Genomic DNA, 57671 nt, shown 5'->3' with positions numbered 1-57671 from the left:
ATGCCTGCTTTCTCAGCTGCCTCAATTGTTTTTCCTGCACCATCCAGATCAATCAGCAATGTTTGATCATATCCAGTAGAACCTCCTGAACCTGCTGTAAATACAATGGCTTCACAGCCCATTGCCGCTTCTGCAATTTCATCTACATTGCCCTCAAGAGAAGCAAGTACGGTTTCTGCACCGATTCCTTCAAAATATTCGATTTGCTCCTGTTTCCTAACCATCGCTCTAGGGCTATGCTGATCACTTTCCAGCAGCTGTTTAATTACATGTTTACCTATTTGGCCATTTGCTCCGACTACGAGAACTTTCATAAATAATGATTCTCCTTCCAAATGGTATTCGTTTCTTTCTAATTATTTCAAATGTCCATGCACATATCAAATAAACTGTTTATAGGAAGCTAAAACTTATGAATACCGGAAATTTCGTCCATACTGACTAACAGCCTTTTGGTAATTTGACCGATTTTGAGGTGGAAAGCATGCCCCATTTTATTTATTCTTATTTTACAAGATTGCCCCTTGTTTTAAGGATTCTTTTCATGGCCTTATTTGCCGTTGTATTTTTCGGCTATTTTGTACATTTGATCGAACCAAATAGTTTTCCAACATGGTTCGATGGGATTTGGTGGGCAATTATTACTGCTTCAACTGTTGGATATGGAGATTATGTTCCAGAAACTTTCCTCGGCAGGTTTACTGGTATCCTTCTTGTTATGACAGGAGCAGGTTTTTTAGCTTCTTATTTTGTCGCTCTGGCTACAGCAGCTGTTTCAAAACAGAATGATTATATTCAAGGGAAGTTTCGCTATAAAGGGAGTGATCATATCGTTGTTATCGGATGGAACGAGCGCTCACGTGAAATATTACGAACGATTTGCAGCTATGAAAACAGTGTGCCGGTTACATTAATTGATGAAACGCTGGAGGAAAACCCCCTGCCTGATAAGCAGCTGCATTTTGTTAAAGGGCGTGCAAACCGGGATGAGGTTTTGCTAAAGGCTAATATAGAAAAATCAAGAAAAGTCATTATTACAGCTGATCAAAATAAGGATGAGTTAAATGCAGATATGAATTCTATCCTTACATTGCTTGCTATTAAAGGCTTGAATCCTGATGTACCTTGTATCGTGGAAATATTAACGTCAGAACAAACTGCTAATGCCAAAAGAGCTGGCGCAGATGAAGTGGTACAAACAAATATGCTAACGAGCTTCGTGATGATTAACAGCTTGACGTCTCAGGAGATGGTTACTTCCTTTTTAGGTTTATTAAGCCAATTAGATGAAAGAAAGCTGAGCTTCCACCCAGCTTCTATTGAGTTGATTGGCAAATCATTTGTAGAGATAAATGAGAGGCTCATGCAAGATGGCGTCTTATTATTGGGTGTAAAACGAGGAGAAGAAACCGTCGTTAATCCTCCCCATCCTTTTATTATTACAGAGAATGATTTTTTAATTGTACTAATGAATTAAGGCTCTAATAGAATTTCCTCTAGTTCTTCAACAAGAGATTTACCGGTATCAATATATTGCTCAGGTACTTTCGCATCTTTATCCACTGGCTCAGAGAATTGGTTTAAAGATGCGGTGAAATTAGATACATTCGCATGATCATCTTGGCCGTCTTGATAAATATGCGAAAGCAGAAATGGTCTGCCAAGCTCAACAGTACAATTACTCGTATCTAATTGGCCATCAATCGCCTTAAATGGGACCCGTAAAAAATGATAGCCATCCTGTGCATCAATTTTATAATCAAATGCCCCTTGATCATAATCCCAGTTACCGCCAATACTGTAGCCATTCGGCTTTAACTTTTGTTCAAGCTTGAATAAATGATATTGCTTCCCCTCTATCCTTGAAGGAATTTCATACATATAACCTACCCCTTTCCATATCTTTTTTTAGTTTTTCCATAAATAGATGTTTCATGAATTAAAGAATAGTAAATGTTAAATTTAAAAATCTTCCTGTTTTTAGTGAATTTGTACAAACACCTTATTACTAGGTATATACAATAACAATGAATCTGAGAATTTTTCAAATAAAAAAGGAAGTGAAAGCATGCCAGAATGTAATCGAAATGCTCCAGGAAACTGTTCAGAGGTGGAAGGCAGCAATACCACTGCGAGTGGAGCAGCTTCTCATGCGGAAGGCATAAATACTGTTGCCAGTGGAATATCCTCTCATGCGGAAGAGAGCACCACTTCAGCTGTTGGTGAAGCCTCTCATGCGGAAGGGTATAACAACCAATCAATGGCGGCTCTTCCCATGCAGAAGGACTTTCAACCACTGCAGACCATGAAGGTTCCCATATCATGGGGGTGTATGGATCGACCTTGTACCCCAACTCATGGCATGTAGCCAATGGTTTATCAGAAATAGCGCCCGGATTAGCAGTCGTACTTCAAGCAAGTACGGGAAATCTATATATTGATGGAAATGTTTTTCCTGGAGGTACAGATTTTGCAGAGATGTTTGAAACTGTCGATGGGAAGCCAATTCATCCTGGATATTTTGGCACTTTATCCGGAGAAAAAGTACGAATTGCCAATGCAAATGATAAATGCATTCTAGGAATTGTCAGTGCAACACCAGCAATCACAGGAGATTCAGCTGAATTGCACTGGGAAAATAAATTTGTAAAAGATAAATGGGGAATCATTCAATACGAGCAAATAACAATCGAAGAGAAAAAGATGCCACAGGCAAGGTAATCATACCTCCCATAACAAAATGAACCCCTGCCATTAACCCTGAGTGGGACGGGTCGTTAAAATATATCTCCCGTGTAAATAGACCTGAGTGAGTGGGTGTCTGTTGGTTTAGTTGGTAAACTCTTTGTCAGTGATGATGGTACATGTGAAGTTGATGGCTATTGCATGCCAAATGACGAGGGAATGGCTACAAAAACCACTGAAGGATACCGAGTAATGAAGCGTACTGCATCTGATCAAATTTTAGTACTTCTTAAATAAATAGTTGAAGTCTATTATCACCTAATCACTTTCATGATTTGATGAATGAGGACAGCAAATCATGAGTTTTCTTTTGCCAAATAAAGAACCGGGCGATTTTTTCCCGGTTTCCTTGTTGTGTATTCCCTTTTCTCTAGATATCTTCCTGATACTGTTACCCTTTTAAAAATGGCTGATTGTCCCTGACAATCAGCCATTTTTTTATTTTAATCGCTTCTCAAGCTCTGCTTTCTTCTCCTCATATCCTGGTTTTCCAAGAAGTGCGAACATATTAACCTTATAAGCTTCAACACCCGGCTGATCAAATGGATTGACCCCCAGTAAATATCCGCTCATTGCGCAAGCTTTTTCGAAAAAGTAAACGAGATAGCCGAATGTATAGGCGTCCATTTTTGGAATCGCTACGATTAAGTTCGGCACACCGCCGTCAGTATGCGCAAGCATCGCTCCTTCAAATGCCTTATTATTTACAAAGTCTACTGATTTTCCTGCTAGGTAGTTTAAACCGTCAAGGTCAGAATCAGCTGCTTCAATCGTAAGCTCATGTCGAGACTCTTCAACCTTAATAATCGTTTCAAACAAATCACGACGACCTTCTTGCACGTATTGCCCCATTGAATGAAGGTCAGTTGAAAAATTAGCAGAGGAAGGGTAAATCCCTTTTAAATCTTTGCCTTCGCTTTCTCCTAATAACTGCTTCCACCATTCTGCGAAATATTGCAATCCAGGCTCGTAGTTAATGAGCATCTCGATTGTTTTCCCCTTATTGTATAAGGCATTACGCACAGCAGCATATTGATAAGCAGCATTATCATTCAGCTCAGGCTTAGTAAAGTCCTCCCGAGCAACAGCAGCTCCTTTCATCATGTCTTCAATATTGATATCAGCAACAGCGATTGGCAGCAACCCAACAGCAGTGAGAACAGAATAGCGTCCACCAACATCATCTGGAATGATGAATGATTCATAGCCCTCTTCATTCGCTAATGTTTTCAGTGCACCTCTTGCTTGGTCAGTTGTGGCATAAATACGTTTGCGGGCCTCTTCTGCTCCATACTTTTCTTCCAGCATCTTGCGGAACAAGCGGAATGCGATGGCAGGCTCTGTCGTTGTTCCTGATTTAGAGATAACATTCACGGAAAAGTCTTTTCCATCAAGCATGTCAATTAAATCTTTTATATATGTAGAGCTGATATTATTACCTACGAAGAAAATCTGTGGCACACCTCGTTTTTCTTTCGGTAATGAATTATAAAAACTATGTTGTAGCATTTCTATCGCCGCTCGTGCACCAAGGTAAGAACCGCCAATCCCGATAACAAGTAATACATCGGAATCATTTTTGATTTTCTCAGCTGCACGTTGAATACGTGTAAATTCTTCCTTATCATAATTGGCAGGAAGATCAATCCAACCAAGATAATCATTGCCCGCTCCCGTTTTTTCATGCAGGGCATGATGCGCAGCTTTCACTGCATCTTGAAGATAGGTAATTTCATGTTCCCCAAAAAAGCTAAGTGCTTTGGAGTAATCAAACTGAATATGAGTCATATGTAGAATCCTCCGAATATGTAATATAATAAAAAAGAAAATGAAATTTTATGCCCTTTACCACTTTAACCAAAGGATCACAATTTATCAAGAATCAGTCATTGTAACCCTAACCATATCTTGGTGTTCAATTTGGTGAAATGAATCTCATTATATTTTTAAAAGTTTCATGCTATTTATCCAAAAATGTAGAGAAAAAACAGGCAGAAGCAGTGTGGGAACCAGTGTTCAAGCATAGAGGTGTAGTATAATAATAACCCCCGCTTTACAGCAGGGGGGGTTTTTGATTTATAGTGATGCTCGATATATAGAAAGTACATCTTCTTTTTCCAATTTCATAAATCGACCGAAAGCGCCATTATAAGCTGCTTTATCAGCCATTTCTTCTAGCTTGCTGTCATCAATGTCATAGTCTGCAAGTTTAGACGGGGCCTCGATGCTATCCCAGAAAGAGCGTAAACACTCGATTCCTTCAAGCCCCACTTCTTCATCAGTTTTCCCATTAGGATCCACATTGAATACTCGAACAGCGAGCTGTTTGAATCTCTCCGGCTTCACATGTAACGTATGCTTCATCCAGTTTGGGAACAGAATCGCTAGTCCTCCACCGTGAGGAATATCATAAACAGCTGATACGGCATGCTCAATATTATGAGTTGCCCAATCACCTCGATAGCCCATATTTATGATACCGTTTAAAGCCATTGTTCCGCTATAAAGGATTGTTGCACGCTCGTTATAGCTCTCTAAATCTTCAAGAAGCTTAGGCGCTGTTTCCATAATCGTTACTATCAATGATTCACACATGCGGTCTTGGAATATAGTGTTATCCTCCAAGTGGAAATAATGCTCTAACACATGAGACATCATATCAACAATGCCATAAATCGTTTGGTTTCTAGGCACGGAATATGTATTTTCCGGATCTAAAATCGAGAATTTTGGAAATACATGCGGGCTCCCCCAAGAAAGCTTTTCATGCGTTTCCCAATTTGTAATAACCGCACCGGAGTTCATTTCCGATCCTGTTGCTGCCAATGTAAGAATTGTACCAAATGGAACGGCCTCTGAAACTTGAGCTTTATTTGCCACCATGTCCCAAGCGTCTCCATCATATTTAGCACCGCCTGCAATGGCTTTAGTGCAGTCAATAACACTGCCTCCGCCAACGGCTAAAATGAAGTCGATGCCTTCCGCTTTACAGATACCTACACCTTTGCGAACTGTTGATACTCGTGGATTTGGTTCCACACCCGAAACCTCAAATACTTCTGCATCCATCTCTTTTAATTCGTTCATCACTTTATCATATAAGCCATTTTTCTTAATGCTGCCTCCACCATAAACGACTAATACTTTTTTGCCATATTGAGATATTTCACTTTTAAGCTTGCCTATCTGACCTTTTCCAAAAATCAATTTGGTTGGATTCCAGAAAGTAAAGTTATCCATTTCATCAGCTCCTTTATCTTCATATTATCTTCATTATTTCCATGTAATGCAAAAATAAAGAATTAACGCAGATGATTTTCATTTGTGCTCATTTTATCAGAGAAAAATGATTTTAAAGATGGATATAAAAATGACCTAAACGTCGACTTTCATGAACGTTTAGGTCCGTTAATTAATTTTTATCTTGGATGGCATACAAGTAATAGACATAATCCGTGGAAGGTCCGGGATGCCCAAGCTGTCTCATCATCGCTGTAATATTGCCCCGATGATATGTGCCATGATTAACAACATGCTGAAGCAATTCAGCTAATGTCGTTTCTACTGATCCAAATGCCGGATGATTGCGGATAATTTTTTCATCTAAATCTTTTCTGCCTGAAAAAAAACTGTAATAACGGTCAGATAATGCGATATATTCTGTTTCTAATTCATTAAGACTGCTATTTTTCAAGCGTTCAGAAGCCTCTTGATTTACTGACTGAATATCCTGGAATGATTCATCTGCCAGCGCTCCTAACCATACCAAATCAGTCAAATACAGATGCAAAACCACCTCTGCCAAAGAGGAAAATACGCTTTGAGTTTCTTGCTGATAAGTTCCCTCTGGCAACTCTTTTAATCGCTCAAATACCCTTTTATTTGCCCACATATGATAATCATAAAATTGCAAAGAATGATGCGCCATTGTTTTCAGCCCTCCCAATCCTGTTCTTCTTTTCTATAAGCATCATACCTCTCTTTCACTGACAGTTTCGGTCAGTGAAGTTATTTTTTGATAATGATGTAATAAATCTGATGTAATCTGAATCATTTTCTCCTTAAGAATAGGTGGTTCTATAATATTTAATCCCTTGCCGAAATGAAGCAGAATATGAGGCAAATAAGTCAGCATCGATTTTTCAGAAAGCATTAGAGACGCATTCTGCTCAGATTTTTCTAATAGGGCATAGTTAATGAACCAGTGTTCACAAAGCTCATCAATCAACCGTTTCTCCCCTTCAATATGTATGGATACTAATTCTTCCTTAACGGACAAATCAGGATAGATATTATCCAAGAAAAAATCACGTGGAGAAAAATGTGCAGGTTTTTCAAACAAAGCATCAGTCACTTCCAGTTTATGAACGCGATCCACACGAAAACTGCGAACTTCATTTCGCAAATGACAAAATGCAGTTATATACCATTTACTTTTCCAATGTATTAATCCGTAGGGATCTACCTTCCGAAGCGTCGTCTCCTCTTGACCATTCTTTTGATACTCGATTAAGAGACTGGTTCTGCCTGCAGCGGCCATTTCTATTTGTTGCAAAAAACATTCTAGACCGTGATTGGTTGTTGGTGTAATGACTTCGAATGCAGAAGCATGTTGATTGATTTCCTGCAGCTGATCGACCGTTGTATAATTTTTCAATTTGGCAATAGCACTATTTAAAGAGGCGCCAAATGGATAACCTGCTTCCCTAGCAAAGGCAGCAGCATGAATCAAAGCCTTTTGCTCATCAAGATGGAATACTAACGGGGATTCCTTAAACTGCTCCAGCATACTGTATCCCCCATTATGCCCTGCCTCAGATACAATCGGTACGCCACTTGCACATAGAGAGTCAATATAGCGATAAACTGACCGAATATTAATTTCTAATCTTTCCGCAAGCTCCTTGGCAGTTAGCTTTTTCCTTGTTTTTAATAGCCAGATGATCGACAACATATGATCTGCTTTAGACATTGGTGCACACCTCCTAATATTGCATCAAGAATATATTCCACATAAACGGATCAGTTCCTATTGAATTTTAAATTATTTGACAACTATACGAATATGGACGAATTACAGGAGCTTATGGTCAATGAGAATCAGACGATTTTCTTTTCCACCCATATCACGACTGATCTTGACCAAATTGCAGATGAGATCGTATTCATTTATAACGGACAAATCTATTTGCATGAAAGCATTGAAGACATAAGAGAACAATTCTACCTCGTAAAAGGAGCCAAAAGCCAGCTAGACGCAGATTTAAAAAACCTTTTCCTCGGCTACAAAGTAACACCCCAAGGCTTCACAGGCCTCATGCAAGGTCAACATGAACTGTTCTATAATATGAATGTCGCAGCGGGATTGGGTGATTTGGGTGATTTGGGTGATGTCGGTGCCTGTCACCGCCAAAATTCGACAATTGCTGAGGAGTTTGTGATTGAGCCTGCTAGTTTAGAGGATATTATGTATTTTATGACGAGGGGGGGTAATTAGGTTGGTATCTTTGATTAAGAAGGACTTTTATTTGAATTTTATTTATATTGCGATTGTGATTATTTGCGTACCGATACTTTATATTTTGAACCTTAATAGCTTTTTCATTTATTTTGGGATTATTATGGGCTTCTTATTTAATGGCTTTTATTATGATAAATTATCTGGGACGAATAAGACACTTGCCAGTCTACCTATAAAAAGAACAACGATTGTTCTTTCCAGATATATATTTGCTTTTGGGCTTGCTTCGTTCAGCTTTGCGTATTTATGGATCATTGATATGATTGCTCATGCACATCTGCCCTACCTTGACATGCCGCCAATGACCCAGTTTTCGCTCATCTCGCAATTATTGATCGGATTTATTTTACTCGCCGTCTCTTTTCCAATTTATTATAAGTTTGGGTATATCAAAGCCATTGTCATCCAGATTCTTTTGTTAATGGTAGGAACCCCAGCAATTGGCTTTATTTTTGCCTACTCACTGACCAAAATTGATAGTGCTAAAACGGCAGAAATCGTGTTTTCGATTCTTGACACGGTTTACAAAAATCCACATATCTTTGCCGGAACAATAACGATTCTGTTAATCTTAGCTTCCTTCGCCCTTTCGAAACGGATTTTCCAAAAAAAGGACTTGCATCTTTCGTAATTAATCCAAACAAAAGCCCGGACGATTGCTCGCCCGGGCCTTTCATTTATTTATTTTTTGATTAAGTCGTCACGTTCTGATTGATCGATCCACTCTTGAAGTTTGTCTTTAAGAGTATTGAATCCTTGTGCAGACTCATCTTCCATTTTGATTGGTGCAGATTGACGCTTAGCGCGTGGTTTTTTAGGCTTTTCAGTTTGTGCTGGAGCTTCTTGAGTTGCACGAATAGATAAGCCGATTTTCCCAGCTGCTTCATCAATTGATAAAACTTTAACATTTACTTCGTCGCCCACTTTAAGATGCTCATTAATATCTTTTACAAAACCGTGAGTTACTTCGGAAATGTGAACAAGTCCTTGAGTATTTTCATCTAACGCAACAAAGGCACCATAAGGTTGAATACCTGTAACTTTTCCTGTAATAACACTGCCTACTTCGATTTTCTCTGACATGGGAACACTCCTATATTTAATATATTTTATCGTCTTTATACGCAATTTAAAATTATATCATACAAATTAGGATTAATCAAAAATACTTTTAAAATGATGATCCAGAACAACATAATTTAACTAAATGTTCACAATATTCGTGAGTTTATTTATTTTTCGGTGGTAAAATAAAGTAAAGGGGTGATTGATTATGAGTTCAATAGGCCAAAACATTAAACTTAGCCGTGAAAGAAGCTTTCTTACCCAAAGCGAGCTTGCAAGCAAAATTCGTGTTGGCACTGCTTCCATCGAAAGATACGAAACTTGCGAGTCCATTCCAAATACCTTAACCATCCTCAAAATCTGCACTGTGTTAGACATCACAGTAACAACTATTATGGATCAAACGAATCATTTAAATTATGATTCTGCTGAAGAGCAAATAAATTTTTATGATTCATTCGAACCAGATCAATATCACGTAAATAATTTTTTAAATCAGCATGTATAACTTATGGAGAAATGGGCAATTCTTTAATAAGACTTTCTAGAATTCCCCCATTTTTGAAGAGGACAATCCGTTTCGGGTTGTCCATTTTTTATTTTGTGCAAGAGAATGATAAAATGAGGAACAATATGAGAAACTTATATTCACTAGTCTGTCATATCCCCGGGAGGAATCGATATTGGACCATACATACAAAAAAGAACATACAGCCATCAACGGCAATGAGATTTATTATGAATTTTTTAAAAATGATCAAGCAAGCCAGACGTTTGTCCTGTTGCACGGCTTTCTTTCATCCAGCTTCAGCTTCAGAAGAATGATTCCCCTCATGACAAAAAAGTATAATGTTTTAATTGTGGACCTGCCTCCATTTGGAAAAAGCGGGAAATCCATTCGTTATAAATACTCTTACGAAAATATGGCGAATACCCTCATCCTTCTTTTGGAAAAATTAAATGTAAACAAAGTAATATTAGCTGGCCATTCCATGGGCGGACAAATCTCATTAAATATTGCCTATTTGAAGCCTGAATTGGTTGAATTGACCGTGTTGTTATGCAGCTCTTCTTATTTGCCAAGGATGAAAAAACCGCTGATCTATTCAAGCTATCTGCCCTTTTTCCCAGTCTACGTAAAGCGATATCTCGGCAAGTCCGGTCTTGAAGCCAATTTACAAAATGTCGTCTATAATCGAGAAATGATTGATGAAGAAATGAGACAAGGATATTTAGAGCCTTTCTTACATAATGAAATATTCCGTGCATTAACTAGGATGGTCAGAGATAGAGAGGGGGATTTAGACCAGCAAAAATTACGCTCCATTCAAACGCCCTGTTTACTCATATGGGGGGAGCATGACCGAGTAGTGCCTTTGTCGATCGGCAAACGCTTAAAAGAAGACCTTCCTCATGCCGAGCTCGTTGTTATTCCAGAAGCAGGACATCTGATTCCTGAGGAAAAACCTCAAGAAGTGATGTCAGTCATTGAAAAATATTTAAATAAAGTCCACGCCTAAGAAGGGGCGGTCCCAAAAGGGTAACATCAACATTCTCGATTTAAAAAAATGGCGTCAATAAGTCGAATTTGGACTTATTAGACACCCTTTTAGAGTCTCGACAAAAGCAAAATAAGTAAACTTCAGTGGATTTGGAGAAGCATCCGCTCGACTCCTGAGGGAGAAGCGAGATAGGCAAACCCTGCCGGTGCGTAGCAAGCGGCTCGACGCTCGCCCCGCGGAAAGCTTCGGAAAATTCTCTCCCATCTTTTTCTAACCATTTAAATCAGTTTGTCTACAAGCAAAAACGACCTCATTAAAAAGGTCGTTTAGAGCGAACAGGAGCTATTATTTTTAATTAATAACAGCCTATTAGCAATTAATTTGCACTGCTGCAAAGGAATCATTTCTTCAAAAGAGAATTCATAGATGGATTGAATTTTTCTTGAAAGCTTATCCGCATCATCTAGATCATGAAGAAACTGAATTGTATCGGCAATCTCCGTATCATAATTGCCTCCACCAATATCAAACGGATCCCATTCATTTAATGTATCAACAAGCATTAAATTCGTTTGCTGTGTGTCCATCGCTATCACCTTTTATTTTATCTTTTTGTTTTCATATCTTATCATATAGAGCAGGAACAATAAACTATGAAACGGTGGGGAGATAATGGGAAAACATAATTTTCATGAAAAAATTGAACGCGCGAATAGCTCTTCAGTAAAATGGGGGCTTACGCAAACAATGTTTGGCGAAGCAGATATACTGCCGATGTGGGTAGCTGACATGGACTTTAAACCGACTGTTGAAGTTGCCGAAGCAATCCAGCAAAGAATGGAACATGGTATTTATGGTTACACGTTTGCCCCGCTCTCTTTGTCTGAAGCAATTAGAGACTGGGTTAAGACGCGTCATGATTGGGAAATCACCTTAAGTTCGATTATATACAATAGCGGTGTTGTTCCTTCCATTGCTGCTGCTATTCAAACGTATACTTCTGAAGGTGATGCCATAATGATTCAAACACCTGTATATACGCCGTTTTTTGAAATGATTAAAAAGAATAATCGCACGGTCGTCAGTTCACCTCTTAAATTAGAGGATGGACGTTATCAAATGGACTTTGATGACTTTGAGAATAAGTTAAAAGAAGGTGTAAAGCTATTTCTTTTATGCAACCCGCATAATCCCAGCGGAAGAGTCTGGAACGAAAATGAGTTAAAGAAAATTGGGTACTTATGCCATAAGTATAATTGTTTGATTCTTGCAGATGAGATTCACTCTGATTTAATTTTCAAACCAAATCGTCATGTATCCATTGCTAGTTTAGATGAAAAATTCGCAGACATCACAATTACATGTATTGCTCCTACAAAAACATTTAATCTTGCAGGATTGCAGGCTTCTGCTCTGATTATTCCAAATGAGGAGCTTCGCACGCAGTTTCAGGACTTCCAAGGAAGGCAGGGATTCTTTAATTTATCCATTTTCGGATTGATTGGGATGGAGACTGCTTATCGTTATGGTGCCGAATGGCTGGATGAACTGCTTGTTTATTTGAAGAATAATATCGACACCCTTAACGAGTTTGTTGAGCGCGATATTCCGAATATTTCTGTGATGGAGCCAGATGGTACCTATCTAGTTTGGATTGACTGTCGTGAATTAAGGCTCAGCGACGAAGAAATACAAGAGCGCTTAATTAAACGCGGAAAGCTCGGTCTCGAGCCGGGACCTAAGTATGGGCCTGGGGGAGAGGGTTTTGTCAGAATGAATATCGCCTGTCCTCATGAAGTTTTATTGGACGGGTTGGCACGGTTGAAGAAAGCCTTTGTTTAAGCTTTTACATCGGGTTAACTAGCGATTTCTAGATGCAGAATGGTTCAAAAATTAATTGTTGTTCATAAAAAATGGCTATCCCTTTCATTCACAGGGATAGCCATTTTTTATGTTTCCTGTTCACCCTTATCATCTTGTGCGTCTTTTTGTTCTGCATTTTCTTTGTCCTTTGTTATGACTCCACAAGCGATTCTTTCTCCTGAATTTCCAGATGGCTGTGTCATTCCGTCGTCTATATCTTCGTCAATAACTAGTGATGTTCCATTCTTGGTTAACAATGAGGGTTTACCATCTTTCAAAGTCACTTCAGCTGCCATGAGGTCAACCTTTACTTTTCCATCATCCTCAACAGTAATATTAGGTAAATCTCCGGCATGGGCACCTTTTTGGAAAAGTAGACCATGTTCATTGTCCTCTGGATTAAAATGATTACCCGCAGACTTGAAATCAGGTGCCTCACAAGATCCATTTTCATGAATATGGATCGCATGATCCCCTGGTGGTAATCCCTTTAAATCCAATTTCAGCATAACTCCACTAGGCTGTTCCTCGAATTCCACCTTTCCCAATGAATCACCCACTGCATTATACATCTCGACATCCATCCTTGAAATCTCCTTTTGTCCGCATCCTGCCAACATCACAACGGCCAAGCAGGTCCCAACAAAAAATCTTATCATCATTTAAAACAAGCCTCCACAACCAATCCAAATTTATATAACTATCCTTCCCGTACTTGGATAGAAATATTAGAAATGCTTCGGGGGGTTCTGGGTGGTGCCTGTCACCTACAAATTTCGACAAAAACAGCAAGGTACCTGTCACCTATAGGATTATTCAATATGCAAGTAAAGTAAATCTTTCACGATAAAAAAATACAACCGTCAAGGTGGTTGTATTTTCGCATTAATTTTTATTTAACTAGGCTTTACTTTTGATTCTTCATTTGTTGATTAATTCTTTCTTCCAGTTCTTTCGTCTTTTCACCTTCGCGCTTAGATACTCTTACAAACCATCTCATCGCTAAAAACGCGAATACCATGAAAACAGCTAGCCAAATGACTGCTGGAATATATTCCGTCTTGTCTTCAGGAAAGTATAAGAATAACGATAATACATACCATTGCAACATGTTAATCGTTCCTTTCTGATGTAACTGTGAACAATCCTATTGGTGTCTATTATATCAGTTAAGAGGAAGCAGTCCAATACAAACCAGCAAGCTGTCTTCTCCTACTCTTGAACGATTATTTTTTCAATGACTACGTCTTTAACAGGCTTATCTTTTTCATCTTTTTCTGTTGCCGCAATTTGATCAACAACGTCCATTCCTTCGATGACTTGACCAAACACTGTATGTTTCCCATCCAACCAAGGAGTGCCGCCTTCTTTGTACTTTTCTATTACCTGTTCAGGGTATTTATTTTTCTTTAAATCTTGATCTAACCCTTCACCTAATACGGTGTTTTGCACAATAAAGAATTGACTGCCATTTGTATTGGCTCCTCTGTTGGCCATTGATAATGCACCGCGTATATTGAATAACTGATTGGAGAATTCATCCTCAAAGTAATCTCCGTAAATGCTTTCACCGCCTACTCCCGTTCCTTCCGGATCACCGGACTGCAACATGAACTCTTCGATCACCCGGTGAAAAATAACACCGTCATAATAACCATCTTTACTATGAGTGATAAAATTTTCTACTGCCTTAGGAGCAATCTCAGGAAATAATTTGATTTTTATTGTCCCCATAGATGTTTGCATTTCTACAAGTGTTTCATCTTCTTTTACTTCTTCAGATAACTGTGGGTACTCTTTTACTTCTTCTGTTTTTGGCTCATCGGAATCCTCTTTAGCAGGCGCTCCCTGTGCACCATCATTCGAGCTTGTCCCGCACCCTGCTAAGATTAGCAGCAAAGCGAAAATTGAAGCTAATAATCGTAATTTCATTTTGGCACCTCCGTTATGTATCATAACTTTAATTATTTTAAAAATTAACCTTAATGTAAAGAGCCTATATATGTATTTTTTTTCTAAATAAATAGGGAGATTAGGATGATAGGGCACTTTCGAATAGATTGTATTTCCTCAGTATGTCGGTCATAATATAAGCAAGTTCTATGAAATAGGGGGTTTTTTCATGTCAGAATTAAACATTGGAGAAATCGTAACAGGTATTTATAAAACAGGTAAATACATAGGGGAAATAACAGATATTCGTCCCCAAGCTTATCTAGTCAGAGTATTGGCAGTCCTTAAGCATCCCACCCAAGGGGATCTTCATCATCCGAAGGAAACAGAGGGCGTCTTCTTCCAGGAACGCCGCGCATTAGCCTTCAGAGAACAGACCAATGTGCCAAAAGCAATGGTGAAACCTTATGCTGAGTCTATACCCGATTACACAGAGTCCTTACAAGCTTCGTTAATTAAAATAAAAGCAGACCTTAAGGAAAAAGACAATGCTTGGGCTGAAAAAAGCTTAGAGAATCTCGAGATTTTGGAAAAAGATTACTTCAACCAAAAATAAAAATCTTTGATTCTCAGCTTATTACCCATACTTCTTGATTTTGCACTTCGAATATAAGCAAGTGAAAAGCCAAATCATTCTCCGATGATTTGGCTTTTATGCGTAATGATTAAATAGCTTTGAAAAATCAACACGGTCCCCAATCGTTGTTGGCTTTGCCTTTTGCAAATATTTCTTATCCTTCTCTACCAGCTTAAAGATTTTATATGTGGTCAATGCATCATCCAATGCGCGATGATGCTTGCCGGTACCTTCTCTTCCATATTCCTGAACAGCTTTCCATAGTCCAGTTTGGTTTTGATCACCGAAAAAGCGCTTGTATTCCATTGACAAATCGAGTTCGTTCCCTTTAAAAGGAAATGGCACCCCTGCCAGTGTGCAGTTATTTCGCAATACCTTCATATCCATATTTCCCCATGTAACGATTGTACAAGGTTTGCCCTCATTGATTTCACTCATCTTTTCAACTAATTCATAAAAAGATATCCCTTTATCTACTTGGTTCTGTTTAATATGAAGAAAGGATTTACATCTGTTAGATAGTTGCGGAAAACGCTCTGGTATGACAAAAGATGAGAATTCATGGAGGACACGATGATTCTCAACTGATACGATGCCGGCCTCAATAATTTCTGGATAAAATCCTTTAATACGCGTTCCCCTCTCCGGCATAGTAAATTCAAAATCTATAAATAAAAACTGATGCGTATCCATCCCTCTTCACCTTCTTTATTTATTCTGACAAGATATTAACTAATTATATCACGAAATATTTGTATTTTTCTGCACTTACTCTTATTTAAAAAAGACGAAAAAAAGCGAAGAAGATCATCTTCTCCGCTTGGCCTTCTTATTCAATTAAGAAATCCGTTTGATTTTTACATATTCTCTCGGACCAAATTCACTGCCTTTTTGTTTGCCATCCGCCTCAAACTCTTCATTGATAGGTCTGATAGAATCTTCCTGGATGACATCTGACTGATTATCTGCCCCAGGTATATAGAAATCACTCACTTCTGCCATGCTGATGACCCACGCTCCAGCAAACAGAAATGAAAAAATGGAAAGGGAAGCAATCACTTTACTTTTCATCATTCAACACCACCTACTGATAGTGTGTATAATTATTCACATTAATATTCAAATGTTTTTTTTATTTTTTTTTTGCCATTTATCACGTGTTTCTACCTATTTAATAAATTGAGTAGAAAACCGGATATATTCAGTCAGTGTGCCATGCAGGACGGTTTAATTTACGTTATAATTACTCTCGTAGTGATGATTAGACAGGAAATGAGTATTTTTTAAAATTTTCGACATGTTTCCACATAGAGGAACGAATATTCAAGCAGTTGGATATAAATCGGGAGAACGGAAAAACTTTAAAACAAATGTTTTTTCATCAGTACACCATTAATCCTAAGATTTTAAAATTGATTTTTACATAAAGGGGGTATATTGATGTCTCTTCTTCATTTGGCAATTATTGCTCCATTCCTACTTGCAGTGTTTGTCCCAATCTTGTACAAGCACATGAAAAAAGTTCATACTGGATGGTTTGTTTTACCTTTGCCTATTCTATTATTTGCTTATTTTGTTTCGTTTATTTCAACCACATCAAATAAACAGACTGTTACTGAATCATTCTCATGGATATCCGCACTTGGGATTGACTTCACAGCCAAGGTAGACGGACTTGGTCTTTTATTTACATTACTGATTACCGGAATAGGTGCTTTAGTTGTCCTTTATTCTATTTATTACTTATCGAAGGATACAGAGAAGCTCAACACTTTTTATGTTTACCTATTGCTATTCATGGGGGCAATGTTAGGTGTAGTCCTATCTGATAACCTTATCGTCCTGTACCTCTTTTGGGAATTAACCAGCTTTTCTTCCTTCCTGCTCATTGGATATTGGTACGATCGGGAAAAGTCTCGCTATGGTGCCCAGAAGTCGATGATTATTACGGTGTTTGGCGGGTTAGCGATGCTTGGAGGAATCATCCTTCTTTATATCATGACAGGCACCTTTAGTATTACTGAGATTATCGCTCAATCTGATGTCATTTTAAGTCATCCATTATTTGTACCAGCACTATTATGTTTTTTACTGGGTGCATTTACGAAATCGGCGCAATTCCCTTTCCATATTTGGCTTCCCGATGCAATGGAAGCACCGACTCCTGTCAGTGCCTATCTGCATTCGGCTACAATGGTCAAGGCAGGAATTTATTTAGTCGCAAGAATGAGCCCTGTGTTTGCTGAACATTCACTCTGGCTTTGGCTCATTGCTGGATTTGGACTCGTCACATTATTTTGGGGTTCATTCTCAGCAGTTAAACAGACAGATTTAAAATCTATTCTGGCATTTTCAACCGTCAGTCAGTTGGGGTTGATCATGTCCCTTTTAGGAATTGGCGCAGCTGCATTGCATTTCGATAATATTGACCCGGCCTTATTTACGGTCGCAACAACTGCTGCAGTATTTCATTTAATCAATCATGCCACATTTAAAGGCAGCCTGTTTATGGTTGTCGGCATTGTCGATCATGAAACAGGGACGCGTGATATTCGGAAGCTTGGCGGATTAATGAACTTGATGCCAATTACGTTTACAATCGCTATCATCGGTGCCTTTTCCATGGCTGGCTTGCCGCCATTCAACGGCTTCTTAAGTAAAGAAATGTTCTTTACTGGCATGCTTAGCATTCTAAATATGGATTTCAATTGGGGCATATTATTCCCAGTAGGCGCATGGATTGCCAGTGTGTTTACATTTATCTACAGCATGATCATTGTATTTAAAACGTTTACAGGGAAATATCAACCGGAAAAACTGGAGAAAAAGCCACATGAAGCGCCAATTGGGATGTTGATTTCACCAATCATCCTAGCTTCATTAGTGATTATTTTCGGGTTCTTCCCAAATATCCTTTCTAACTCAGTGCTTGAACCAGCATTACAAACCATTATGCCAGGTTTCGCTTTCGATGTTCATATAGGATTCTGGCACGGCTTCAACGCTGAGCTGCTTATGACAATCGGTGTAGTCGTAGTTGGGATTCTACTTTATCTCACCTTATCAAAGTGGAGAAGTGTTTATGGCATCTTCCCAGAGAAACTTGCATTGAATCGCTTCTATGATAACGGTTTAGATTGGATGCAAAAAGGATCACACAGTTTAACGAATTCATATATGAGCGGTTCGATCCGCAATTATCTCGCTTATATGTTCTCGTTCATCATCATTCTTTTAACTGCTACTCTTTTCGGAAAAGACGCATTTGCTGTCAATACTGAAAACGTTGCTGATATTGGGCCGCACGAAGTTATACTTGCTTCGATGATTGCAATAGCTTCGGTAGCTATCATGTTTACAAAGACAAGAATTACATCGATCATTCTGACAGGAACAATCGGTTATTTAGTTTCTCTATTCTTTGTCATTTTTAGAGCACCGGACTTAGCTTTAACTCAATTGGTTATCGAAACGATTTCAGTATCATTATTCTTACTTTGTTTCTATCATTTACCGAAGAAGCTAACAGATGATCCAGTGTCATTTAAAGTGAGAAATGCCATTATTGCTGTAGGAGTAGGAGCCGTTGTTACGTTAATTGCATTATCTGCTCATAGCAACAAGCTATTTGATTCCATTTCACAATACTATATAGAAAATACATATAGTGAAGCGGCTGGAGGAAATATGGTTAATGTTATACTCGTTGACTTCCGTGGATTTGATACGATGTTTGAAATCACAGTGCTCGGTATCGCAGCACTCGGTATTTATGGATTGATTAAACTTCGAAAGACTGGAGGGAAGAAATTATGAAAACAAATGATTTGATTTTACAAACCGCAACTAAGCTCATTTTGTTTCTCATTGTTCTTTTCTCCATCTACATCTTCTTTGCCGGGCATTATACACCTGGCGGAGGCTTTGTAGGTGGTCTATTAACATCCGGTGCCATTCTTTTATTATTACTGGCATTTGATTTAAAAATGGTTCAAAACATATTGCCTTTCAATTATCTCTATATGGTCGCATTAGGTTTGTTATTTGCAATCGGGACAGGAGCTGGAGCACTATTATTCAATACACCCTTCCTTACGCACGCATTTGGAGACATCCACTTGCCTGTTCTCGGTGAACTGCATCTTCATACCGCAACACTATTTGACTTAGGTGTTTACTTAGTTGTAGTTGGTGTAACTATGACCATTATTCAAACGATTGGGGGAGATGAATAATGGAAATATTAATGGCTTTTATCATTGGCATATTATTTATGTCAGCAACCTATTTAATGCTTTCTAGAAGTATCGTCCGTATCATTATTGGTACAACTGTTTTAAGCCACGGTGCTCATCTCCTGATCTTAACAATGGGCGGATTAAAAGGCGGATCTGCTCCACTTGTTGGAGAAAATGCGAGTGCTTACACTGACCCGCTTCCACAGGCTTTGATTTTAACTGCAATCGTCATTGCCTTTGGTGTCACTGCTTTATTCTTAGTATTAGGCTATCGATCCTACAAAGAATTAGGTACGGATAATATGGAAAAATTGAGAGGAACTGAAGGAAATGATTAACTTTTTAATATTACCTATACTGATCCCGTTAATCACGGGTGTCCTTCTTATCTTCGCGAATAAATCTATTAAGCTGCAAAGGTGGATTGCAGGCCTTTCAGCATTTTTAACAGTGATTGTTGCAGCACTGCTTGTCCAAAAGGTAAGGAACGATGGTGTACAAACACTGAATTTATCCAATTGGGATGCACCATTTGGCATCACTCTTGTTTCGGATATGTTTTCCGCCCTTCTCGTTCTCACAACAAGCATCGTGGCATTGGCTTGTGTGATCTATTCATTTAAAGGGATCGGTGAGGACAGGGAAAAATTCCATTACTATTCGGCTGTAAACTTTTTAATTGTCGGAGTAAACGGAGCATTTACAACAGGAGATATATTTAACCTTTTCGTGTTTTTCGAAGTCATGCTCATGTCTTCTTATGTCCTAATTATATTAGGGGGTACGAAAATACAGCTTCGTGAATCAATTAAATATATTTTAGTTAATGTGATCTCATCTGCTTTGTTTGTTATTTCAATCGCGTATCTCTACTCTGTAGTTGGTACTTTGAATATCGCGCATATCTCTGTACGGCTTAGTGAAATCAGCGGAGTATCACAGCCAGGCATCATCACTGTCCTCGGCGTTTTATTTCTAATTGTATTTGGTCTAAAAGGAGCCATATTTCCATTGTATTTCTGGCTCCCAGGTTCGTATTACGCGCCCCCTGCACCAGTGATGGCCCTTTTTGGAGCATTATTAACTAAAGTTGGGGTGTATTCAATTACAAGAACGTATTCAATGTTCTTCTATCAGGAGTCAGGCTTTATTCAACAATTGCTCATCATCCTTGCTATTTTGACAGTTATCGCCGGGATCATTGGAGCGCTTGCTTATTGGGATGTTAAGAAAATTGTTATTTACAATATTATCGTTGCAGTCGGTGTCATTTTATTCGGTGTCGCCACGATGAATATAGATGCCTTAACAGGATCAGTGTTTTACCTCATTCATGATATGATCATCAAAGCCGCACTGTTTTTACTTGTTGGGCTGATGGCAGCAATCGCAGGGACAAGCAATTTGCGCTCCATGGGTGGCATGATCAAGCGCTATCCTGGATTAGGCTGGACATTCTTCTTGGCTGCCCTTGCTTTATCAGGCATACCTCCTTTAAGCGGATTTGTAGGTAAGCTTCTAATTGTTCAAGGCGGATTTTCATCAGAGCATTATTGGGGAGCAGCCATTGTTCTTATTTCCAGTCTGCTTGTCTTGATTTCTATCATGAAGATATTTATCAATGGAATTTGGGGTAAACCTCGCTCCTTTGAAACTGAAAATAGCGTGCCATATAGAAAATTAATGATCGCACCTGTCATGCTCGTGGTACTTTCAATTTTTTATGGCGTAGGAGCAGATTTTGTTTACCCTTATATCTCTCAAGCTGCTGAGACACTAACGAATGCAAATATTTATATCGATGCAGTTTTAAAGGAGTAGTGAGTATGGCAAATCAAGTATTATTAAATGTGTTTCTAGGTTTCATGTGGATGTTCTTAACAACAACGTACGAACCAGTTGCATTTCTAAAGGGATATTTCTTCGGCCTGCTCATCATCTTTGTTTTTAGAAGGTTCTTTGATTCCCGGTTTTACCTACTAAGGGTGTTTGCTTTAATTAATCTCGTTTATATTTTTATAAAAGAATTAATACTGGCAAATATCTCTGTACTCAAAGTCGTTTTAGGGCCGACCCTTGATATGACGCCTGGCATTTTTGCCTTTCCAACCTCGTTAGAGAAGGATTGGGAGATAACAACCTTGGCAAACTTAATTACTTTAACACCTGGGACGCTAGTCATTGATATTTCTGAAGATAAAAAGATATTATTTGTGCATGCGATTGACTTGAAAGACGCAAAAGAAGAAATCGCAGCCATACAGGCAAGCTTTGAAAAAGCCATCATGGAGGTGAGCCGCTAAATGATTCAAACTGTTGTATATATCGCAATCATTTGCATAGCGGTTGCCATGATTACTTTGCTTTATCGAGTGATAAAGGGGCCTACATTACCAGATCGCATTGTTGCTCTTGATGCGATTGGAGTGAATATTGTGGCTATGGTTGCACTTATGTCCATTACGCTTAAAACAAGTGCCTTTTTAGAGGTTATTCTACTATTTGGTATTTTAGCTTTTATCGGCACAGTTGCCTTCTCCAAATACCTAGAGAAGGGGGTCATTATTGATGATGATCGAAATAGCTAAGTATCTTATTATCGCGTTCATACTGATTGGTGCCTTTTTTCATATAGTAGCAGCGCTCGGCGTCATCCGTTTACCTGATGTGTATACGAGAAACCACGCTGCTTCAAAAGCTGCCACACTCGGAGTTCTATGTATTTTAATAGGAACCTTCCTTTATTTTTACTTTATTGAAAATCATTTTAATTCTCGCGTGCTGTTAGGGATCTTATTTATGTTCTTGACTGCTCCAGTTGCTGGTCATTTAATCGGTCGTGCTGCCTATCATTCCGGTGCGAAAATGAGTGACCACAGTAAGCAGGATGATTATAAAGAGTATTTAGAAATACGTAATTCTAAAGAGTACCAAGAATACGAGGAGTATAAGAGAAAGCTTGAAGAATCGTAAAGCAGGCAGGTATTAAAAAAGCGCAAGCGCCTTGCTTACCTTCAGGCATGGCATAAGACGAGCCTCACGAAAAGGGTGTTCTTAATCCTTCTGGGTGAATTGGCTTATGACCATCGAGGGGGTAGACACTGGAGCTGGACATTTTTCTTATCCAATAAACAAAAACGGCCAACCTTTAAAATTGGGTTTGGCCGTTTTTGTTTATTTTATTTTTATTACTGCAATCGTACATCGAGATACGCAAATAAGCTTATCTTCTTCATCAGTAATCTTAATGTCCCACACCATCGTGGTTCTCCCTTGATGAAGGACAGTTCCTGTTGCAATAACGATTCCATCCTTCTTAGATCTAATATGGTTTGCGTTGATTTCAAGCCCAACAACACCTTCTGTTTCCTTGTCAACCAGCTCGTAAGCGCCAACGCTTGCAACTGTTTCCGCAAGAGCCACCGACGCTCCACCATGCAATAAACCAAATGGCTGTCTTGTCCTTTCGTCAACAGGCATTGTTGCAACGAGTTTCCCTTTTTCATTTGAAACTAGTTCAATCCCTAGCGTATCAATTATAGTCCCACCTTGATACATTACAATCTCCCCTTTTTATGTATTTGAAATTCTTCTTTCACATTATAGCTTATTTGTCGCAAAATTAGGAAAACAAACGTTTTGCTACATAGGAAAAGCTACTTTAACATAAATATAGGGAAGTAACAAAACCATTGGAAGGAGAAAGCCTATGTACCCCTACTACTATTCTCCCTACTGTCAGCCCTATGGGAACACATCAACCTATCACCCCAACCAGCCACCTATTTATCCAGCTCCAGCTTTTCGATCATTTCCATCTGTTGATCCCAGTATGTTCATACACTCAGCCAAGGAAATGGAAGGATTGATGAAAAGCGCCAGTGCCTTATTAACAAAAATGGCCGAGTCCCGCCAGTTTTCCTATGAATTAATGACGGCTGCTCAGCAATCAAAAATAACCAAGGTGGAAAGCTTAATAAAATCCACAGGCGTTAGCAATATACCCAAAGTCACTTACACACCTGACGGCCTTCGCCTTAACTTTGAATCCAAAGCAGATAAGAACGCAGGTCTTTCATTAAAATTAAAGTGGATGTAATTCTTCTTCAATAACTAAGTGTAAAAAAAGCACTCAGCAAATGAGCGCTTTTTTCTATCCATTTATTTAATAACCGTACGGGCCATATGGGCCAGGTCCATACTGTCCGGGACCAGGTCCGTATGGGTATGGGCCATATGGGCGAGGTGGTGGGCCATAAGGTCTTGCTATTAAAGGGTAAAATAAAGCACTGCCCGCAAGTCCTCCAAGCAAGCCTCCAACAAATGGTGCTGCAAACGGGAAAAATCTTTCTCCTCCTGGTTGAGGATGTCTATAATAATATTGCATCGGGGTACCTCCTTAATTAGAGTTTGCCTACACTATTAAGTATGCAAATATCATGGTTTTAGAGTGGGCTCTTAGTGCCTAAACAAGAAAAGCGGAGGCAATAACGATGCGATGCTAAGTTTGACATCACCCTTTTAATTCATTTCAAAAACAAAATGGCATTCATTCTTCAACGAATGAATGCCATTTTCAAGTTGTCAACTAGCTTTTGGAACCCATTATTCCATCTATAATCCCATATTGCTTTGCTTCCTCAGCACTCATAAAAAAGTCTCTGTCAGTATCTTTTGCTATTTTATCAAGTGGCTGATTGGTTCGTTCAGCAATGATTTGGTTGATATGCTCCCGAAGCTTAATAATTCTTTTGGCAGATATCTCTATTTCTGTTGCTTGGCCGCGCACGCCTCCAAGTGGCTGATGAATCATGATTTCACTATTCGGTAATGCAAAACGCTTACCCTTCGTCCCCGCAAGGAGAAGCATCGCTCCGAATGAGGCAGCCATTCCAGTACAAATGGTTCGAATATCCGGCTTGATGTATTGCATCGTATCATAAATAGCGAAACCTGCTGAGGTCGAACCTCCGGGGCTATTAATATAAAGCGAGATGTCTTTCTCACCATCTTCTGCGGCTAAAAATAATAACTGCGCAACTACGTTATTCGCCATATGATCATTGATTTCCTCACCAATCATAATAATTCGGTCCTTTAATAGCCGGGAATAAATATCGTAGGACCGCTCTCCACGGCTTGATTGCTCCACTACATAAGGAATCGTACTCATATCAACTAACTCCTCCTTTGTTTAATTTTAATGACAGTTAAGCTGCCATACAGAAAGTGTTCGAAGGTGTTGATATATATGGTTTAGCGATAGAAGGAGAAACTTTTTCTTCATGGAAGTATGGAAGAAGCTCTAATAATATTTCTGGGTTTTGAAATTTGAGCGCATCATAAAATAACGGAAAGACCTGTTCGCGCAATTCTTCATCCCAAAAGGAATCTGTTTTTCCAGCAGATTCTTTTCCTAGGCGAGTCTTTGCACGATAAAGAATCCCTTTTATGGCAGACTCATTCATCTCTAATAGCTCAGCAATTTCATGGGATTTAAATAAAAAGGCTTCTTTGAGCGTGAATATAAGCGCCTGCTTCGGTGTCAGTTTTTCTAGAAGTGTTTCTACCGTTTCATTTAAATGCTCCTGGTCATTAGAAATTTCATCCGGGACTTCAGTTAGCGTTTCCTTTTTTCGCTTACGAACGGTATCAATCCAATGATGGTAAGCGATTTTATTTAATAAAGCGGGTGTAACTCTTTCGCTTAATCTGTAATGCTTCCAGGCTTTCAAAAGGGCCTCTTGTGCGACATCCTTACCATCCCATTCATTTTGGCATAGAAAACAGCAATACCGTACCAATCCGGGATAGAAGTTTAAGATAGTCTCCTCTGCTTCTTTATGCTCCATACCTTCACTGCTTTTTCCATACATTTCCTTCACTCCTTCAACCACTTTCTAATTTTCTAACGAAAGAGAAGATAAAAAAGATACGGGTACTTTAATTTTTTTTAATATGCCTTGGCCCAATAAACCAAGGAATTTGCTTCTTTCCCACAGCATACGCATTCAGATGAAATTGCGTCCTCTGCAAATGGCATGCATCTTGAAGTCGCGCTTGTATCTTCTTTAATTTGATCTTCACAAGCTTGATCTCCACACCACATCGCCTTAACAAAACCTGTTTTCTCTTTAAACGTTTGCTTCAGCTCTTCATAATTATATGCTTCATATGTTTTATTTTCGCGGTGTTGCTTTGCTTTTTCAAAAAGAGATGTTTGAATGTCTGTTAGCATCTCTTGTATGCTAGCTTCTAAATTTTCATTTGATACAATGATTTTTTCTCCTGTATCTCTTCGCGCTAAGATCACTTGACCTTTTTCAATGTCCTTTGGCCCCACTTCAAGTCTAAGTGGTACACCTTTCATTTCATACTCATTAAATTTCCAGCCGGGCTTTTTATCACTTGCATCAATCCCCACACGTGCAATGTTTGAAAGCGTCTCTTTTAACTGATAGGCATAATCGAGAACCCCTTCTTTATGTTGTGCAATTGGAACGATCATCACCTGCGTTGGTGCAGCTTTTGGCGGAATAACCAACCCTCTGTCATCCCCATGAACCATAATCATCGCCCCGATAATTCTTGTGGTAAATCCCCAAGAGGTTTGTTGAACATGGCGAAGCTTTCCATCTTTATCAGTGAATTGGATACCAAAAGCCTTGGCAAACCCATCTCCGAGATGATGAGAGGTACCGGATTGCAGCGCCTTTCCATCATGCATTAAGCTTTCAATTGTATAAGTATATTTTGCCCCAGCGAACTTTTCCTTTTCCGTCTTCTTCCCTTTTAATACAGGAATAGCAAGGATGTTTTCACACACTTCTGCATAAACCTCCAGCATTTGCACAGTCTCTTCATGTGCTTCCTCATCTGTTGCATGACAGGTATGGCCTTCTTGCCAAAGAAACTCAAGCGTACGCAAGAAAGGTCTTGTTGTCTTTTCCCATCTCACCACATTTGCCCATTGATTATATAACTTTGGCAAGTCACGATAAGAATGGATGATATTTTTATAATGCTCACCAAACAACACTTCTGAGGTTGGACGGACACAAAGCCGCTCAGCAAGCTCCTCGTCCCCTCCATGGGTCACCCATGCTACTTCAGGGGCAAATCCCTCAATATGATCCTTCTCCTTTTGCAGGAGGCTCTCAGGAATAAATAGAGGCATATACACATTCTCATGTCCCGTCTTCTTAATCCGATTATCTAATTCTGCTTTAATATTTTCCCAAAGAGCATATCCATAAGGCCTAATAATCATTGACCCTCGAACGCTGGAATAATCTACTAAATCTGCTTTTTTCACAACATCTGTATACCACTGGGCAAAATCTTCATCCATTGCTGTTATTTCTTTAACAAATTCTTTTCCCATTCCTTCACACCTCTTTTTTTGTAAATAAAAAAAGCCTTGCCATCAAAATAGGGACCAAAAAATTGGCGGTACCACCCTAATTCAAAGCAAAGCTTTACACTTTCACATGATAACGGTTTGTTTATACAATCCGCATTATCTTCATTGCAGCCCCAGTGGGCAACAATCCGACAATGAACTCCGAGGCAGGTTCACATGAATGTTTATAGGAATCTTCCAGCTAGCGGACTCCCTCTCTGCAATAAACGATTTCATCTTACTTATCCTCTTCAACGTTTAACTATTTTTTGAAGATTATATATAGAATGACATTAAAAGTCAAATGAATTTGAAAAGTGGGGACGGTGAGCCGGACTTGGTTTTTTAGGAAAGGAAGGGTTTAGCAGCTATTTACCGCTTCGGATGCGGTTTCTTGCTGTCGAATTGCTTTTTCTAGTCGGCGTTGTTACTTTTCTAGTCGTCATTCCTCCACTTCACGAAATAAAAAACCCCCTCCTGTTTACTTACAATAAAGTCCTTAAAAAAATATTAAAGTTGTTTAATTCTTGGACTAACGTGGCAGTTTAGCGCAATAGGAAAGTAGAAATTATTAGTTAATCTATTTTTTAGGAGGAATTTATGAGCTCTAATACTATACATTCACTATTTGAGTATAACAGGGAGGTCAGAGATAAATGGTTTGAATGGTGTGAGGAATTATCTGAAGAAGTGTTATTGATGAAAAGAAATGGTGGTTATGAAGGGATTTTACATACATTATTTCATATTGTTGATGTAGAACAATGATGGATTAGAGGTCTATCCAATATTGTTGATGTAGAACAATGATGGATTAGAGGTCTATCCAATGATGAAGCAGTAAAACATAACTTTGGATGACACTTTAAAATTTTCCTACACTCCTAGAAACTTTTAAACAATTATACTTCTAAACAGGACAATAAGTGATTGACTGCACTTAACAAAAAAGGAGAAAAAGTATCTCATCATTATATCGAAATTCTCTTAAACCTTTCTGTTCACGAAGTACATCATATAGGCAAAGGTACTTGGAATAGAGCCAATATCTCCGAACGTAACTTGCAATTTTTTCAACATACGTGGCAGGTTAGTTCAAGAAGTACAAGAATAAGTATCAATTCTTGTTCTTCTTGATAAATTTAGTTTGTTATGTGAGAAATAGTAATCATTATTTAGGTTCTTCTAAGGCTAATCGAAGACCAAATACAATAAATATAGCTCCTGTGAGTCCGTCTATGGCTTTCTTAACAGCTTCCTTTTTCATCCAAGCTCGTACAAGGTCAATAATATAAATAAACAAACCAAACCAAGCAAACTTAATAAACAGATAAACTACCCCAAGCATGACAAAGGTAAAGAATGTATCTGTTTGTGGATTAACGAATTGAGGGAAAAATGTCAAGAAAAAGACAGCTACTTTAGGGTTTAGAATATTGGCTGAAAAACCTTGTAACATCAAGGATTTTCGATTATCTTGTACACCGTCCGGTAGTTCTTCTAACTCCGCTTTTAATGTATTATTCCGTTGCCTTATGGACAATAAAGCTTTTATCCCTAAATAAATAAGATAAGCTGCTCCAACATATTTAAAAATGGTAAAGACAATTGCTGATTGCATAATAATAGCAGATAATCCAACAATGGCTGCTATAGTATGTACAGAGATAGCAAGTAGTGTACCCATTAAGGTTTTAAATCCACCGCTTTTTTTATGAACAATCGTATTCCTTGTAATAACTGCTGTATCTGGTCCAGGAACGATTATTAATAGAAAACTTGTAATAGAAAACAACAAAATATTTGTTAGCATAGTACCCTCCTAATTATTTTTTTGTCTGTTTTCAATTATACAGAAACATACAGAAACAAGGAATTTCGTTATTGAACTAACGGGGCGTTAGTTTAAGAAGAATTAAATAACTTTTTTTTTGATTTTTGATTACAAACACATTTAATTGGATGTAAATTAAACAAATTTAAAGAGCCTTACTACAATAAATGAACTGTACCCCATAATATGGACAGTTTAATAAAAGAGCCTATGCTGCTAACAGATGACCCCGATATTGTGACGGGGTCATCTTATTTAATCCCCACTGATACCGATAATTATTGTACTCATCGATATATGAATTGACTAACTGTTTTAATTCTCTAAAACTAGTACAATCTTTATAATCTACCTCATCTTTAAAATGACCAAAGAATGATTCCATTGGAGCGTTATCCCAACAATTTCCCTTACGAGACATTGATTGAGCAATCCCCAACTTCTTTACTTTTGCTTGAAAGAGGGGATGAGTATAATGGAAACCTTGGTCTGAATGAAGAAGCGCTTCCGGGTGAAAATCATTCTGAGTTGTTTCTTTAAGTCTCTCTAATGTTTTAAAAACGATATTCATTTCTAATGAAGTGGACAAATAATTGGCCAATATTTCATTTGTACTACCGTCTTTAACACAGGATAAATAGGCTTTCCGCCCATTTGCATAGTGAAGATACGTAATATCCGTTAATGACACTTTTCCAGGCTCCACTTGATTAAACTCACGGTTTAGTAAGTTAGGGCACGTAAGATGTTCCTGAGTAGCTTTAGCCATCTTTTTATAAGGATTTGACCTTCTAACCTTTGTGATCAGTTGGTATTTACGCATTAATCTTCGAATTTTCTTATGATTCATTACTACAAGATAATCGTTCTCTAAGATCATTTTGATTTGTAAAGCTCCCACTTTTTGCTTTTTCTGTTCGAATATATACTGAATAAGTTCAATATCCGATTCATCCTGCTCTTCACGGTGTTGACGATTGTCGGCAGCCTTTAACCAAGCGTAGTATCCGCTTCTCCTTACGCTAGCTAACTCACAAAGATAACTTACGGAGTTCTTTAATTGGTGTTGACGAACGGTATGTTCAATTAGTTGATATTTCTCTGAAGGTATTAGTACCGTTTTTTCTTCAACGCCTGCCTCTCTAGTTCTTCTAACTTTTTTAAGAAGTCATTCTCTACTTCTAAGAATTTAATTCTTGCCTCAGCCTTTTTAAGCTTTTCTTCAACGGATAGGTCCTTTGAGGATGGACGTCCAGTACTTGCTTTTCCTCGCCTTTCATTTTGTAAACCTACTTCGCCGAACTTCTCGTAAGTCTTTCTCCAACGTTGTACATCGTTTAGGTTGATTTTTACCGATAAACTCAAGGTTAAAACCATGTTCAATAAAGATTTGAGAAGGTAATTTACCTTTTTGGTACTCCAGAACAGCCTTTGTTTTAAAGTCTGGCTGGTAAGTGATTGAACGTTCTGAGACACGTAATACGTTAGGGTTTTTCTCTAATTCTTTTATGTGATATTCCGAAATTAAATTCTTACTCATGTAAATCCTCCGCCCACAATATGTAAAGTGATTAATAAGTTATTTAATTTTAATATGAAAATATAAGAGCCTTGCTACATTTTATTGTAGTAAGGCTCTTTAAAGTTGTTTTAATTTCTATCCTTTTAATGGTGTTTGTACTTAAAAATCAATAATAAAGTTGTTTAATTCTTATTCAACTAAAGCCCCTGTTAGTTTAAGTGAAACTATTCACAAGACATTCAACACTTCTCACACAAATTCCTACCTGGTATAATTCTAATTCAACTGATACCTTAGTTATTAGAATTTATATTCGGTCATTGTATCTTGTAATACAATACTTGACATTTTTAAATATGTGTATTATATTTTTCAACAAGAATAAATCACAAATCTAATTAGGCTATGATAAGGACATGAATCATTGGTACATTTTCTTGATAGAGAACAGGGTCATCGGCTGAAAGCCCTGAAGAAAAACGAATGATTTACCACCTTGGAGCTATTATAGGGAAATGTATCATTCAAAGTATCTATAATCGGTAAATCCGTTATCTTTTTTGAGCATAAAGCATTCTTAATTGTGTTTTATGGAATCAGGGTGGAATCACGACCACACTCGTCCCTATTATTGGGATGAGTGTGGTCTTTTTTTTATACAAAATTAAATAGTTAGGCGTTGAAAAGGACATGAATCATTCTTCGTTTTCTTATCAGAGAACAGGGTCATTGGCTGGAAGCCCTGAAGAAAAGTGAATGATTTACCACCTTGGAGCTATTATAGGGAAATGTATATTCAAAGTATCTATAATCGGTAAATCCGTTATCTTTTTTGAGCATAAAGCATTCTTAATTGTGTTTTATGGAATCAGGGTGGAATCACGACCACACTCGTCCCTATTATTGGGATGAGTGTGGTCTTTTTTAATACAACTTAAAATCAGGAGGAATAAAAATGTCTAATCAACTGGAAGCAGAAAAAAGAAATCATCGAAAGCTAGGTCAAGAGTTAGAACTGTTCACTTCAATGGATGAGGCTCCAGGAATGCCTTTTTTCTTACCAAATGGAATGATGATTCGGAATGAACTTGAAAATTTATGGAGAAAGAAACATAAAAAGGCAGGCTATCAAGAAATTAAAACACCCATTATGTTGAAACAGGAACTTTGGGAACAATCAGGTCATTGGAATCATTATCATGAAAATATGTATTTTTCCAATGTGGATGAACAAAATTATGCCATTAAGCCAATGAACTGTCCTGGTGCTATATTAATTTTCAACAGCAAACGAAGAAGCTATCGAGAATTACCTATCCGTTTTGCAGAACTTGGATTAGTTCACAGACATGAACTTTCGGGTTCTTTAAATGGACTTTTAAGAGTGCGTTCCTTTACTCAAGACGATGCACATTTATTTGTTCGAGTTGACCAGATTGAGTCCGAAATTGATAAAGTTCTTGAGTTAGTAGATGAGTTTTACTCCCACTTTGGTTTTGAATATAAAGTAGAGCTTTCTACGAGACCAGAAGAGTACATGGGTTCCGAAGAAATCTGGGGTAAAGCTGAATTAGCGTTGGAATCTGTTTTGAAGAGTAAAGGAGTTAATTACCAGATTAATCCTGGTGATGGGGCATTTTATGGTCCGAAAATAGATTTTCATATTTTAGATTCACTTGGAAGAAGCTGGCAATGCGGTACAGTCCAATTGGATTTTCAAATGCCTCAAAAGTTTAATTGTGCTTATGTAGGTGAAGATAATAAACTTCATCTTCCCGTTTTGATTCATAGAGCCATCTATGGTTCCGTAGAGCGTTTTATGGCAATTTTAATTGAACATTTTGCTGGGGAGTTTCCACTTTGGCTGGCACCTGTTCAAGCAAAAATAATACCTATTTCTGATTCACACGCAGTTTTTGCAAATGAAGTGAAATCCCAATTGGAATCAGCAGGATTGCGTGTGGAAGTCGATTATAGGGCTGAGAAGATGGGATTGAAGATTAGAGAAGCTGAAAAACAAAAGATTCCTTACATGCTTGTTATCGGTGATAAAGAGATGGAGAACCAATCCTTGGCGTTAAGAAAGCGAAAAGAGGGAAACCTTGGTGTGATGAGTATACAAGAAACAATTGAACGGTTCATTAAAGAAATTAACAGTAGTAGATAAACTCCATTCAAAGCCCGAAAGGATTATATTCCTTTTGGGCTTTCCCTTAAAAGTACCCCAAAGATTGGAATACCTTGTTGAACTATCCTGCTCCGTTAGTTCTATAAGAATTAAACAACTTTATTATTTTTCAAAGGACTTTATTGTAAAGTAAACAACTTTATTATCTCTGCACACAATAATTAATTCTTTTATTATAAACGGGTTTTCTTTATAGGAACATAGAAAAACCCGAATAATGGACACTTTTTCTTTAGTGTCCATTATTCGGGGTATAGTTCAAAAATGTAGCAAGGCTCTTATATTTTTATATCTAAATTAAATAACTTTATTATCACTTTACACCTCCAGCCTGATGGCTAAAGGGGTCTTCCAGATTAGTTAGCTATTTTTTGGTTTTCTAATGCTACTGAAACTGGGATGTATTCGTAACCTAAATCTTTGGCAACTGCTTCATAAGTGATGCTTCCGCCTACAACGTTCACACCTAGCTTTAATGCAGCGTTTTCTTCAACTGCCAGGGTGACACCTTTGTTTGCAATTTGAAGCGCATAAGGGATTGTTACGTTTGTGAGAGCCATTGTTGATGTTCTAGGAACGGCACCAGGCATATTTGCTACTGCATAGTGAACGACTCCGTGCTTAATGTATGTTGGGTCATCATGTGTCGTTACATGATCAACTGTTTCTAAAATTCCACCTTGGTCTACTGCAACGTCAATGACAACAGAACCTGGTTTCATTGATTGGACCATTTCTTCTGTTACTAGCTTAGGTGCTTTTGCTCCTGGAATCAGAACGGCACCAATGACAAGGTCTGCTTCTTTTACAGCTTGTGCAATGTTAAACGGATTGGACATCAACGTTTGAATGCTGTTACCGAAAATATCATCAAGCTGACGAAGTCTTTCAGGGCTTAAGTCGATGATCGTCACATCTGCGCCTAGGCCAATTGCCATTTTCGCAGCGTTAATTCCTACCACACCGCCGCCGACGATTGTTACTTTCCCACGAGAAACACCTGGAACACCAGCTAATAAGATTCCTAGGCCACCGTTTGTTTTTTGTAGAAATTGTGCGCCTACTTGTGAAGCCATTCTTCCTGCCACTTCACTCATAGGAGTAAGCAAAGGAAGTGTCCGATTCAATTCAACAGTTTCATAAGCGATGGCTGTTACGCCTTTTTCCACAAGGGCTTGTGCCAATTCAGGCTCTGCTGCTAAGTGAAGATATGTGAATAAGACTAAGCCTTTTCGGAAATATCCGTACTCAGACGGAAGAGGTTCTTTTACCTTCATGACCATTCCTGCAGCCCATGCTTCTTTAGCTGTATCTACAATTTTAGCCCCTGATTGCTGATAGTCTGCGTTTTCAAAGCCGCTTCCTACACCCGCATTTGTTTCAATTAGGACTTCGTGTCCAGCTTTTACAAGTGCATCAACACCTGCTGGCGTCATAGCTACACGATTTTCATTGTTTTTAATTTCTTTAGGTACCCCGATGATCATCAGTATTCCCCTTTCACCCATCATTTTTAATCTTATTCTCAGTATAATAATAGAAATCTGAATTGACATTGTGTATATATGAAAAATAAAAAAGCATCGTTTGTAGAATTTCACAAACGATGCTTTCTATTCATAAATTTTCTCATTTTCAGATCTAAATATAATGATAATTTTTGATGAGTGCTCTTCAAATCTGTTTCTCCTATATCTGTAATCCTTTTAAGACGATAATTTAATGTGTTCACATGGATATGCAGTTTTTTGGCTGCTTCATTTACATTACTATCATGACTGATGAAACTTTCAAGTGTATTTAATAAGTCCGTTTTATGCTCAAGGTCATATTTAATCAGTTTTTTAATGGTTGGATGTTCGTATTCATTACTTTTTTTCTTCTCAAGTAATTCTTCCAAATATCTAAAAATACCTAATTGGTTATACGTATGGATCTCTGTCATCTCTTCCGGGAATTTGGATTTCAGTCGCACCACTTCCAGACTTTCAGAGTAGCGCTCTTCGACATGCTCCAACCGTTCAGATAAACCGCTGCTTGCTCCGATGATTTGATGAATTTGAAACCTTGTTTTCATTTGATCAATAAAGAATAGGATAAAATCCGCTATTGTTTTCTCTGTTCCTTGTGACTCAGAAGGTGACGCTAGTATAATAAATTCATTACCCATCGCAGCGTAGAAGGTGATATTTAACTTTTGGCTTGTAGTAATTAAATATACGATGCTTTGTTCTGTTTGAACATCGATGTCTTCTAAAAATCGAAACACAATAACAGTAAAATTAGCAGGCGGCTTAATATTCAATTCTTCAAGTTTTTCAATGATTTCTTCATGGTTAGGATATCTTCCCGTTAACAGTTGCCAGAAAAACCCCTGATAACTTTCTTCTCTTTTTTTCTTTTGTCTATTTAATTTTAACAACTCAGTTCTTGCAGTTTGAGCTGCTAATTTTAATAAATTCATTTCATCTTCAGAAAGTGATTTATCTCTTTCCACTGCCCATATGTACCCGAGCACTTCATTTTGATTGCGAATGGATATTGCCACTCTGTTCCCTAAACCAATTTCTTTAATTTCAGGAATTTTTAGAGGCTCCCCACTTTTCATGAGCTGCGGAATGGCATTTGCTTTCCAAAGGCTATTGATTACCTTTTCTGGCACCTTCCTGCTTATAATTGTTGCAATTCTGGCCGCGTCAGTCTGATCATCATGGGTACTGTAGGCAAGAAGTCTATGATTTGCATCCTCAACAGTTACCGGACACTCAAGGACATCTCTAATTTTATCGACGAGATTTTCTAAACTATCAAATGGTCGTTTAAACGGATCTTTACCTTTATTCACCCATCAAGCCCTCCCATATAACTGAACTCCCCTAAAACCGAAACCACTAAATTAACTCACCCTAACCTTCCCTCCATTATATCCGAAAAGCGCAGATAGCTCTAGCGTGAAAATGTCGAAAATTGTCGGTGACAGTCACCTACATTTTTCGACATTTTTAATTTTGGGAATTGGTGGACTTCTTTGATTTGCTTGATGTTATTTTTAGATAATTTTACAATAGAAAATATTCTTATAAATTTACTGGGTGGATGTACATTAAATTTTATTGTATTTTAATTTACATTCTTTTTCGAACGAGAAGCGAATTTAGCGTGTAGGTGCTGAACTCTTTCTAAGTCTTGATTTTCAGCTATTTGCAAAGTCGTTTTGCTATTGAGTTTTTCATTATTACCTATGTTACTAGACAAGTATAAATGTCCACATGTAAGACAGAGAGGGGAAACAGCATGGATTTGATGGCACTGCTGGATAAGATTAACGGAATCCTTTGGGGAACACCGAGCTTAATCTTATTATTTGGCACTGGGTTACTTCTAACGTTCTTATTAAAAGGAAGGACCTTTACTAAACTATTTTATGCATTCAAACTAGCGTTTACTAAAGAGGGCAAAGCTTCTTCTACTGATGAAGGAGATGTCAGTAACTTTAAAGCCTTAATGACCGCTTTAGCTGCTACCATCGGAAACGGTAACATCGCAGGAGTTGCAACAGCTATTACCCTTGGTGGACCTGGCGCGATTTTCTGGATGTGGATCGTTGGGCTGCTTGGTATGGCAACCAAATACTCTGAGGCTTTATTAGCAATGAAGTATCGTGTCAAGAACTCAAAAGGTGAATACTCCAGTGGGCCTATGTACTATATAGAGCATGGGCTGGGAAGAAAATTCAAATGGCTAGCTGTTGCATTTGCGATATTTGGTGCATTTGCAGCACTTGGCATAGGAAATAGCGTGCAATCCAATACCATTGCACAAGTAGCTAAGGATTCGTTTGGTATCAATAATATTGTAACTGGTATCGTTCTGGCAGTATTAGCCGGATTAATTATATTTGGTGGCCTGCAAAGAATCAGTTCAGTTGCTGGATTCTTTGTACCTCTCATGGCTTTATTATATGTCGGAGGAGCACTGATCATATTAGGAATCAATTTTGATCAAATTATCCCTGCCTTTCAAACGATATTCTATTATGCTTTTAACCCAGTAGCTGCTACAGGCGGATTCGTTGGTATCGTTGTTTCTGAAGCAATCAAGAACGGGGTATCCAGAGGAATATTTTCAAATGAAGCTGGTTTGGGTACGGCTGCTCTCATTGCTGGAAATGCCAAAACAGATCACTCTGTTAAGCAAGCATTAGTAGCTATGACAGGCACATTCATTGTGACGATTATTGTCTGTACTATGACTGGGTTAGTGTTGATTATTACTGGTTTTTGGGACAACACTGGCGGATTAATTTCCGGGGTCGCGCATGATGGCTCACTTGATGGCGGTGCGTTGACAAGCGCCGCATTTGCACACGTTCTCGGAACAGTTGGGGAATACATTGTTGCATTCTCAGTTATATTCTTCGGTTTTTCAACCATTGTCGGCTGGTATGTGTACGGTGAAAAATGCTTTGAATATCTTGCTGGAACGAAAGGGATTATGGGATACCGTTCCGTGTATATAATCGCATGTGCAATCGGAGCTATGGTAAACCTATCTTCTGTATGGGCCTTTGCAGATATGGCGAACGCATTAATGATGATTCCGAATTTAATTGCTCTGATTTTATTAAGAAAAGTTGTAGTTAAAGATACAAATGAATTCTTTGAAAATCATTATAAGATAGCAAAATAATAAATCTCAGGTCAGACTGTAGACATTTCATTGTCCGCAGTCTTTTTCTAAAGAAAATAATGTATGAAATCCCCAATTGGAAAAATGTCTAGCGCAAGCGTCCGATCGCCTATCAAATTTTAGGTCTCCTCACTTAAGATAAGTCAACATCGGTTCGCTCACCGTGTTTCCTTTTTCGATAGAACAAGCCCTTCTGCGTTAGTACGGCGAAAAAAATCAAGGCGCTTGCGCATTTCTTATTGCAAAGAGTGATCACAGCGTTTTTCTTATATCCATAGATTTTTCCCAACAATATTTTTATAAATTTTATAATGAAATAAAAACTCATTACAGCGCAATTCCTCATCCTCATTAAATGCATAGGCGGATAAAAAGGCATCCAGAATTTCCTCATCCTGAGAGGACCATTGATAAGCCATCCATATTTTATATTTTAACTTTTCATAAAGGATACTGTAGCCTGCGTCTTCAAATACCGCTTCCATCTGTGCTTCAGTCATCTGTATCATCCTTATCGCTTTTCCAATCATTCTGTACATGATGGAACCATCTTATTCCTCCAATAATTCTGCACATAATTTGTAAAATAACCACTTTCTTTGCCGAAGAAATACTTGTTTTGTCAACTACACAGGATTTTTTATTTTCAGGAAGAATCTACTTAAATAAGAACCATTAAGGAGGAGATCGCTGTGAATACTGGAGCTGTTGCAAAGCTTTTAGGTGTTTCGCAAAGCACAATCCAACGCTGGGTCAAACAACTTAAGCTTGAGACTGAACGGAATGAGCTTGGACACTATTTATTTACGAAAGAGGATATTTTTCTTCTTAAACAAGTACACGAACAATTGAACCGAGGTGTACTTCTTCAAAATGTAGAAATTGAAGGGAAAAGAAAAGCAAGAAAAGGAGTTCCAGCTTCAACTCAGCCTGGGATGGATTTTACAAGATTGCTTGCAAGAATGGATGACTTTGAACAGCGGTTAAACGCCAAAGCTGATGACGTCACTTCCTATCAGCTGCTCCACCATCGTAGTGAAATAGAGGAGCTGCAGGAAGAAATCGTTAAACTAAATCAACGAGTGATAGCGTTAGAAAAAAAGCAAGAACAACCTCCTGCCGTTCATTCCCCGGATAATCTATTGATATTTGACCAAGAGACACCTAGAAAAAGAATGAAAAAGAAAAACATCCTCACCATGCTGTTCGGATTTTAATTACCCATTTAATAAAAAAAGCCGTTGCAGCCAATAAGGAGCAACGGCAAATATATTTTTTTGAAGTTATAAAATCATCGATGCGATCCAACCGAAAAAAATAACCGGGATATTATAGTGAAGAAAGGTTGGCACACAAGTGTCCCAAATATGATTATGCTGTCCGTCTGCATTCAATCCTGCAGTTGGTCCAAGTGTGCTATCTGATGCCGGTGAACCTGCATCGCCAATTGCTGCGGAAGCGCCAACAAGGGCAATAGTTGCTATTGGACTGAAACCTAATTCCATACATAACGGTACAAATATAGTTGTGATGATAGGAATGGTTGAAAAGGAAGATCCAATCCCCATCGTCACCAATAGACCGACCAACAGCATGAGCAGTGCTCCCAATGATTGATTTTTTCCTATAACACCTGCCACATCTTCTACCAATAATGAAACATCCCCAGTTTCTTTTAAAACATCACCAAAGCCAAATGCTGCGAGCATAACAAACCCGATAAAGGCCATCATTTTCATGCCATCTGTCAGTAGCTGGTCCGCTTCTTTTAGTTTCACCGATCCACTTACATAAACAACGATAATCCCTGCAACTGCTCCCATAATCATTGAATCCAATCTGATTTGCACAAATAAAGCAACGATAATGGCAATAAAGGAGAAGATAATCCCTACTTTAGAATACTCACCCTTTTGAACAATCGCGCTTTCCGTTTGTTCATATTTTCTAGGCTTTCTGTAAGAGATAAAAATAGCAATAATTAACCCTACTAACATGCCCACAGAAGGAAGAATCATTGCAGCCGGAATGTCCGCAGCGCTTACCGCCAATCCGCTCCTTGTCATATTATCTGCTAATAACTGCTGAAAAATCTTGCCGAACCCTGCAGGAATTAACATATAAGGCGTGACCAATCCAAAGGTAAGGACAGCAGCAATCAGCCTTCTATCAATCATCAATTCATTCATCACTTTTAATAAAGGAGGGATGAGAATCGGAATGAATGCAATATGGATTGGAATGATATTTTGTGAGAAACAGGCCATGATCAGAATAGCCAATACGATAAGTGTTTTAGAAAGGACCTGCTTTCTCGAATCTCCTTCTTTACCCACTTTACTAATAATTAATTCTACTAAAAGATTAGGTAAGCCCGTAGAAGAAATAGCTATCGCAAAACCACCCAATAATGCATAGCTTAATGCAACCTCCGCACTCCCACCTAAACCATTTGTAAACACTTCTATCGTACGTTCAATACCTAGCCCGCCCGTCAAGCCGCCAACTAAAGCGCCGATGACTAAAGACAATACAACGTTTATTCGCATTAAGCTAAGTATAAGCATGACAAAAACTGCAATGATTACTGAATTCATAATGAAAAACCTCTCTCTGATGATTAAAAAGTACTATGTGATCTTACATTTACTTTATTTCACTAAAATGGTAGAGTGATAAAATATGAATATAAAATTATCACATTTTCATTCGGTTTGTCAACCTTCTGCGCTCTACCATAGTAAAGTGTTTTTCAGAAGAGGTCTGGCTTTTCGCTTAAGTGAGAGAGGGGAACTTTATATTGAGGTAGAGTAGTATTCCGCTTTACTGGACTTTCTTCCCTCTTTTTTCTGAAGATAGAGCAGTATTTGGATTTCACTGGACTTTCCTTTTCCTTTTTATCATTAGGTTGATAAGTATTTGACTTTTACGCAAAATCGCATGATATAGGCAGAAGTGAATTTATAGAGATGGCAAATTGACCATTGCATCGAATACAAAAAAAATAGCCTCTTTCAACTAAGGGGCTATCTTAAAATTTTTAAAAAAGCTTGTTGAGGAAAGGTTTTCTCTCAACAAGCTCTCTAAAGGTTATTCAGCTGTTTCGAACCTTTCCACAAGAAGGGCAAGCGTTCTTGTCATGACACCCGTTGCTCCTGCTGGTCCTAAATCATGTGGTTTATTAACCGTTGATGTACCAGCAATATCAAGGTGGACCCATGGCGTACCTTCTGCAAATTCACCAATAAATCCACCAGCCATAATTGCATGTCCCTCGCGCCCCGGTGAATTATTCAAGTCCGCCACTAGGCTATTTCTGATTCTTTCTTTATCTTTTTCAAATAAAGGGAGGCGCCAGATTGGCTCACCTGCTTCATAGGATGCTTCTAATACTTGTTCAAATAAAGCTTCGTCATTTGCAATTGCACCCGTTGTATCCGTTCCAAGTGCAACAATGACTCCGCCCGTTAATGTTGCGACATCGATTAAGTAGTCTGCACCATGCTGCTTTGCATAAGTGATAGCATCTGCGAGGACTAGACGTCCCTCTGCATCAGTGTTTAACACTTCAATTGTTTTTCCGCTCATGGAAGTAATAACATCATCAGGCTTAAAGGCAGATCCGCTTATCATATTATCTGTTGATGGAATAACTGCAACCACATTTTGTTCAGGCTTCAGTTCTCCGATAATCTCCATCGCGCCAAGGACAGCCGCCGCACCGCCCATATCCGTTTTCATTCCTACGATTCCATCTTTAGGTTTGATTGAATATCCACCTGTATCAAAGGTAATGCCTTTCCCTACAAGCCCAATGACATCATCCCAATTTTCTTTACCTTGATATTTCAAGACAATCATTTTAGGAGGTTCCGTAGATCCTTGGTTAACAGCCAGAAAGGCACCCATGCCAAGCTCAATGAGATCTTTCTTTTCCAATACTTCAACTTCAAAGTCATAACGATCCGCCAGCTTCACAGCATACTTGGCCATCTCTGTAGCTGTCAGCATATTGCCCGGAAGGTTAACGAGTGTTCTTGCTGAATTCGTTCCTTTCCCATAAGCATAACCGACCGTTAGTGCCGCCATGGTATCATCTTTATCGGCTTCTGTGTAAACGGTGATTTTCTCAATTTTTTTATCGGGCTCATTTGATTTTTGCTTATAGCCTTCGAATTGATAGGTTGCCATTGAAAATGCTTCACCCACTGCATGTGCAGCATCAAGTGTGTCCATCTGTTCATCCGTTATCAATGAATCCAGATAGATCGCTGTTTCTTCTAGCTTTGATTGTTTTAGTTCCTTAAACGCTTTCCCTAGTGATTCTCGGAGAACATCAAATGAATATTCATTTTTCTTGCCAAGTCCTACGAACAATAAGCGGTTGGCACCTATCTTTCCAAACGTATGTATTTTTGAGATGGTTTTCTTCTTTGCAGAGATATCTCCGCTTTTTACAAACTCCTTAAGTTGACCTTCAAATATTTCATCTGCTTTAGCAAGGCTGCCTTCAAATTTATTCGGCGCATCAAATACACCTACAATCAAGCATTCATGGCTTGTAGAATACAGACTTTCTTGTTTTACAGTAAACATAAGCTCACCCCCATAGAATATATCTTTATTATATCGAATTTTACCCAATATTTCGACTCTCTAACCTTTTGTAGCTATTATTAAATATCACTAAAAAATGTATGGTTCAATTTTCAAATGTAATTTATTTATGCTACCCTATTAATAATATAAAATATGCCCCTATGATTGCGTTGCTCATCCCTCTAATGATCATCTCTGTAACTTCCATCATTTTATACAGGATGCCTGATACATGTGGAGTAACCATTGTAGACAATCATTTACAGATGGGTGTCAAAAATTGATTGAAGAGAGTGTGGTTATTAATATGGAGTTATTTTTGAATTTCCCTCTTTGGGCAGCACTTGCAGCCATCTTCTTTGCACAGTTTGTCAAAGTGCCAATTAACTTTATTGCAACTAGGAAGTTAGATTGGTCCTTGCTGACAAGTACAGGCGGTATGCCAAGTTCTCATTCTGCTGCGGTTACTGCTTTATCGACAGGGGTTGCATTAGATGCAGGCTTGGATTCAATGGCTTTTGCCATTTCCGCAATGTTCGCGATTATTACAATGTTTGATGCGACAGGGGTGCGCAGACAAGCTGGTGAACAGGCAATTGTGTTAAATCAACTCGTTACAGACTTTAATAAAATTATGGTTGAAGCGAAAATGTGGCCAAAGAAGCCTGAACAGGAAAAGCGTAAGGAACTAAAAGAATTACTAGGTCATAAACCGATTGAAGTCCTTTTTGGCGGTCTAACAGGCGTATTCTTAACTTTGCTACTTCATTATTTTGTTTCATTGTAATTGATAGGTGAGAGGAGAAAAACGATGAGAATCGCATCGCTTTGCCCAAGCAACACTGAAATTGTCGCTTATTTGGGCCTGACAGACATGCTTGTAGCTGTGGACGATTATTCAGACTGGCCAGAAGCCATAAACACACTGCCAAGGCTTGGACCTGATTTATCAATTGATCTGGATAAGCTGGAAGATGTTTATCCAGATTTAGTTTTAGCTTCACTTAGTGTCCCTGGTATGGAAAAGAATATTGCTGGACTTGAAGAAAGAAATATTCCTTACTTAATACTTGACCCACAAGGCCTCGAGGATATAGAGAAGGATTTACTTTCTGTTGCACAGGCATTAGGTGAACCTGAAGTCGGAGAAAAAGCTGCAAATGAGTTTCGGAAAAAAATTCAACTCATGCAAGGGGTTGCAAAAAATATACAGAGCCAGCCATCTATCTATTGGGAATGGTGGCCAAAGCCTGTATTTACGCCAGGTGAGGTAAATTGGCTTACTGAAATCAGTGAACTTGCCGGGGCTCATAATCTCTTTCGGGATCAAAAAATCGCAAATGTCCAAACAGATTGGGAGGATGTACGTAAAAGAAATCCTGATACTATCTGTCTCGCATGGGTCGGGGTAAGACGAAAGAAAGTCGATCCAAAAATTCTTCACAAACGGCCAGGATGGTCCGCCCTAGATGCAATCAAAAGTAACAAAGTCTATGTTCTCGAGGAGGAACTCTATTGCAGACCTTCCCCCCGGTTACTTGAAGGCGCCATCAAGCTCGCTCAACTCCTGCATCCAGAACACTACAATCAACTAGACAGCTCACTAACTCAGGTACCCAAATAACACAGCAACGCAGTCCATGCATCGAACAAACACAACAAGAACCACTCACCTTAAAACAAAGAAGGCAACCTCCAAAAGGAGTTGCCTTCAATTTTGTCGAAATTTGTAGGTGACAGGCACCCAAATTTAATTAAGCAGCAATATGTTCTAATTGTATTGCTGTCTGAATACTTGCATGGATTCGTTTTCGTTTAGCTCAGTTAGTGTTTCTTCAGTTAAGGTGCCATCTCCCATGGAAATGATGAAGACTTCTAGTGTTTTCTTGCCCCATAGATTGTAGACATCATCGACTGTTTCATAGTAAAGATCGAGCTTGTCACCTTTGATTGCTCCCCCTTTATCTGCAACAACTCCATAACCGTAGTCTGGAATAAAGAGAATGGTCCCGATTGGAAATACATTTAAATCTGCCGCTACTGTAGAATATAAGTCCCGTTTCACCTTCACACCTGAATAGGTAATCCCAAACTCAGGGTGATCTGGGTTCTTGCCTGTTGATTCATAAAATGCCGTATAGCCTGTTGCAATAACTTCCTTTGTATTATATTGCGTCCAATCAAACGAATCCTCTAATGTAGGAATTTCATCCACAACCGCTGTACTGGCAGAAATCTTTGATTCTCCACTTACTGCATGTTTTAGTTGTTTAAAAGCAACCCCCATAGACTTAAAGGGATGATCCATTTTAAACCATTCTTCATCCTTGTTTGCTTCTAATGTTAAATCCTTATTGACATAATCAACAACCTGTTTTGCCTCCACACCGGAAATTGAATGAAACGTCGTTAATAAAGCAGCAATAAACAATGTTGACATCAACACTCGTTTGGTCCATCTTTTTAAAAGTAACATATAAAAATTCACTCCTCCCAACAATAGTCATTTCCCATCTCACAGAGAAATATTCATATTTTATAAGAGAAGCCACAAACAAATGGTGAATTCACATTCATTTAATTCCTGCAACATCAACGAAAATCCACCTTAATTCATCTATAATATTACGGATTATATAACTGCTTTTTACTATAAAAATGTCAAAATAAAAAACCCTGCATAAGCATGCAGAGCCTTTTTAGTTAAAACATTCTATATCCTCTATTGCGTAGCATCTTAATAACAATTCCTGCTACAATGGCACCAGCCATCCCGCTGCTTAAAATCAAAACATCTGCAATAGCTAAGCTAGTTATTTCTGTCCAAAGACTAGAGAAAGAATCTTTTGTATTGTTAAAATATTCAATAAAACGTACTTTATCAATAATTAAAATCGTGATGAATGGGTAAATCACTGCCATGATCCACGACATTCTCAATAGCATATTCAAAATAAATCCAATTCCGAAAAATAAAACGAAAAAGAGCAGCATGGAAATCGGCAATATAAAAATGGTCATCTGCATAAAAGCTTGTCCTCCCTTAGCACATCAATATTTAGTGTACTGAATGTATAAAAAGGAGTCAATAAAAAATGCCAAAAGTTATCATTCTATGTACAAATAAAAAGCTCCGCCTATCTGGCGGAGCTTTAATAATTTAGTCTTTTTTCTTACCTGATCCACCGCAGCAGGCGCATGTTTCCGATCCACCAAGGATTAGTTGAAAATATCCTTTACCTGAGCAATAGATGCATTCTTTAGATTCAAAAGTTTTTACTGACATGTTGTTCATCTCCCTTGGAATTGAATTTTCTGATAATAACTAAAGAATACAGAAAAATAAGAAAAATGGAAAGCCTCAAAAATTAGTAAAAACCAACTATGTAAACGTATACAACCTATTCATTCTTAAAAATACTCTTTTATTCTCAAGATTTCTGAACATTACAAAAATAACCGATATGCAGTATATCCGAACTGTATTCCTGGGTCAATGCCTTCAATCCCGAGTTTTGGCGCCGCATCAGACTTTTCCAATATGTAACGCAGCATAACCGAGGAATCTGCACTATCAATCAATTCCTTAGGATCCATAAATTGGACATCATATAATTCATCTTCTTGTACGATTAGATTTTGTTCTTCTGCTTCCAAAAGAAAAATCATCATATTATCACTAATATCACCTTTAATGACCCCTGTTCGCATGCCAATTAACCCCTTGACGGTGCTCGAAATTCCAGTTTCCTCTTTCACCTCGCGAACTACCGCTTCATCAACTGTTTCACCTGGATTGACAAACCCTGCCGGAAGGGACCACATCCCCTTTAGCCCGCCATATTTTTTCTTTACAACAAGCCATTTTTGATCAGATGAAATAAGGAGTCCTGAAACCGCCAGCCATACTTTTCCTCTTTCATTCTTCTGTTCCATCCCAAAACCCCTTTTAAAATGAAATCTACTTAGAATGCGCGAGCGCCTTGTTCTCCAATGATCGCATAGTAAGGGCGCCATAAGTCCTGTGGAGCAACGTCTGCATGACCTAATTCCTGTTGGCATTCAAACACAGACTTGTTCCTTTCGATAAAGGAAATAGGGTGAGCGATAGCGAACCGATGTTGACTTATCACAAAGGAGGAGGCCTGAAGTTTGATAGGCGATAGGCGCTGGAGACATCATTCTAATGGAAATCTTATACTTTCTTATCTTTCAAAAAAAAGAGAGCACACTAATTAGCAGTCTGCTCCCTCTTGAGTCTATGAATTATAGTACGTTGAACTTACCTTTTTTGGCTACAAGTGACGCGCCGCCAATCATGTATAACGCACGGTTGTCGATCATTTTCTTCATGAATGAAGCTTTTGTACCAACCATTTTCTTACCAAAAGCTACACCGATTGCATCGTGCTCACCTAATGAGCAAACTGTACCCTTATTGTCATACGTAAAGCTTTCAAGCTCTGATTTATTGTGAATAAGTGCTGCAAGATTACGTGCTACCACTTCTCCTTGTTGCATTGCAATTTGTGCAGTTGGAGGATATGGACGATTGATTTCTTCATTGATCATTAGAGAGCTATCTCCAACAATAAATACATTATCATGTCCTGGGGCTCTTAAATCCGCTTCTACTTTCACACGTCCACGCATTGCTTCAAAACCTGATTTTTCAATGATTGCGTTTCCGCGGATACCAGCTGCCCAGATCACTGTGCCAGCTTTGATTTCCTCAACGTCATTTTCACCTTTAGCAACGATAATTCCTTCTGGAGTTCCTTCTTTAATCGCTGTGCCAATACGGAATTGAACACCTTTTTTCTCTAGGTGAGCAACGGCATATTCAACAAGCTCAGGATCGAATCCAGGAAGAACCATTGGTGCTGCTTCTACACAGATGATTTTAACTTTTTCGAAGTCAACATCATACTCCTTGCATAGTTCAGGAATACGGTTTCCTAATTCACCAAGGAATTCGATACCAGTGAATCCTGCTCCGCCAACAACGATTGTCAGACGTGTATCATCTTTTTCTTTTTCTGTGTTATAAGTAGCAAATTGATATTCAATATGCTCGCGAATTTGGCGTGCTGAATTGATGTTAGAGATTGAGTAAGCGTATTCTTTTAAGCCCTTAATACCGAATGTTTCAGACTCTCCGCCTAGAGCAACTACTAAATAATCATATTCTAATTCACCTTTTTCAAGGAGAACTTTCTTCTCTTCAGTTTTGATTTCAACAGCCGTACCTTGAATAAACTCTACTTTGTTGCGATCAATGACCTTACTAATATCGTAACGAACACGGTCATGGTGTAATGTACCTGCTGATGCTTCATGAAGCCATGTTGTTTCATAGTGGTATTCATTTTTGTTGACTAGGGTAATTTCTGCTTCATTAGCTCCTACTGCTTTTTGCAAACGAGTCGCAGTCATTAATCCACCGTAACCCGCACCTAAAATAACGATTTTTGGCTTTCTCAAGTGTATCACTTCCACCTTTAAAAATTATTTTATATTGCTTCTTATTCTCCACTTTCTTCTCATTATTTATGAAAAAGAAGTTTGTGATTTTCTTCACGAAGAAGGACAAGAAAATGTTCGAAAAATGTCACAAAAAATTAATATTATATCTCCTACTTCATATTATTCCTTTTCCACCTGATTTTCAAGCTAAAATCGCACTTTGAGAATTTTAAGATTTTTGTAAATCCAAGGAAGGGAATTAATAAAAATCCCCATAATACTTACCTGATTTTAACAAACATTTTAATAGAAGTAATACGGCATTAAAACAATGAATTATACAATTTTTTATAAATAAATCCACTTTTCACCTTTACCTAATTAAACAATTAAAAAATTCTTTGTTGCACCTGTAATAGTAGGTACAAATGTTACAGAATCTCATACATTTGTGTTAAAATTATAAAAACTAACTTAAATTACTCGGGGGGATTTAGTGTGAGCACAGAGCAAAAGATACATGATATAACCATAATCGGAGGAGGCCCTACTGGCCTATTCACAGCCTTTTACGGCGGTATGAGGCAAGCCTCTGTTAATATTATAGAAAGTTTACCTCAGCTCGGAGGTCAATTATCAGCGCTTTACCCAGAGAAATACATTTATGATGTGGCAGGTTTTCCTAAAGTTCGTGCACAAGAATTAGTCGACAATTTGAAAGAGCAAATGGCTAAATTCGACCCAACAGTTTCACTCGAGCAATCAGTAGAAGAGTTGGAAAAACTGGCAGATGGTACATTTAAGATAGTTACGGATAAGGATGTTCACTATTCCAAATCCGTCATTATTACTGCTGGGAACGGAGCTTTTCAACCTCGCCGATTAGAACTTGAGAGTGCAAAACAATATGAAGGAAAAAACCTTCATTATTATATCGATGATTTAAATCACTTTGCTGGCAAAAAAGTGGTTGTCTTCGGTGGTGGAGATTCAGCTGTAGACTGGGCATTGATGCTTGAACCAATTGCCGAAAAAGTAACCATTGTCCATCGCAGAGATAAATTCCGCGCGCATGAGCATAGTGTTGACAATCTCAATAATTCTAAGGTTAAAATTAAGACACCTTATATTCCTTCCGAATTAGTTGGAGATGAAGACGGAATTAGGCAAGTAATCTTAGAAAAAGTTGGAGATGAAGAAAAAGAGGTATTTGATGTAGATGCTGTTGTCGTTAATTACGGCTTTGTGTCCTCACTTGGACCAATAAAAAATTGGGGCTTTGACATCGAAAAGAATTCAATAGTCGTAAACCAAAAAATGGAGACAAATATTCCAGGTGTATATGCCGCTGGAGATATCTGTACCTATGATGGTAAAGTGAAGTTAATCGCTTGTGGTTTCGGTGAGGCACCAGTCGCCGTTAGCCATGCAAAAACATTCATTGATCCAAAAGCAAGAGTTCAGCCTAAGCATAGCACTTCCATGTTTTAAAATATCAAAAAGCTGTCCAATAAGGTCTCGAAGTAAATGACCTTTAGGACAGCTTTTTTTCTATTTTTATTTCAATGAGAAAAGTCACCGGCAACCTTTTAATAAGGATTAATCATCTAAATCATTTTCCAAGTCCAAAACTTCTCCGGTAACCGCATTGATTTCAACTTCTGCTTCTCCTCGATCTGTTTTCAGCTCGAATTCATAAACTGCCAAACCATCATCTTTATCCAATTTCATTTCAACAACTTTTCCATTTACAGCCTTTTCAGCTATTTTTAATGCTTCTTGTTCCGGCAGTAAGTCCTTGCTTGAGAGACTGCCAGTTTCACCGACATCATCATAGTCACCATCATGATCCTCTTTTACTGACAAGACTTTTCCCGTCATTGCATCAATATGAATGTCATAATCTATTTTGCCATTTTCAATTTCAACATCATAATATTCTGTACCTAAATGGCTTTCTAATTCAATGCTCTCTATTTCACCGGCTTGTTTTTTCAGAGCAATTTCCTTTACCTTATCCATCGTTATCAATTCCTTATGATCGTTTGCCTTCGGAGTGTTAACCTTACTATCCTGACCTGTTGCTCCGACTGCAGCTGCACCTCCAAGAATAACGCCTGCTGCTAATAGTCCAATTACCATTTTATTTCGCATGTTTATTTCCTCCTTTTTTCATTCACCTTATCTACAATTACAATATAACCGGCTAAGATTAGAGAAAAAGGAAAGAAACATTAGAATTTGATGAGAATAGCATAATTAAGTAATTAATCTTCCCATGAAATTTTCACAACTCCTGTAATAGCATGAACTTGGACAACTGCTTCTCTGTCATCATCTGTCTCGATTTCAATTAAGTAATAGCCGTGACCCCCTATTCTTTCAAATTCAATATCATCATCAACAGTACCTTTCACAGCTTCTAAAGCAATTTCAATTGCTTCAGCCTCTGATAATATTTTTGGAGCTTCTTCTTCAACCGACTTATCAATCGCTTTTTCCGAAAGAACCTTTCCAGATCCTGCATCTAATTTTATCAATACTTCACCATTTTCCTCTTTCACTTCCGCGACAAATATTTCCTTTCCTTCCTCCAGCTTCTTTTCCAACGATATGATTTCCCTTCCTGACTCCACTAGAGTATCCTTTATAGTCTTTTCATCAATCGTCTTATTTACTTTTGTTATGTTATCTAAAGATAAAACTTCCCCAGTTTTTTCGTCCATGGAAATTAAATAATCCCGTTCATTTTTAACCATTTCAATCGTGAACTGTCCGTTAGATAAACTGATTTCAGATACTTTTCCTTTATATCTGTCTTCGATTATCGTGCTAGCCTCTTCTTTTGTTAAAAATTCCGCAGAAGGGTTCAGCTTTTCCCATTGCGATCCAATAAAAAAAACTGCAATTAGAAAGAGAACACTAGACACAATCAATATCCATCTTTTATTATTCATTCTTACACCCCACAGATCTCTTTTCCCTCTATTATCATAAATAAAAATGAGAAAAAGCTGAGAATGGTTATTTTATTTTTTATATTGTTGCATAGAATTCACCTGAAAAATAATGTGGCAGTCGTTCCAACTCCCTCTATACTCTCCAGTTCAACATCAACATCTATTGCATCCGCAATTTCCTTGGCAAGGGATAGCCCGAGTCCAACCCCTCCCGTTTTTCTTGATCTTGCTTTATCGACACGATAAAAGCGGTCAAACACCTTGGGCAAATCGTCACGGCTGATGCCTATTCCACTATCTGTCATTCGAATAAATGGCACATTATCTTTTTCACCGATCAATACTGTAATATCATCCTCACTATACTTTCTTGCATTATCAAGGAAAATAAATAGCAGCTGCTTCAGTTTTTGTTCATCTGTTTTAATGACTGGATTTGAATCACTTTTGACGACAATATTCCTGTTGTATGCATTCTGAAAAGCTCTCGCTGAAGCCTGAGTGAACTCTGTGACATCTACATTGGACCATTCTATATTCCATTGTTCATTATGTCTTGCCAGCAATAAAAGTTGCTCCGTCATATCCTTCATTCTAATCGCTTCCGAGTGAATGGCCTCAATCGATTCCGCAAATATTTCAGGTTCTCTCTTCCCCCTTCTCTTTAATAGACTTGCATAGCTTTCTATGACAGTTAGCGGCGTTTTTAGTTCATGGGAGGCATTGGACGCAAATTGCTTTTGCTTTTCAAAGTTTGCCTCAAGCAAATCGATCATGTGATTAAAGGTCTCTCCCATTTCATGGAGTTCATCTCCGGATTTCCCCTTTAATGACAAGCGTTTAAATTTTCCGCTCTGTCTGATTTCAGCCATCGTTTTTATCATTGAGGTGATGGGGGAAATGATTAGATTTCCGAGAAGCCGACTTGAGATAATCACTGGGACCATCGCAACTAGTGTAACAGCGATAAGAACAAGCCTTAATATCATCAAATTTTCAGCTGTTTTTTCTATGCTCTTTGCTATCTGCAAATTGGCTACTTCTCCATCTGGCAAAATAATTGGGATGGACCCAAAGGTATATGTATCGTTGTTACGGATAATTTTAATTACTTCATTTGTAAAGTATTCTTTTTTAATCTTATGTTTATAAGAAGAACTGGCAGTTATTGGCGCTTTCAAATCCAAATTTTCTTTCACAATGCGGATCATACCATCGACGGGGGCATATGCATTAAGCAAATTATCTTGAGGTACTGACTCAAGCGACTCGTTAAATGATGCAGCCGTCCTTTCTATTTCTTCTTTAGCCCGCTCAAGCTCACTGTCTAAAATCAAGTTACTAAAGAGAAAATATATCGAAATATTCATCAAAATCAGTAGGAAAATAAATAGGATTGAAGTATATAGGTTGATTCTATTCTTCAGCTTCATTTTGTTTCCCTGATTGCATAACCGACACCTCGGATCGTATGGATTAAAGATGGATTGTCTGGAGCGTCGATTTTCTTCCTGATATAACGAATGTAAACATCTACGACATTCGTATCACCTAAGAAATCATAACCCCAAACAGCCTCCACAATTTGATCACGAGTTAACACTTGCTGTTTGTTGATCATCAAGTAAACGAGCAAATCAAATTCTCTCGGTGTCAATTCGATTTGCACTTCTCCTCTACTTATTTCCCTCGTTCTTTCATTTAATTTCAGGTCGGAAATTTGCAGCCATTCGTTATTTTCATCCTTCTGTTCAGCTACCTTTAAACGTAATGCTGCACGTACTCTTGCCAGCAGCTCCTCAATTTGGAAAGGCTTTGTCATATAGTCATTCGCACCAAGATCAAGCCCAGATACTTTATCCTCTACAGAGCTTTTTGCTGTTAATAAAATGACAGGTGTCTGAAGGTCATTTGCTCTTATCCTCCGCAACAGCTCAATCCCGCTTATTCCAGGGAGCATTATATCTAATAAAATCAAGTCCCATTTTTTTGATCTATATATAGCTAAGGCCTCTATTCCATCTATCACTTTTGTAACAGCATAGCCTTCGTATTCCAATTCCAGTTCCAATAACCTTGCAATTTTTTCCTCATCTTCTATCACAAGAATTGATTCCTTATTCATTACATACCTCCTGTTTATTTGGATTCACCTCAAGATTAGCAGAATTAACTGCGGAAATCATTTTCTAGTCCATGCGGGGGAAAAAAATAAGACACTTTGCCCAGTAGATGCTTTAACTACTTTTAGCTGAAGAGCATAATGAACAAAAATATAAGTGATAGCCCTATCTTAAACTCAGGTACTTATTACTAATTTTTCTAACCTTATTCTAATCATCCTCTCATTAGATATTAAATTTATCCATTTACATTATAAATACAAGATTGCAAGGAGGGGTACTAAGATGAAAATAGTAATCGTACCGTCAGGGTTTAAGGAATGTTTGGATTCAGAGGATGTTGCTTTAGCAATGGCACGTGGTGTTATGAGAATTGGTGATTACACTGACATAGAAATTGTCCCAATGATTGATGGTGGAGAGGGGTTTGCTAAAAAGATTATAAAACTAAAAGGCGGAGAATTAATCTATAAAGAAGTGACAGGACCTGTTGGCAAAAAAATTGAAAGTTATTTTGGTATGTTTATAGAAAATAACACACGTACAGCAGTCATCGAGATGGCTGCCGCTGCGGGGCTCAAACTGGTGCCACTTGAGCTAAGAAATCCTTTAAAGACTACTACATTCGGAGTAGGCGAGCTCATTATTGCCGCTCTTAATTGTGGAGTAGACCGCATTCTGATAGGCTGTGGAGATTCAGGAACTTCAGATGGAGGCGCCGGAATGGCACAGGCCCTTGGTATCCGATTTTTCGACTGTGAACACCGTATTGTTGATATCAATGGAGGGGAGGATTTATTAAAGGTCAACTATATAGAAGACTCTCAGCTGGATAAAAGGTTAACTACTGTAAAAATTGACGTTGCCTGTAACTGGCACAACGTATTATGCGGAAAAAAAGGCGTTGCAAATGTATTCGGGCCACAAAAAGGAGCTAAGCCTGAGCAGGTAAAACGATTATCTTTCGCGTTGGAGCATTATGCAAAATTAATTAGTGAATCACTTTCAATTGATGTCAGATTCATGCCTGGTAGCGGAGCTTCCGGAGGATTAGGTGCAGGACTCATTGCATTTACAGGCGCTATCCTACACCCGCGCTTCGATATAATTAAGGACTATATCCAAATGGAAGAAAAAATCGCTGGGGCAGACGTTGTAATAACAGCGGAAGGAAGTCTGGACTTCCAGACTCCAAATGGCAAAATACCATCTGAGGTAGCAAGGATAGCAAAACAGTACCATATCCCTGTCATCGCTATAACAGGGACAATTGGTGAAGGTGCTGCATCCAACTATGCTGCAGGTATTGATGCTTTTTTAAGCATCATTCAAAAGCCTGTATCATTGGAAGAATCTATGCTTCTGGCATCTAGTTGGATTGAAGAAAGCACGGAATCTGTCATTCGCCAAGTCGCCATTGGATTAAAAATTGCCAACAGAAGGAATTTTAATAAGGGAATTCTTCAAAAATGAGCACACGAATGGCAAAGCATGATGTAAAACATCATCAAATGAAGATTTTAAATCAGTATTCCGTCTCTACTCAAGTAATAGTCGGTATTCATATTTTTTTCCTCATTTTCATCGTTATGATTGACAGTCTGGATTATGCTGCCAAGGTATCATTATTTGCCTTTCTTTCGGCAATCGTTCTTTCGGCAGGAACTAAAATCCCTGCAGGATATGTGGCTGTTTCGCTCATTATATTTATTGTATTAATGAAAGCAAGTGAACCCGAGCTCCTTTATCAGTCGTTAGCAGAGGAAGTTGTATGGTTGATGGTAGGCTCGTTTATCATTGGCGAAGCTGTTAAACATTCAGGAATAGCAGATCGATTCAGCTATTATATTATCAGGAAATCTAATAGGAAAAATAGGATTATAGCTGGTTTGACCTCTGTGTTAATTACTTCAGCTTTCTTTATTCCTTCAACATCCGGGCGTGCAGCTATAACGATGCCAATGCTGGAAAATCTAAGTTCTAGGTTTACTGCAAAAGAACGCAGTGTACTCTCCTTAATGGCACCGGTCGTTATCTTAATGAGTACCTCTGCTACTATAATTGGCGCTGGATCGCATTTAATCGGGATAGGATTGCTGGAATCTGCTTCCGATCAATCCATCTCCTTTCTGCAGTGGTTAGTTTGGGGAGTGCCCTTTTCGATCGTAATAACGGTTTTATCTGTATTCATTATGAAGCGTATGCTCTGGCCAAAGGAAGGGTCTAAAAACATCGAAGAAAACACTTCGATACCTAGCACTCCCTCAGGAAAAGCCCTTAATAACAAAGAAAAGATTACATTGCTTTTACTTATCCTTATGATAATCGGCTGGACAACTGAAAGCGTACATGGTTACGATATCTCTTTTATCACAATGATTGGTGCCATTTTAGCAATGGCGCCTGGATTTGGAGTGATTTCATGGAAGCAGGGCATTAAAGCCGTATCATGGAATTTGATTTTATTTGTTGCTGCTGCAGCTGCCCTCGGGAAAGTGCTTGTTGAAAACGGGGTGATTTTATGGATTGAGAAAAAGCTATTCATGTTTTTACCACTATTCAATGAGGCGCCAGAATGGCTCTTAGTCACATTTATTTTACTTATTACCACCACGAGCCATCTGTATATTACCTCGCATACTACTCGTGCTATTGTCTTTATCCCAGGGTTGATTTTGTTTAGCCAAAGTATAGGAGTAAATGCATCAGCAATTGTATTTATTAGCTTAATAGGGATGAATTATTGTATAACGTTTCCTGTTTGCTCGAAAGCATTGATGCTGTTTTACGAGGAGAGCGATCGTTCTTTTCATGCCAGTGATTTAATTAAAATTAGCACTGTCCTTTTACCGCTGTATATTTTACTCATGCTCGCATTTTATTTTACCTTTTGGCGCTGGACGGGGATGTATTTATATCCAAGCCTTTAATGCACAGTCAGGTTTTTTTAAAAAGGCTGTTCCTAAAAAATCTTTTAGGAACAGCCTTCCTCTTTTGGTCAATAGCTATAGACAAAAAAAGATGTCCCAAAAACCAGGACATCGTTTATACTTATTGCGATTAGCACTCTTCAGGAGTACCCTGTTTAGTTGCAGTTCTAAATGAAGATCCGCAGCCACATGATGCAATAGCGTTAGGGTTTTCAATTGTAAAGCCGCCGCCCATCATGGATTCTTTATAATCAATCTTTGTTCCTTGCAGAATCCCTGCATCTTCATTACTAACTAAAACTTGAAGTCCATGCTGCTCAAGTTGAAGATCACTTTCCTCCACTTCATGAGCAAATCCCATACCGTATGATAAGCCACTGCAGCCTCCGCCTTTAACAGATACACGCAATAATGCATTTTCCTCTTCATTTTGTTTCATCATATCTTTAATGTGAAGGGCTGCGGCTTCCGTAATCAAAACAACATCATTCATTTTTCTTTCCCTCCAATTGAATTTATATATTGTATTTATATCTATAGTATATACAGGTTTTAAGCAGTCCTCAACTGATGCATCTTTTTTCCACTATATTTAACATTATACTCAATCATCAGAGCATTTGGTACAAATTAAAACATCGGATTATCTTCCAGAAATTGATATATATTCGCTACTAGCTCCTTTGCGTTATCTCCAGTCACGACATTGCCATCAACGAGAGCAAAGTAAAGGCTTGAACACTTGCCGCAATACCCTAGGCATCCGTATTCAATCACATCTAAATCATAATCCTTTTCCAGCATTTCAAAAGCCTCTTGTGCACCACTTGCTATGTTGCTCACACAAAACTCGATTATTGGCTTCACCATACCTTCACCTCTTTACACTCGTTATCCTACCTTGTTTTACCGACTATGTGCAACCATTTTTACGATAATTTTAACAATTCTAAAAACTAACTCGAAATACACAGAATATTATCTCTCTGACGCTGATTGTCAAGTTTCCGTCTTATACCTGTTGTGATTTAATAATAATTTCGTTATACTTTTTATTGGATTAAGCTGTTTAACTCAATTATTTTTATTTTTTTAAGATAATTTGGAACCTTATGATAAACCAAATTACCTTTATTGGTTTTTACCGCTTTTTAGTACGGACACAAAGGGGATATATTTTATGAAAAATCTTGTGATACTTGGTGGAGGTTACGGGGGAATGAGGGTATTAGCCCGACTTTTGCCGAATCAGCTTCCTGAAGATGTTTCTATTACTTTAATCGACCGTGTACCATATCATTGTCTTAAGACTGAGTACTACGCACTAGCTGCAGGAACCATTTCCGACCAGCATATTCGCGTTTCATACCCAGAACATCCAAGATTGCATATAAAGTATGGAGAAATATCGGAAATCGATTTGGAAGGAAAGAAGGTCCATTTACTTAATGAAGAACCTGTTTCTTACGATGATTTAATCATTGGCCTCGGCTGTGAGGATAAATATCATAACGTTCCAGGTGCGGACATCTACACACATAGTATTCAATCTATTGAAAAATCTCGTAGAACATATCAAACACTTAACAATCTGCCTTCAGGTGCTGTAGTCTCTATCATCGGAGCTGGGTTAAGTGGCATTGAACTTGCCTCAGAATTAAACGAGAGCCGACCTGACATAAAAATCAAACTTTTTGACCGTGGAAATCGCATCTTATCTGCTTTCCCGGAAAGATTAAGTAAGTATGTCGAAAATTGGTTTAATACACGCAGCGTCGAACTTATTAATAACTCTAACATCACACGTGTGGAGGAAGGCATTCTTTACAACCATGACGAACCGGTGAATAGTGATGTTATTGTTTGGACTGCTGGGATCCAGCCTAACAAAGTAGTCCGCGAAATGAAGACAGAGACGGATAAACAAGGCCGTGTTGTCCTGACGAAATATCATAATATCCCCGACAACGAACACGTTTATGTCGTGGGGGATTGCGCAAGCCTGCCACATGCACCAAGTGCTCAACTAGCAGAAGGACAAGCAGAACAAATTGTCCAAGTCATTCTAAAACGCTGGAAAGGCGAAGAACTCCCAGCTTCGCTCCCAGTTATCAAATTAAAAGGCGTAATGGGATCACTAGGAAAGAAACACGGTTTTGGTCTAGTAGCAGAACGACCAATCACAGGCCGTGTCGCACGACTTTTAAAATCAGGTATTCTCTGGATGTATAAATATCATAATGGGTAATAGAAAAGCGGAGGCGACTGTTTAGCTCCGACAAGCTTAAGACGATTCATCAATAAGGTTGTTTTTTACCTTATTGGTGATTTGGCTTAAGACCTCGAGGGGCTAGGAGCCGCAGCTAGACAGCACGAAAAGCGGAGGTGGCTGTTCAGCCCCGACAAGCTTAAGACGATTCATCAATAAGGTTGTTTTTTACCTTATTGGTGATTTGGCTTAAGACCTCGAGGGGCTAGGAGCCGCAGCTAGACA

General features: G+C 38.3%; 63 protein-coding genes, 2 pseudogenes and 3 other annotated features (1 of these 68 running past the window's edge). Of the genes and pseudogenes, 28 read left to right on the top strand and 37 right to left on the bottom strand.

The annotated features are described in order from the left end of the window. Positions 1-314: the start of an SDR family oxidoreductase gene (locus tag J2S17_RS13620; protein ID WP_307475711.1), read on the bottom strand. 328 nt of this gene lie to the left of the window's left edge; only the first 314 of its 642 coding nucleotides appear in the window; the start codon lies at positions 312-314; the stop codon falls past the left edge of the window. A 170-nt stretch (positions 315-484) separates the two neighbouring features. Between J2S17_RS13620 and J2S17_RS13615 the strand changes: the two genes are divergently transcribed. Then, a complete protein-coding gene (locus tag J2S17_RS13615) occupies positions 485-1477 on the top strand; it encodes a potassium channel family protein (protein ID WP_370875021.1) in 993 nt (330 codons plus the stop codon). Here J2S17_RS13615 and J2S17_RS13610 read toward each other — a convergent pair. Then, on the bottom strand, positions 1474-1881 hold the full coding sequence (locus tag J2S17_RS13610; RefSeq protein ID WP_307475708.1) for a YugN-like family protein: 408 nt from the start codon (positions 1879-1881) through the stop codon (positions 1474-1476). The two genes, J2S17_RS13615 and J2S17_RS13610, sit on opposite strands and share 4 nt — an antisense overlap. 187 nt (positions 1882-2068) lie before the next feature. On the opposite strand from J2S17_RS13610, the gene J2S17_RS13605 reads away from it, so the two are divergent. The 3 genes from J2S17_RS13605 to J2S17_RS13595 all read left to right on the top strand — a co-directional run bounded on the left by J2S17_RS13605 (position 2069) and on the right by J2S17_RS13595 (position 2982). Next, entirely contained in the window at positions 2069-2368 is a 300-nt protein-coding gene (locus J2S17_RS13605; RefSeq protein ID WP_307475706.1) for a hypothetical protein, read from the top strand. Next, positions 2344-2721: a peptidase G2 autoproteolytic cleavage domain-containing protein gene (locus J2S17_RS13600; protein WP_307475704.1), complete on the top strand. Its 378-nt coding sequence runs from the start codon at positions 2344-2346 to the stop codon at positions 2719-2721. The genes J2S17_RS13605 and J2S17_RS13600 overlap by 25 nt, the downstream gene beginning before the upstream one ends. Positions 2722-2817: 96 nt before the next feature. Continuing rightward, positions 2818-2982 carry a hypothetical protein gene (locus J2S17_RS13595; protein ID WP_307475702.1) on the top strand — a complete coding sequence of 55 codons (165 nt, stop codon included), beginning with the start codon at positions 2818-2820 and terminating at the stop codon, positions 2980-2982. Between the two features lie 201 nt (positions 2983-3183). On the opposite strand, the gene J2S17_RS13590 is transcribed toward J2S17_RS13595, so the two are convergent. The 4 genes from J2S17_RS13590 to J2S17_RS13575 form a co-directional block, all read right to left on the bottom strand. Continuing rightward, positions 3184-4533, bottom strand: a complete 1350-nt coding sequence (locus J2S17_RS13590) for a glucose-6-phosphate isomerase (protein WP_307475700.1) — start codon at positions 4531-4533, stop codon at positions 3184-3186. Between the two features lie 288 nt (positions 4534-4821). Next, on the bottom strand, positions 4822-5985 hold the full coding sequence (locus J2S17_RS13585; RefSeq protein ID WP_307475698.1) for an iron-containing alcohol dehydrogenase: 1164 nt from the start codon (positions 5983-5985) through the stop codon (positions 4822-4824). Between the two features lie 172 nt (positions 5986-6157). Further along, entirely contained in the window at positions 6158-6673 is a 516-nt protein-coding gene (locus J2S17_RS13580) for a DinB family protein (RefSeq protein ID WP_307475697.1), read from the bottom strand. A 42-nt stretch (positions 6674-6715) separates the two neighbouring features. Continuing rightward, complete coding sequence (locus tag J2S17_RS13575) at positions 6716-7717, bottom strand: helix-turn-helix transcriptional regulator (protein WP_307475695.1); 1002 nt, start codon at positions 7715-7717, stop codon at positions 6716-6718. Positions 7718-7777: 60 nt separating this feature from the next. Between J2S17_RS13575 and J2S17_RS13570 the strand changes: the two genes are divergently transcribed. Further along, positions 7778-8242, top strand: a complete 465-nt coding sequence (locus J2S17_RS13570) for a P-loop NTPase family protein (protein ID WP_307475694.1) — start codon at positions 7778-7780, stop codon at positions 8240-8242. A gap of 1 nt (position 8243) precedes the next feature. Then, on the top strand, positions 8244-8897 hold the full coding sequence (locus J2S17_RS13565; RefSeq protein WP_307475692.1) for an ABC-2 transporter permease: 654 nt from the start codon (positions 8244-8246) through the stop codon (positions 8895-8897). 50 nt (positions 8898-8947) lie between these two features. On the opposite strand, the gene yugI is transcribed toward J2S17_RS13565, so the two are convergent. Further along, positions 8948-9349: a S1 domain-containing post-transcriptional regulator GSP13 gene (yugI, locus tag J2S17_RS13560; protein ID WP_307475690.1), complete on the bottom strand. Its 402-nt coding sequence runs from the start codon at positions 9347-9349 to the stop codon at positions 8948-8950. A gap of 190 nt (positions 9350-9539) precedes the next feature. Between yugI and J2S17_RS13555 the strand changes: the two genes are divergently transcribed. Further along, a complete protein-coding gene (locus tag J2S17_RS13555; RefSeq protein WP_307475688.1) occupies positions 9540-9839 on the top strand; it encodes a helix-turn-helix domain-containing protein in 300 nt (99 codons plus the stop codon). A 175-nt stretch (positions 9840-10014) separates the two neighbouring features. Beyond that, entirely contained in the window at positions 10015-10851 is an 837-nt protein-coding gene (locus J2S17_RS13550) for an alpha/beta fold hydrolase (protein WP_307475686.1), read from the top strand. 308 nt (positions 10852-11159) lie between these two features. Here J2S17_RS13550 and J2S17_RS13545 read toward each other — a convergent pair whose 3' ends face one another. Continuing rightward, positions 11160-11420: a DUF1871 family protein gene (locus tag J2S17_RS13545; protein WP_307475684.1), complete on the bottom strand. Its 261-nt coding sequence runs from the start codon at positions 11418-11420 to the stop codon at positions 11160-11162. 85 nt (positions 11421-11505) lie between these two features. Between J2S17_RS13545 and J2S17_RS13540 the strand changes: the two genes are divergently transcribed. After that, positions 11506-12675, top strand: coding sequence for a MalY/PatB family protein (locus J2S17_RS13540; RefSeq protein WP_307475682.1), 1170 nt, complete (start codon positions 11506-11508; stop codon positions 12673-12675). Positions 12676-12782: 107 nt separating this feature from the next. On the opposite strand, the gene J2S17_RS13535 is transcribed toward J2S17_RS13540, so the two are convergent. The 3 genes from J2S17_RS13535 to J2S17_RS13525 all read right to left on the bottom strand — a co-directional run bounded on the left by J2S17_RS13535 (position 12783) and on the right by J2S17_RS13525 (position 14628). Beyond that, positions 12783-13355 (bottom strand): superoxide dismutase family protein, encoded by a 573-nt coding sequence (locus J2S17_RS13535; RefSeq protein WP_307475843.1) that lies wholly within the window; start codon positions 13353-13355, stop codon positions 12783-12785. A 248-nt stretch (positions 13356-13603) separates the two neighbouring features. Then, positions 13604-13807 carry a hypothetical protein gene (locus J2S17_RS13530; protein ID WP_307475680.1) on the bottom strand — a complete coding sequence of 68 codons (204 nt, stop codon included), beginning with the start codon at positions 13805-13807 and terminating at the stop codon, positions 13604-13606. 101 nt (positions 13808-13908) lie between these two features. Continuing rightward, a complete protein-coding gene (locus J2S17_RS13525) occupies positions 13909-14628 on the bottom strand; it encodes a peptidylprolyl isomerase (protein WP_307475678.1) in 720 nt (239 codons plus the stop codon). Positions 14629-14818: 190 nt separating this feature from the next. Here J2S17_RS13525 and kapB point away from each other — a divergent pair, with 190 nt between their 5' ends. Beyond that, positions 14819-15205 (top strand): kinase-associated lipoprotein KapB, encoded by a 387-nt coding sequence (gene kapB, locus J2S17_RS13520; RefSeq protein ID WP_307475676.1) that lies wholly within the window; start codon positions 14819-14821, stop codon positions 15203-15205. 96 nt (positions 15206-15301) lie between these two features. On the opposite strand, the gene kapD is transcribed toward kapB, so the two are convergent. Both kapD and J2S17_RS13510 read right to left on the bottom strand, forming a co-directional pair. Continuing rightward, the gene (gene kapD / locus J2S17_RS13515; RefSeq protein ID WP_307475674.1) at positions 15302-15919 is read right to left on the bottom strand and encodes a 3'-5' exonuclease KapD; all 618 of its coding nucleotides are present in this window, start codon (positions 15917-15919) and stop codon (positions 15302-15304) included. Between the two features lie 144 nt (positions 15920-16063). Continuing rightward, positions 16064-16300: a hypothetical protein gene (locus J2S17_RS13510; RefSeq protein ID WP_307475672.1), complete on the bottom strand. Its 237-nt coding sequence runs from the start codon at positions 16298-16300 to the stop codon at positions 16064-16066. Positions 16301-16666: 366 nt separating this feature from the next. Between J2S17_RS13510 and J2S17_RS13505 the strand changes: the two genes are divergently transcribed. From J2S17_RS13505 to mnhG, 7 genes are read left to right on the top strand one after another with little or no spacing between them, the layout of a single operon-like run. Then, complete coding sequence (locus tag J2S17_RS13505) at positions 16667-19042, top strand: Na+/H+ antiporter subunit A (protein ID WP_307475670.1); 2376 nt, start codon at positions 16667-16669, stop codon at positions 19040-19042. Further along, complete coding sequence (locus tag J2S17_RS13500; RefSeq protein WP_307475668.1) at positions 19039-19461, top strand: Na(+)/H(+) antiporter subunit B; 423 nt, start codon at positions 19039-19041, stop codon at positions 19459-19461. Before J2S17_RS13505 ends, J2S17_RS13500 begins: the two co-directional genes overlap by 4 nt. After that, positions 19461-19802 (top strand): Na(+)/H(+) antiporter subunit C, encoded by a 342-nt coding sequence (locus J2S17_RS13495; protein WP_307475666.1) that lies wholly within the window; start codon positions 19461-19463, stop codon positions 19800-19802. The genes J2S17_RS13500 and J2S17_RS13495 overlap by 1 nt, the downstream gene beginning before the upstream one ends. Then, positions 19795-21285 (top strand): Na+/H+ antiporter subunit D, encoded by a 1491-nt coding sequence (locus tag J2S17_RS13490; protein WP_307475664.1) that lies wholly within the window; start codon positions 19795-19797, stop codon positions 21283-21285. Before J2S17_RS13495 ends, J2S17_RS13490 begins: the two co-directional genes overlap by 8 nt. 5 nt (positions 21286-21290) lie before the next feature. After that, on the top strand, positions 21291-21767 hold the full coding sequence (locus J2S17_RS13485) for a Na+/H+ antiporter subunit E (RefSeq protein ID WP_307475662.1): 477 nt from the start codon (positions 21291-21293) through the stop codon (positions 21765-21767). Beyond that, on the top strand, positions 21768-22052 hold the full coding sequence (locus J2S17_RS13480) for a Na(+)/H(+) antiporter subunit F1 (RefSeq protein WP_307475660.1): 285 nt from the start codon (positions 21768-21770) through the stop codon (positions 22050-22052). It abuts the gene before it with no gap. Continuing rightward, complete coding sequence (gene mnhG / locus J2S17_RS13475) at positions 22036-22437, top strand: monovalent cation/H(+) antiporter subunit G (protein ID WP_307475841.1); 402 nt, start codon at positions 22036-22038, stop codon at positions 22435-22437. Before J2S17_RS13480 ends, mnhG begins: the two co-directional genes overlap by 17 nt. Before the next feature lie 201 nt (positions 22438-22638). Here mnhG and J2S17_RS13470 read toward each other — a convergent pair whose 3' ends face one another. Then, positions 22639-23022, bottom strand: coding sequence for a hotdog fold thioesterase (locus J2S17_RS13470; protein ID WP_307475658.1), 384 nt, complete (start codon positions 23020-23022; stop codon positions 22639-22641). Between the two features lie 151 nt (positions 23023-23173). Between J2S17_RS13470 and J2S17_RS13465 the strand changes: the two genes are divergently transcribed. Continuing rightward, a complete protein-coding gene (locus J2S17_RS13465; protein ID WP_307475656.1) occupies positions 23174-23563 on the top strand; it encodes a YuzC family spore coat inner layer protein in 390 nt (129 codons plus the stop codon). Positions 23564-23629: 66 nt separating this feature from the next. On the opposite strand, the gene J2S17_RS13460 is transcribed toward J2S17_RS13465, so the two are convergent. The 4 genes from J2S17_RS13460 to proS form a co-directional block, all read right to left on the bottom strand. Beyond that, positions 23630-23851, bottom strand: coding sequence for a hypothetical protein (locus tag J2S17_RS13460; RefSeq protein ID WP_307475654.1), 222 nt, complete (start codon positions 23849-23851; stop codon positions 23630-23632). A gap of 201 nt (positions 23852-24052) precedes the next feature. Next, positions 24053-24637: an ATP-dependent Clp endopeptidase proteolytic subunit ClpP gene (gene clpP, locus J2S17_RS13455; protein ID WP_307475652.1), complete on the bottom strand. Its 585-nt coding sequence runs from the start codon at positions 24635-24637 to the stop codon at positions 24053-24055. A gap of 37 nt (positions 24638-24674) precedes the next feature. Further along, on the bottom strand, positions 24675-25340 hold the full coding sequence (locus J2S17_RS13450; RefSeq protein WP_307475650.1) for a sigma-70 family RNA polymerase sigma factor: 666 nt from the start codon (positions 25338-25340) through the stop codon (positions 24675-24677). Between the two features lie 77 nt (positions 25341-25417). Further along, positions 25418-26848 (bottom strand): proline--tRNA ligase, encoded by a 1431-nt coding sequence (gene proS / locus J2S17_RS13445; protein WP_307475648.1) that lies wholly within the window; start codon positions 26846-26848, stop codon positions 25418-25420. 46 nt (positions 26849-26894) lie between these two features. After that, positions 26895-27130, bottom strand: a binding site (T-box leader). A 336-nt stretch (positions 27131-27466) separates the two neighbouring features. Between proS and J2S17_RS13440 the strand changes: the two are divergent. Further along, positions 27467-27628, top strand: a pseudogene (locus J2S17_RS13440) (DinB family protein); the annotation flags it as partial. Positions 27629-28037: 409 nt separating this feature from the next. Here J2S17_RS13440 and J2S17_RS13435 read toward each other — a convergent pair. Together J2S17_RS13435 and J2S17_RS13430 are read right to left on the bottom strand one after the other, a co-directional pair. After that, positions 28038-28679 (bottom strand): LysE family translocator, encoded by a 642-nt coding sequence (locus J2S17_RS13435; protein WP_307475645.1) that lies wholly within the window; start codon positions 28677-28679, stop codon positions 28038-28040. 229 nt (positions 28680-28908) lie between these two features. Next, positions 28909-30240: pseudogene (locus tag J2S17_RS13430) on the bottom strand (IS3 family transposase). Positions 30241-30618: 378 nt separating this feature from the next. Continuing rightward, positions 30619-30852, top strand: a binding site (T-box leader). 40 nt (positions 30853-30892) lie between these two features. Further along, positions 30893-31124, top strand: a binding site (T-box leader). 53 nt (positions 31125-31177) lie between these two features. On the opposite strand from J2S17_RS13430, the gene thrS reads away from it, so the two are divergent. Beyond that, positions 31178-32389, top strand: a complete 1212-nt coding sequence (thrS, locus tag J2S17_RS13425) for a threonine--tRNA ligase (protein ID WP_307475643.1) — start codon at positions 31178-31180, stop codon at positions 32387-32389. A gap of 377 nt (positions 32390-32766) precedes the next feature. Here the strand turns inward: thrS and ald are convergent, their stop codons facing one another. After that, positions 32767-33897: an alanine dehydrogenase gene (ald, locus tag J2S17_RS13420; RefSeq protein ID WP_307475642.1), complete on the bottom strand. Its 1131-nt coding sequence runs from the start codon at positions 33895-33897 to the stop codon at positions 32767-32769. A 110-nt stretch (positions 33898-34007) separates the two neighbouring features. Further along, entirely contained in the window at positions 34008-35255 is a 1248-nt protein-coding gene (locus J2S17_RS13415) for a helix-turn-helix domain-containing protein (RefSeq protein WP_307475640.1), read from the bottom strand. 449 nt (positions 35256-35704) lie between these two features. Between J2S17_RS13415 and J2S17_RS13410 the strand changes: the two genes are divergently transcribed. Then, on the top strand, positions 35705-37099 hold the full coding sequence (locus J2S17_RS13410; protein WP_307475638.1) for an alanine/glycine:cation symporter family protein: 1395 nt from the start codon (positions 35705-35707) through the stop codon (positions 37097-37099). A 266-nt stretch (positions 37100-37365) separates the two neighbouring features. Here the strand turns inward: J2S17_RS13410 and J2S17_RS13405 are convergent, their stop codons facing one another. Next, positions 37366-37638, bottom strand: a complete 273-nt coding sequence (locus J2S17_RS13405; protein ID WP_307475637.1) for a hypothetical protein — start codon at positions 37636-37638, stop codon at positions 37366-37368. A 153-nt stretch (positions 37639-37791) separates the two neighbouring features. Between J2S17_RS13405 and J2S17_RS13400 the strand changes: the two genes are divergently transcribed. Then, positions 37792-38316, top strand: coding sequence for a MerR family transcriptional regulator (locus tag J2S17_RS13400; RefSeq protein ID WP_307475635.1), 525 nt, complete (start codon positions 37792-37794; stop codon positions 38314-38316). Positions 38317-38382: 66 nt separating this feature from the next. Here the strand turns inward: J2S17_RS13400 and J2S17_RS13395 are convergent, their stop codons facing one another. Continuing rightward, on the bottom strand, positions 38383-39696 hold the full coding sequence (locus J2S17_RS13395) for a Na+/H+ antiporter family protein (protein WP_307475633.1): 1314 nt from the start codon (positions 39694-39696) through the stop codon (positions 38383-38385). A gap of 493 nt (positions 39697-40189) precedes the next feature. Continuing rightward, positions 40190-41695, bottom strand: a complete 1506-nt coding sequence (locus tag J2S17_RS13390) for a leucyl aminopeptidase (RefSeq protein ID WP_307475631.1) — start codon at positions 41693-41695, stop codon at positions 40190-40192. Positions 41696-42005: 310 nt separating this feature from the next. On the opposite strand from J2S17_RS13390, the gene J2S17_RS13385 reads away from it, so the two are divergent. Continuing rightward, a complete protein-coding gene (locus tag J2S17_RS13385; protein WP_307475839.1) occupies positions 42006-42485 on the top strand; it encodes a divergent PAP2 family protein in 480 nt (159 codons plus the stop codon). 24 nt (positions 42486-42509) lie between these two features. Next, positions 42510-43322 (top strand): cobalamin-binding protein, encoded by an 813-nt coding sequence (locus J2S17_RS13380; RefSeq protein WP_307475629.1) that lies wholly within the window; start codon positions 42510-42512, stop codon positions 43320-43322. A gap of 147 nt (positions 43323-43469) precedes the next feature. Here the strand turns inward: J2S17_RS13380 and spsC are convergent, their stop codons facing one another. The 6 genes from spsC to J2S17_RS13350 all read right to left on the bottom strand — a co-directional run bounded on the left by spsC (position 43470) and on the right by J2S17_RS13350 (position 47182). Further along, positions 43470-44174 carry a stationary phase survival protein SpsC gene (gene spsC, locus J2S17_RS13375; RefSeq protein ID WP_307475627.1) on the bottom strand — a complete coding sequence of 235 codons (705 nt, stop codon included), beginning with the start codon at positions 44172-44174 and terminating at the stop codon, positions 43470-43472. Between the two features lie 227 nt (positions 44175-44401). After that, the gene (locus J2S17_RS13370; protein ID WP_307475626.1) at positions 44402-44725 is read right to left on the bottom strand and encodes a YuiB family protein; all 324 of its coding nucleotides are present in this window, start codon (positions 44723-44725) and stop codon (positions 44402-44404) included. Between the two features lie 133 nt (positions 44726-44858). After that, positions 44859-44984 carry a YuiA family protein gene (locus tag J2S17_RS13365; RefSeq protein ID WP_307475624.1) on the bottom strand — a complete coding sequence of 42 codons (126 nt, stop codon included), beginning with the start codon at positions 44982-44984 and terminating at the stop codon, positions 44859-44861. Between the two features lie 161 nt (positions 44985-45145). Continuing rightward, the gene (locus tag J2S17_RS13360) at positions 45146-45634 is read right to left on the bottom strand and encodes an NUDIX domain-containing protein (protein ID WP_307475622.1); all 489 of its coding nucleotides are present in this window, start codon (positions 45632-45634) and stop codon (positions 45146-45148) included. Between the two features lie 29 nt (positions 45635-45663). After that, positions 45664-45831, bottom strand: coding sequence for a hypothetical protein (locus tag J2S17_RS13355; protein ID WP_307475620.1), 168 nt, complete (start codon positions 45829-45831; stop codon positions 45664-45666). 133 nt (positions 45832-45964) lie between these two features. Continuing rightward, positions 45965-47182 carry an NAD(P)/FAD-dependent oxidoreductase gene (locus J2S17_RS13350; RefSeq protein WP_307475619.1) on the bottom strand — a complete coding sequence of 406 codons (1218 nt, stop codon included), beginning with the start codon at positions 47180-47182 and terminating at the stop codon, positions 45965-45967. Between the two features lie 480 nt (positions 47183-47662). On the opposite strand from J2S17_RS13350, the gene J2S17_RS13345 reads away from it, so the two are divergent. Then, positions 47663-48655 (top strand): NAD(P)/FAD-dependent oxidoreductase, encoded by a 993-nt coding sequence (locus J2S17_RS13345; protein WP_307475617.1) that lies wholly within the window; start codon positions 47663-47665, stop codon positions 48653-48655. A 108-nt stretch (positions 48656-48763) separates the two neighbouring features. Here J2S17_RS13345 and J2S17_RS13340 read toward each other — a convergent pair whose 3' ends face one another. From J2S17_RS13340 to J2S17_RS13325, 4 genes are all read right to left on the bottom strand, one after another. After that, complete coding sequence (locus tag J2S17_RS13340) at positions 48764-49318, bottom strand: PepSY domain-containing protein (protein WP_307475615.1); 555 nt, start codon at positions 49316-49318, stop codon at positions 48764-48766. 113 nt (positions 49319-49431) lie between these two features. Continuing rightward, positions 49432-50121: a PepSY domain-containing protein gene (locus J2S17_RS13335; protein ID WP_307475613.1), complete on the bottom strand. Its 690-nt coding sequence runs from the start codon at positions 50119-50121 to the stop codon at positions 49432-49434. A gap of 98 nt (positions 50122-50219) precedes the next feature. Next, complete coding sequence (locus J2S17_RS13330) at positions 50220-51461, bottom strand: sensor histidine kinase (protein WP_307475611.1); 1242 nt, start codon at positions 51459-51461, stop codon at positions 50220-50222. A 92-nt stretch (positions 51462-51553) separates the two neighbouring features. Next, positions 51554-52249, bottom strand: a complete 696-nt coding sequence (locus J2S17_RS13325) for a response regulator transcription factor (RefSeq protein WP_307475610.1) — start codon at positions 52247-52249, stop codon at positions 51554-51556. 283 nt (positions 52250-52532) lie between these two features. Between J2S17_RS13325 and J2S17_RS13320 the strand changes: the two genes are divergently transcribed. Both J2S17_RS13320 and J2S17_RS13315 read left to right on the top strand, forming a co-directional pair. Continuing rightward, positions 52533-53720 (top strand): glycerate kinase family protein, encoded by a 1188-nt coding sequence (locus tag J2S17_RS13320; RefSeq protein WP_307475608.1) that lies wholly within the window; start codon positions 52533-52535, stop codon positions 53718-53720. Continuing rightward, entirely contained in the window at positions 53717-55177 is a 1461-nt protein-coding gene (locus J2S17_RS13315; protein WP_307475607.1) for an SLC13 family permease, read from the top strand. The genes J2S17_RS13320 and J2S17_RS13315 overlap by 4 nt, the downstream gene beginning before the upstream one ends. Positions 55178-55307: 130 nt before the next feature. Here the strand turns inward: J2S17_RS13315 and J2S17_RS13310 are convergent, their stop codons facing one another. After that, positions 55308-55670, bottom strand: coding sequence for a HesB/IscA family protein (locus tag J2S17_RS13310; protein WP_307475605.1), 363 nt, complete (start codon positions 55668-55670; stop codon positions 55308-55310). A gap of 137 nt (positions 55671-55807) precedes the next feature. After that, positions 55808-56047, bottom strand: a complete 240-nt coding sequence (locus J2S17_RS13305) for a YuzB family protein (RefSeq protein ID WP_307475602.1) — start codon at positions 56045-56047, stop codon at positions 55808-55810. A gap of 310 nt (positions 56048-56357) precedes the next feature. Here J2S17_RS13305 and J2S17_RS13300 point away from each other — a divergent pair, with 310 nt between their 5' ends. Continuing rightward, positions 56358-57425 carry an NAD(P)/FAD-dependent oxidoreductase gene (locus J2S17_RS13300; RefSeq protein ID WP_307475600.1) on the top strand — a complete coding sequence of 356 codons (1068 nt, stop codon included), beginning with the start codon at positions 56358-56360 and terminating at the stop codon, positions 57423-57425. Positions 57426-57671 lie beyond the last annotated feature (246 nt).

This window comes from Cytobacillus purgationiresistens (genome assembly GCF_030813235.1).
GTDB classification, from domain to species: Bacteria; Bacillota; Bacilli; order Bacillales; family Cytobacillaceae; genus Cytobacillus; species Cytobacillus purgationiresistens.
This window is presented reverse-complemented; position numbering and strand designations above follow the sequence as displayed.

Coding starts and splice junctions, on each gene's coding strand:
- J2S17_RS13610 (WP_307475708.1), bottom strand. CDS start 1,881: ATGTATGAAATTCCTTCAAGGATAGAGGGGAAGCAATATCATTTATTC.
- J2S17_RS13305 (WP_307475602.1), bottom strand. CDS start 56,047: ATGGTGAAGCCAATAATCGAGTTTTGTGTGAGCAACATAGCAAGTGGT.
- J2S17_RS13390 (WP_307475631.1), bottom strand. CDS start 41,695: ATGTTTACTGTAAAACAAGAAAGTCTGTATTCTACAAGCCATGAATGC.
- J2S17_RS13555 (WP_307475688.1), top strand. CDS start 9,540: ATGAGTTCAATAGGCCAAAACATTAAACTTAGCCGTGAAAGAAGCTTT.
- J2S17_RS13480 (WP_307475660.1), top strand. CDS start 21,768: ATGATTCAAACTGTTGTATATATCGCAATCATTTGCATAGCGGTTGCC.
- J2S17_RS13590 (WP_307475700.1), bottom strand. CDS start 4,533: ATGACTCATATTCAGTTTGATTACTCCAAAGCACTTAGCTTTTTTGGG.
- J2S17_RS13485 (WP_307475662.1), top strand. CDS start 21,291: ATGGCAAATCAAGTATTATTAAATGTGTTTCTAGGTTTCATGTGGATG.
- J2S17_RS13540 (WP_307475682.1), top strand. CDS start 11,506: ATGGGAAAACATAATTTTCATGAAAAAATTGAACGCGCGAATAGCTCT.
- J2S17_RS13370 (WP_307475626.1), bottom strand. CDS start 44,725: ATGCAGATGACCATTTTTATATTGCCGATTTCCATGCTGCTCTTTTTC.
- thrS (WP_307475643.1), top strand. CDS start 31,178: ATGTCTAATCAACTGGAAGCAGAAAAAAGAAATCATCGAAAGCTAGGT.
- mnhG (WP_307475841.1), top strand. CDS start 22,036: ATGATCGAAATAGCTAAGTATCTTATTATCGCGTTCATACTGATTGGT.
- J2S17_RS13360 (WP_307475622.1), bottom strand. CDS start 45,634: ATGGAACAGAAGAATGAAAGAGGAAAAGTATGGCTGGCGGTTTCAGGA.
- J2S17_RS13315 (WP_307475607.1), top strand. CDS start 53,717: ATGAGCACACGAATGGCAAAGCATGATGTAAAACATCATCAAATGAAG.
- J2S17_RS13365 (WP_307475624.1), bottom strand. CDS start 44,984: ATGTCAGTAAAAACTTTTGAATCTAAAGAATGCATCTATTGCTCAGGT.
- kapD (WP_307475674.1), bottom strand. CDS start 15,919: ATGGATACGCATCAGTTTTTATTTATAGATTTTGAATTTACTATGCCG.
- J2S17_RS13405 (WP_307475637.1), bottom strand. CDS start 37,638: ATGTACAGAATGATTGGAAAAGCGATAAGGATGATACAGATGACTGAA.
- J2S17_RS13535 (WP_307475843.1), bottom strand. CDS start 13,355: ATGATAAGATTTTTTGTTGGGACCTGCTTGGCCGTTGTGATGTTGGCA.
- J2S17_RS13465 (WP_307475656.1), top strand. CDS start 23,174: ATGTACCCCTACTACTATTCTCCCTACTGTCAGCCCTATGGGAACACA.
- kapB (WP_307475676.1), top strand. CDS start 14,819: ATGTCAGAATTAAACATTGGAGAAATCGTAACAGGTATTTATAAAACA.
- J2S17_RS13615 (WP_370875021.1), top strand. CDS start 485: ATGCCCCATTTTATTTATTCTTATTTTACAAGATTGCCCCTTGTTTTA.
- proS (WP_307475648.1), bottom strand. CDS start 26,848: ATGGGAAAAGAATTTGTTAAAGAAATAACAGCAATGGATGAAGATTTT.
- J2S17_RS13460 (WP_307475654.1), bottom strand. CDS start 23,851: ATGCAATATTATTATAGACATCCTCAACCAGGAGGAGAAAGATTTTTC.
- J2S17_RS13530 (WP_307475680.1), bottom strand. CDS start 13,807: ATGTTGCAATGGTATGTATTATCGTTATTCTTATACTTTCCTGAAGAC.
- J2S17_RS13335 (WP_307475613.1), bottom strand. CDS start 50,121: ATGAATAATAAAAGATGGATATTGATTGTGTCTAGTGTTCTCTTTCTA.
- J2S17_RS13320 (WP_307475608.1), top strand. CDS start 52,533: ATGAAAATAGTAATCGTACCGTCAGGGTTTAAGGAATGTTTGGATTCA.
- J2S17_RS13545 (WP_307475684.1), bottom strand. CDS start 11,420: ATGGACACACAGCAAACGAATTTAATGCTTGTTGATACATTAAATGAA.
- J2S17_RS13310 (WP_307475605.1), bottom strand. CDS start 55,670: ATGAATGATGTTGTTTTGATTACGGAAGCCGCAGCCCTTCACATTAAA.
- J2S17_RS13525 (WP_307475678.1), bottom strand. CDS start 14,628: ATGAAATTACGATTATTAGCTTCAATTTTCGCTTTGCTGCTAATCTTA.
- J2S17_RS13340 (WP_307475615.1), bottom strand. CDS start 49,318: ATGCGAAATAAAATGGTAATTGGACTATTAGCAGCAGGCGTTATTCTT.
- J2S17_RS13395 (WP_307475633.1), bottom strand. CDS start 39,696: ATGAATTCAGTAATCATTGCAGTTTTTGTCATGCTTATACTTAGCTTA.
- J2S17_RS13575 (WP_307475695.1), bottom strand. CDS start 7,717: ATGTCTAAAGCAGATCATATGTTGTCGATCATCTGGCTATTAAAAACA.
- J2S17_RS13300 (WP_307475600.1), top strand. CDS start 56,358: ATGAAAAATCTTGTGATACTTGGTGGAGGTTACGGGGGAATGAGGGTA.
- J2S17_RS13605 (WP_307475706.1), top strand. CDS start 2,069: ATGCCAGAATGTAATCGAAATGCTCCAGGAAACTGTTCAGAGGTGGAA.
- J2S17_RS13495 (WP_307475666.1), top strand. CDS start 19,461: ATGGAAATATTAATGGCTTTTATCATTGGCATATTATTTATGTCAGCA.
- J2S17_RS13385 (WP_307475839.1), top strand. CDS start 42,006: ATGGAGTTATTTTTGAATTTCCCTCTTTGGGCAGCACTTGCAGCCATC.
- J2S17_RS13490 (WP_307475664.1), top strand. CDS start 19,795: ATGATTAACTTTTTAATATTACCTATACTGATCCCGTTAATCACGGGT.
- J2S17_RS13470 (WP_307475658.1), bottom strand. CDS start 23,022: ATGTATCAAGGTGGGACTATAATTGATACGCTAGGGATTGAACTAGTT.
- J2S17_RS13510 (WP_307475672.1), bottom strand. CDS start 16,300: ATGATGAAAAGTAAAGTGATTGCTTCCCTTTCCATTTTTTCATTTCTG.
- J2S17_RS13500 (WP_307475668.1), top strand. CDS start 19,039: ATGAAAACAAATGATTTGATTTTACAAACCGCAACTAAGCTCATTTTG.
- J2S17_RS13580 (WP_307475697.1), bottom strand. CDS start 6,673: ATGGCGCATCATTCTTTGCAATTTTATGATTATCATATGTGGGCAAAT.
- ald (WP_307475642.1), bottom strand. CDS start 33,897: ATGATCATCGGGGTACCTAAAGAAATTAAAAACAATGAAAATCGTGTA.
- J2S17_RS13585 (WP_307475698.1), bottom strand. CDS start 5,985: ATGGATAACTTTACTTTCTGGAATCCAACCAAATTGATTTTTGGAAAA.
- J2S17_RS13410 (WP_307475638.1), top strand. CDS start 35,705: ATGGATTTGATGGCACTGCTGGATAAGATTAACGGAATCCTTTGGGGA.
- J2S17_RS13450 (WP_307475650.1), bottom strand. CDS start 25,340: ATGTATGGAAAAAGCAGTGAAGGTATGGAGCATAAAGAAGCAGAGGAG.
- J2S17_RS13380 (WP_307475629.1), top strand. CDS start 42,510: ATGAGAATCGCATCGCTTTGCCCAAGCAACACTGAAATTGTCGCTTAT.
- yugI (WP_307475690.1), bottom strand. CDS start 9,349: ATGTCAGAGAAAATCGAAGTAGGCAGTGTTATTACAGGAAAAGTTACA.
- J2S17_RS13505 (WP_307475670.1), top strand. CDS start 16,667: ATGTCTCTTCTTCATTTGGCAATTATTGCTCCATTCCTACTTGCAGTG.
- J2S17_RS13435 (WP_307475645.1), bottom strand. CDS start 28,679: ATGCTAACAAATATTTTGTTGTTTTCTATTACAAGTTTTCTATTAATA.
- spsC (WP_307475627.1), bottom strand. CDS start 44,174: ATGTTACTTTTAAAAAGATGGACCAAACGAGTGTTGATGTCAACATTG.
- clpP (WP_307475652.1), bottom strand. CDS start 24,637: ATGAGTACGATTCCTTATGTAGTGGAGCAATCAAGCCGTGGAGAGCGG.
- J2S17_RS13325 (WP_307475610.1), bottom strand. CDS start 52,249: ATGAATAAGGAATCAATTCTTGTGATAGAAGATGAGGAAAAAATTGCA.